This window comes from Caballeronia sp. LZ065, from assembly GCF_031450975.1.
GTDB lineage: Bacteria > Pseudomonadota > Gammaproteobacteria > Burkholderiales > Burkholderiaceae > Caballeronia.
Genome location: NZ_JARUXV010000001.1, coordinates 1535954 through 1593624, shown reverse-complemented (window position 1 = coordinate 1593624; position 57671 = coordinate 1535954). Strand labels below are relative to the sequence as shown.

The following is a 57671-nucleotide window of genomic DNA, read 5'->3' as shown; positions in this document are numbered from 1 at the left end:
CGGGGAATACCGGGTGATGCCGGGGCGTGGTCAAAAAGAAGCGAAACGTCGGAACCTTTCTCGAGACCGTGGATTTACCTGCAACACGCTACAAAAGCCACGAAACGACCGCGATTTGACGAAAATCCGCTTCAGTTTGTCCGCAATTGCTTATCGAACAGGTTGCCGCTATTCTACCTTGCCGTATTTCAAAATTGTTTCGATCAGGCGGGGGTTCAACGGCAAAATCGAGGTGTTTCGGGCCTGTTCGTGGGGCATCCCACACCCAGGCGCCCGGTCTGCACTCGTTTTTCTCTTCGCCGGCGGTCAGTTACCATAACACAGGTTTTTCCGGCGTCCGTGCTTTCGCGCCCCCGTTGAATGGCGCCTCAGACACGCTTGCCACCGCTTCCACCCGTTTCTTCTTAGCTTCCTCTTTCCGCCGATGCCGCCTTCCGTATTCATCGTTTCCGACGGTACCGGGATCACTGCCGAAACCTTCGCGCATTCGATCCTCGCCCAGTTCGACCAGAAATTCCGGCTCGTGCGCGTGCCCTTCGTCGACTCGATCGACAAGGCCTACGCGACTGTCGAGAAGATCAACGAGACCATCGCGCTGGACGGCCGCCGGCCCATTGTCTTCACCACGCTGGTGGACAGTGCGTCGAACGAAGTCGTCAAAGGCTGCAAGGCGCTGGTGCTCGACATGTTCCAGACCTTCATCGAGCCGCTCGAACAGGAACTGGAAATCAAGTCCACGCACGCCATGGGACGCGTGCACCAGAACGCCGATACCGAGGAATACAAAAACCGCATCGAGGCGATCAACTTCTCGCTTGCCCACGACGACGGCCAGTCCAACCGCAATCTCGCCGATGCCGACGTGATTCTCGTTGGCGTGTCGCGCAGCGGCAAGACGCCGACCAGCCTCTACCTGGCGATGCAATACGGTGTGAAGGCAGCAAACTATCCGCTGATTCCGGAAGATTTCGAGCGCGGCAAGCTGCCGACGCCGCTGCTCGAACATCGCGAGAAGATGTTCGGCCTGTCGATCGATCCGCAGCGGCTCTCCGAGATACGCAACGAACGGCGTCCGGGCAGCAAGTACGCCGCGCTGGAGAACTGCCGCTACGAGATCAACGAGGCGGAGATGATGATGAAGCGCGAGGGCGTCAAGTGGCTGTCGTCGACGCACAAGTCGATCGAGGAAATCGCCACGACGATTCTGCAGGAAGTGAAGCCAGAACGGCCTTCGTATTACTGATCCGCTGAAGCCGGCTCAGCGCTGCTGGCGGCACTGCTCGAACAGACAGATCGCCGCCGCAGCCGCCACATTCAACGACTCCATGCCGCCCGGCTGAGGAATCGTCACGCGGTGCGTAACGGCATCGCGCCAGACCTGCGAGACACCTGCCCCTTCATTGCCGAACACCCATGCCAGCGCGCCGGACAGGTCGCAGTCGTACAGCGCGACGGCGCCGTGCGAGTCGGTGATCGTGACGGGCGCGTCGAGCCGCGCGATCAGCCCGGCCGCTTCGACGTCCTCGAAGATGTCCAGCAGAAAATGCGCGCCCATGCCCGAGCGCAGCACCTTCGACGACCATGCATACGCTGTCCCCGGTGCGCAGAACACGCGCGTGATGCCGGCCGCCGCCGCGCTGCGCAGGATCGAGCCGACATTGCCGGCGTCCTGCACGCCATCGAGGATCACGCAGGTTTCGGCGACCCGCGCGGGCAGATCGGCTTCGAGCTTCTCGACCAGCAGCAGCATGCCCACGCCATGCACGACGCTCGACAACTGACCAAAGAGCGCATCGGGCAGCACCATCACCCGCTTTTCCTCGATGCGCGCGACGATCGTGCGCGCTTCCTCGTGCGTGAGCGCGCCCTCGGTCACGATGCAGGTTTCCGGTTGCCCGGCGGCATCGAGATACGCGGACGCGAGATGCAGGCCTTCGAGCAGCGCGTGGCCGCTGCGGCGCTGCTGCGCCGTCGAGCCGGCGAGCGCCTTGATGCGCTTGTAGAGCGGATTGTCCCGCGAGGTGATGGATTTCACGTGATATCGAATACCGCTCAGAAGGCCAGCGTGTCCGAATCGTCTCGCGCCGTTGCGGTGACTTCGAGCACTTCCGGCGCGATTTCGGGCAGCACCGAGCCGAAGCGTGCATGCGCCTCGCGCACCGGTGCGAATGAGCGCCGGTGATGCACGCAGGGTCCGTGTTCGCGCAGCGCTCTCAGATGCTGCGGCGTGCCGTAACCCGAATGCACATTGAAGCCGTACATCGGATGGACGTCGTGCAGTTCGACCAGCATTCGGTCGCGCGTGACCTTCGCGAGAATGGACGCCGCTGAAATCTGCTTGATGAGCGCGTCGCCGCCGATGACCGCTTCCGCGCGGATCGAGAGCGTCGGGCAACGGTTGCCGTCCACCTTCACCAGCGTAGGCGCAATGGACAAACCTTCCACCGCGCGTTTCATCGCGAGCATCGACGCATGCAGGATGTTGATGGTGTCGATTTCCTCGACGCTCGCCGACGCAATGCAATACGCCAGCGCCCGGTCGACGATCTTCTCGTACAACTCTTCGCGGCGCTTGGCGCTCAGCGCCTTCGAGTCGTCGAGCCCGTTGATGCGCGGTTTCGCGGGATCGAAGATCACCGCTGCCGCGACCACCGGTCCGGCCAGCGGACCACGCCCCGCTTCGTCCACGCCGCAGATGATGTCGAGCGGGGAACTGAAGTCGAGGCCGGGCTGGGTGAGTTGCCTTGACGCCATTACCGGGGTCTCCGCGTATCGAGCACCCGCGCCACGGCCTCCGCCGCCTTCTGCGACGTATTCTGGCGCAGCGCGATATGCATCTCGGTGAAGATGTCCGTCAGCGTACGGCGGTTCGCGTCGTCGTTCAACTGTTTCAGCGTCGCGTCCGCGAGCGCCTCCGGCGTCGCGAAATGCTGCAACAACTCCGGCACGACAAAACGCCCGGCGAGAATATTCGGCAGGCCCACGTACGGCAGATAGCCCTGCCGCTTCATGATCTGGCCCGTGAGCCAGGGCACCTTGTACGAGATGACCATCGGCTTCTTCAGCAGCGCGGCTTCCAGTGTCACCGTGCCACTCTTCACGAGAATCGCATCGGCGGCGGTCATCGCGCGCTGGGCGTTGCCGTCGGTGATCGTCAGCGACAGGTTCGGATGCGCGTCCACGAGCGGCCGCAGCAATTCACGCAACGCCGGATTCGCGGCGGGCATCAGAAAACGCACGCCCGGCTCGCGCTGTTGCATCAGCTCCATCGCGTCGAAGAAGGTCGGGCCGATCAGCGCGATCTCCGACCGCCGGCTGCCCGGCAGCACGGCGATCACCGGGCCGCCCGCCGCGATGCCGAGTTGACGGCGCGCGCCCGGCGTATCGGGTTCGAGCGGGATCTCGTCGGCGAGCGGATGGCCGACGTAACTCGCCGCCACGCCCGCCTTTTCCATCAGTGCGGTCTCGAAGGGAAACACGCACAGCATGTGATCGACGGCCTTGACGATCTTCTTGATGCGTCCGCCGCGCCACGCCCAGATGGACGGGCAAACGAAGTGAATGGTCGGGATGCCGGCTTCGCGCAGCGGCTGCTCCAGCCCGAAGTTGAAATCAGGCGCGTCCACGCCGATGAAGACCGACGGCGGCTCCGCCAGCAGCTGCCGGCGGATCTCGTTGCGGATGCCCAGAATCTCGGGAATGTGCTTCAGCGCTTCGACGTAGCCGCGCACGGTCAGCTTGTCCATCGGCCAGTGCGCTTCGAAGCCTTCGGCCGTCATGCGCGGGCCGCCGATGCCGCTATAGCGCGTGCCTTCAGGCAGCGCGCCTTTCAGGCCCTTGAGCAGCGAGGCCGCCAGCAGGTCGCCGGACGGCTCGCCGGCGACCATCGCGACGCGTGGCGGAAGGTTGAACGGGGTCATCGGGCGGCGATCTAGCGGATGATGCCGCGCTGCGAGGCCGCGATGAAGCCGGCGAATGCCTTGACCACCTCGTCGCCCTCGCCGCCCGCGGCGCCGAGATCCTGAAGCTGCGACTTGGCTTCCTCGAGCGACAGGCCGCTCTTGTAGACGATGCGATAGGCCGAACGCAATGCCGAGATGGCGTCCGGCGTGAAGCCGCGGCGGCGCAGCCCTTCGACGTTGATACCGTGCGGCTCTGCCTTGTTACCTGCCGCGATCACGAACGGCGGTACGTCCTGCACGAGCGCCGACGCGCCGCCCAGCATCGAATGCGCGCCGATGCGCACGAACTGGTGCACGCCCGACATGCCGCCGATGATCGCGTGATCGCCGACGATCACATGACCCGCCAGTTGCGCGTTGCTCGACATGATGACGTTGTCGCCGAGCCGGCAGTCATGGCCGACGTGCACGTAGGCCATGATCCAGCAGTCGCTGCCGATGGAGGTCAGGCCCTGGTCCTGCACCGTGCCGGTATGCAGTGTCGTGAATTCGCGGATGGTGTTGCGGTCGCCGATTTCGAGACGGGTCGGCTCGTCCTTGTACTTCATGTCCTGCGGACGGCCGCCGATCGACGCGTAATGGCCGATGCGATTGTCCCGGCCAATGGTCGTATGGCCTTCGATCACGCTGTGCGAGCCGACCGTCGTGCCGGCGCCGATCACGACGTGCGCGCCGACGATCGCGTACGGTCCGATCTCGACGGACTCGTCGAGCTGAGCGCCCGGCTCGATGATCGCGGAAGGGTGAATCTTGCTCATGCGCTGTTCGCCTATCTGTTCGTGCTGCTCGTTTCTCTGACGCGGATGACGCCCGTGCGCTCAGGCGTCCGTGGTCTTCACGGTACACATGAGTTCGGCTTCGGCGGCGGTCACGCCCTCCACTTCGGCGCGCGCCTTGAACTTCCAGATGCCGCGCATGTAGCGCTCGAAAGTCACGTTGAGGATCAGCTGGTCGCCCGGTTCCACTACACGCTTGAAACGCGCGCCATCGATGCCGACGAAGTAGTACAGCGTATTGGTCGGATCGTGCGGCTCTTCCGCGAAGGTCAGGAGCGCCGCCGTCTGCGCGAGCGCTTCGAGAATCAGCACGCCCGGCATGACCGGACGCGTCGGGAAGTGGCCCTGGAAATACGGCTCGTTGATCGTCACGTTCTTCAACGCTTTGATGCTCTTGTGCGGCTCGAGTTCGAGCACGCGGTCCACGAGCAGGATCGGGTAGCGATGCGGCAGCAGCGTGAGGATCTTGTGGATGTCGAGATTGATTTTTTCTGTGCTCATGGTCGTTCTGCTCACGCGCGGGTCCCGCGTGGAAATGGGATGGCGGGCCGTCTGCGACGCCCGCCCGGATTGCTGTGTCTCTTGCCGGGTCCAGTCCGGCGGTTCGGACCGGCCCGTTTTCGCTTCTGCCGCGGCTCGGTGCCGCCGTATGCCTTAGCTGCCGCGCTCGTCGTCGCGCTTGCCTGCGCCGGCAAGCGCGCTTTCCAGCGCCTTGATGCGCTCGCGCATCTTGTCGAGGTTGCGCATGATCGCTGCGCTCTTGTTCCAGTCCGCGTGCGGCACGGCCGGGAAAGCGCTCGTGTACATGCCGGGCTTGAGCAGCGACTTCGAGACGCCCGACTGCGCCGTGACGATCACGTAGTCCGCCAGCGTCACGTGTCCCGCGATGCCTACGGCGCCGCCGATCATGCAGTGCCGGCCGATGCTGGTGCTGCCCGCGATGCCCGCGCACCCGGCAATCACCGTGTACGCACCGATACGGCAGTTATGGCCGATCTGCACGAGATTGTCGATCTTCACGCATTCCTCGATGACGGTATCCGCCATCGCGCCGCGATCGATCGTGGTGTTCGCACCGATCTCGACGTCAGCGGCGATCTTCACCGCGCCGACCTGCGGAATCTTCACCCAGTTGCCGGTGCGGGCCTCGCCCTCGCCGGTAAAGTCCGGCGCGAAGCCGAAACCGTCCGCGCCGATTACCGCGCCCGCATGCACGATCACGCGCGCGCCGAGCGTACAGCCGTGATAGACGGTGACGTGGGGATACAGATGCACGTCGTCGCCGAGCGTGACGCGCTGGCCTACGGTCACGCCGGCATCGAGCTTCACGCGCTCGCCGATCACCGCGCCCGCTTCGACCGTCACATGCGGTCCGATCACGGCGCTGGCCGCGACCTGCGCAGCGGGATCGACCCAGGCGCTCGGATGCACGCCGGGCACGGCCTTCGGCGTGGCCAGGTCGATGAAGGCCTGGGCCACGCGGGCGAAGTAAGCGTAGGGGTTTGGCGTGACGATGAAATTACTGCCCGCGCGATTCGTCACTTTCTCGAGATCGGCGTGCGAAATGAGCACTGCGCCTGCCTGAGTCGTCTCGACCTGCGGCAGATACTTCTGATTCGCGAGAAACGCGAGCTGGGTGGAATCCGCTTTGTCGAGCGGTGCGAGACTCCCGACGCGATGCGCCCCGTTGCCGGTGACTTCACCGCCGAAGCGCTTCACCAGTTCGTCGAGCGTGATCGCCATGCCTGATGCCATCTCCTCTCAGTCCTCGTCAGTTCGGGCTCGTGCCGCTCGCGCCCGTGCCGTTCGAATTCGCCGCGAGCGCCTTCAGCACCTGATCCGTGATGTCGATGCGCGGGCTGACATACACCGCCTCCTGCACGATCAGGTCATAGTGCTGCTGTTCCGCGATCTGCTTGATGACCTTGTTGGCCCGGTCCAGCACGGCCGCGAGTTCTTCGTTGCGGCGCTGGTTCAGGTCTTCGCGGAACTCACGCTGCTTGCGCTGAAAGTCCGCGTCGGTCTGCGCGAGATCACGCTGGCGGGCGGCGCGGTCGGCCGGAGCCATCGACGCGCCGTTCTTGTCGATGTTGTCCGACATCGCCTTCAGGCGCTGCGCCATGTCCTGCAGCGCCTTGTCGCGCTTGGCGAATTCCTGCTCCAGCTTCGACTGGGCGGCCTTGGCCGCCGCCGATTCGCGCAGGATGCGGTCTGAGTTGACCGCCGCGATGCGCGCTTCCTGCGCGCTCGCGCCGGCGGCGGCGCCCAGGCCGAGAACCAACGACAACGCAAGCGCCAGTGCCCTGTGTTTCGCAAGCTTACCGGTTCGCAAAGTGTTCCTCACATTACGTCGAATTGAGTGAAGTTCGGGTTCATCGGCGTGCCGCTTAGAAAGCCGTACCGATCTGGAACTGGAACTTCTGGTACTGATCGCCTTCATGCTTCTGCAGCGGGAAACCCAGGCTCAGCTTGAGCGGGCCGATCGGCGAAATCCACGCGAGACCCACACCGTATCCGTAGCGCAGGCCGTTCGCGCCGCTGGTCGTGCCGCCCTGACCCGGATCGCCCCAGACATTACCGGCGTCAAGGAAGGTGAACACGCGCAACGTACGGTCATAGCCCGTACCCGGCAGCGGGAACGTCAGCTCGATATTGCCGACCGCCATGCGCGAGCCGCCGATCGGGTCGTTCGTGGTGGCGTCACGCGGACCCAGCGAGCTCGGCGAGTAACCGCGCACCGAACCGATACCACCCGCGTAGTAGTTCTTGAAGATCGGGTACGTCTGGCCGTCCAGCCCCTTGCCGTAGCCGCCCTGCAAGTTGAAGCCGAGCACGAAGCCGCGCGCGAACGAGTAGTAATACTGGAACTGCGCGTCGAACTTCGCGTACGTGGTGTTGCCGATCGGCGTGCCGTATTCCGCGTTCGATTGCAGGTAGTAGCCGCGGCTCGGCACGAGCGCGCTGTCGCGATTGTCGCGCGACCAGCCCACCGTCAGCGGATAGTTGTTCACCACGCGGCCGAACTCGTTCACGTAGTTCGTGTAGGCCTTCGGCGTGGCGGCGTCCAGGTCCATGGTGTTCTGCTCGGCGCCAAGGCCGAAGAACACCGTGTCCTGCTCCGAGAACGGAATGCCGAACTTCGTGTCCGCGCCCATCGTCACGATCCGGAAGCTCGAATCGGTCGAATAGTACAGCGGCTGGTAGGTGCGGTAGTACGCGTCGGTAATGCGCTTGATGCCGTCGATGGTGAAGTACGGATCGACCTGCGTGACCGTCAGCGTGCGGTACGTCTTCGCGGTGTTGATGTTGACCGAAAGGCTCGTGCCCGAACCGAACACGTTGTCCTGCGAGACGCCCGCCGAGAGCACCACCTTGTCGGTCGATGAGAAGCCCGCGCCCAGCGTGATGGCGCCAGTCGGCTTTTCGGCCACCTTGACGTCCACGTCCACCTGGTCGTTCGTGCCTTCGACTGGCACCGTGGCCACGTCCACGTCCGTGAAGTAACCGAGACGGTTGATACGGTCTTTCGAAAGCGCGAGGCGGCTCGAATCGAACCACGAGCTTTCCAGCTGGCGCATTTCGCGGCGGACCACTTCGTCGCGCGTGCGGGTGTTGCCGACGATGTTCACGCGCCGCACATACACGCGGCGGCTCGGGTCGACCTGCAGGGTCAGTGCGACGGTGTGATCCTTCTGGTCGATGTCCGGCTGCGCGTTGACCTGCGCGAACGCATAGCCGTATTCGCCGAGCTTGTCGACGATCGACTTCGTGGTGGCCTGCAGTTTCTCGGCCGAGAAGCGGTCGCCCGGCTTGATCTTGACGAGCTTCTTGAGCTCGGCCTCGCGGTCGAGCAGATTGCCCGACAGCTTGATGCTGCTGATCTTGTACGGCTCGCCTTCATGCACGGCGATCGTCAGGTACATGTCCTTCTTGTCCGGCGAGATGGACACCTGCGTGGAATCGATGCTGAACTCGAGATAGCCGCGGTTCAGGTAGTACGAGCGCACGTTCTCGAGGTCGCCCGTGAGCTTTTCCTTCGCGTAAAGGTCGCTCTTCGTGTACCAGGAGAACCAGTTCGGCGTGGAAAGCTGCATTTCGCCCAGCAGCGTGCTCGAACTGACCGCCTTGTTGCCGACGAAGTTGATCTGGCGGATCTTCGCGCTCGGGCCTTCGGCCACCGAGAACAGGATGGACACGCGGTTGCGGTCCACCGGCGTCACCGTGGTGGTTACTTCCGCCGCGTAGTAGCCGCGCGTCAGGTATTGCCGCTTCAGTTCCTGCTCGGCCTTGTCGACCAGCGCCTTGTCGTACGAGCGGCCCTGCGACAGACCCACCGAGCGCAGCGCCTTCGTCAGGTTTTCCTTGTCGAACTCGTGCAGGCCCGCGAAGTCGATGCTCGAGATGGCCGGACGTTCCTGTACCTGCACGACCACCACGTTCCCTTCGGTGGCGATCTGCACGTCGTTGAAGAAGCCCGTTGCGTACAGCGCGCGGATCGCTTCGGAGGCTTTGTCGTCGGTGAAAGTGTCGCCTTGCTTGATCGGCAGATATGCGAACACGGAGCCCGGTTCGATGCGCTGAAGACCGTCGATCCGAATATCCTGCACGACGAACGGCGTGGTGGCGTGTGCCGCCATACCCGTCGCGGCGAGCGCCGCGGCCACAGCCGTCTTAGGAACAAAGCGATGAGGTTTGAACAACGTGCTTCCCCAGTATTTAAAGCTGCATTCGTTCCAGCGGTCGCCCGAGCGACGCCGCCAGAAATTGTCAAAGTGGATCAGAAACGAATCAGACGAGCGAGGTCGTTGAACAGCGCAATCATCGAGAGCGCGACGATGCAAACCAGGCCCGCCCTTTGCAGAACCAGCTGCCAGCGATCGGATACGGCTTTGCCGGTGACAGCCTCAACGAAGTAATATAACAGATGCCCACCGTCCAATACCGGAATCGGTAACAAGTTCAACACTCCAAGGCTGATGCTGACGAGCGCCAGAAACGACAAAAACGCCGACACACCCAGCCTCGCGCTCTTGCCCGCATAGTCCGCGATGGTGACCGGTCCCGACAGATTCTTGAGCGACGCCTCGCCGACAATCATCCGCCCGAACATGCGCAGCGAGTACGCGCTGATGTCCCAGGTGCGGTTCACGCCCAGACGCAGGCTTTCGATGGGCCCGTAGCGCACCTTGACCGAAGGCAGCACATTGCCGAGCGCCGCGCCGATCCGGCCGATTTCCTTGCCGGTCGTCGCGTCGTGCTTGAGGTCCGGCGTGATCTGCACGGCATCAGGCTTGCCGTTGCGCTCGATGCCGAGCGTCACCGGCTTGCCGCCATGCGCCTTCACGTAATCGATGAAGCTGGTGGCGTTGTCGACCGTGCGGCCGTCGATGGTGCGCAGCGTGTCGCCGGCCTTGAGCCCGCTCTTCTGCGCCGCGCTGCCCGCTTCCACGGCCGCCACGGTCAGCGTGCCGCCGCCCGGCGTGAAGCCGAGCTTGTCCATGAAATCCTGATCGGCGTCGGCGTCGGTGATGCCCGTGACGCTCACCGGGAAGTCGAAGGTGCCGTCCTTCGTTTTCGCCGAGAGCACCACGCGGCGATGATCGAACGCGGCGTCGAGCAGCTTCCAGCGCAGGTCGGACCAGGAGCGGATCGTGTGAGTTTCGCCGCCCGAGGCATCGCGCATCGCGAGCACCGTCTCGCCGCCCTCGAAGCCCGCGCGCGCGGCGGCGGTGTCGGGCGCCGGTTGCGAAACGATGGCCGCGGGTTCGGTCACGCCGGCCGCGAACACCGCGGAGAACAGCGCGATGGCCAGCAGGAAGTTGGCGATCGGGCCCGCCGCGACGATCGCGATGCGCTTGACGACGCTCTGCCGGTTGAACGCGCGCGGCAGGTCTTCGGAGGGAATCTTCGTGCCGCTGTCGGGATCGACCTCGCGCTCGTCGAGCATCTTCACGTAGCCGCCCAGCGGCAGCGCGGCGATGGTCCATTCGACGCCGGTCTTCTTGCTGGTCCACTGCACCAGCGGCTTGCCGAAACCGACCGAGAAACGCAGCACCTTGACGCCGCACCATCGCGCGACGCTGTAGTGACCGAATTCGTGGACGACGACAAGCACGCCAATCGCGACGACGAAGGCGACGATTTCGGTCAGAAAGTTCATGACGGCCTCAATGGGCGATGGGTTCGGCGCCCGGCGCGCTCGCAGTGAGCGCTGCGACGAAACCGGAGGCGAGCCGGCGCGCGGTCTCATCGGCGGCGAGGACGTCGTCGAGCGACGCGGCGCTCGTGTTCGGCAGCGCGTTCAACACGCGCTCCACGACCTCGCCGATCGCCATGAAGCCGATGCGGCGCTCGAGGAACGCTTCCACGGCGATCTCGTTCGCCGCGTTGAGCGCGGCGCTGGCGATGCCGCCCGCCTCCAGTGCCTCGATAGCCAGCGCGAGACACGGGAAACGCTTGAAATCGGGCTTTTCGAACGTGAGCGTGGCGATCTGCGCCAGATCGAGCGGCATGACGCCCGAATCGACCCGGTCAGGATACGCCAGCGCGTGCGCGATCGGCGTGCGCATGTCCGGATTGCCAAGCTGCGCGAGCACCGAGCCGTCGGCGTAGGACACCATGGAATGGATCACGCTCTGCGGGTGAATCAGCACCTCGATGCGCGAGCCGGGCAGGTTGAACAGCCAGTGCGCCTCGATCACTTCGAGGCCCTTGTTCATCATCGTCGCCGAATCGACGGAAATCTTGCGGCCCATCGCCCAGTTCGGATGCTTGACGGCCTCTTCCGGCGTCACGTTGACGAGCGTCGCGGGCTCGCGCGTACGGAACGGACCGCCCGACGCCGTCAGGATGATCTTCGACACGCCGCCATGCAGCTTCGCTTCCTTGTCCGCGCAGGGCGGCAGGCACTGGAACACGGCGTTGTGCTCGCTGTCCACCGGCAACAGGATGGCGCCGTTGTCGCGCACGGCATCCATGAAGATCTGACCGGACATCACCAGCGCTTCCTTGTTGGCCAGCAGGATGCGCTTGCCGGCGCGCGCCGCCGCGAGCGTGGGCGCGAGGCCCGCCGCGCCGACGATCGCCGCGACCACGGTGTCGCACTGCGACGCGCGGGCCACTTCCACCAGCGCCTCGGGGCCGTGCGTGACCTCGGTCCTGCAGCCCTCGGCGCGCAAGGCGGACGCCACGCGCGCGGCCGTGTCGGCGTCGCCGACGACCGCTACTTCGGGCTGGAACCGGAGGCACTGCGCGATGAGCTTGTCGCCGTTGCGGTGCGCGGTGAGCGCGTGGACCGAGAAGCGGTCCGGGTGCCGCGCCACGACGTCGAGCGTGCTATCGCCGACCGAGCCCGTGGAGCCGAGCAATGTGAGACGTTTTTGCATGAATTCTTCTCTAGCCGATTAGCCGAGCATGAGCAATGCGATCGGCAGAACAGGCAACAATGCGTCGATGCGGTCGAGCACGCCGCCGTGACCTGGCAACAGGCCGCTCGAATCCTTGACGCCGGCCTGGCGCTTCAGGAGCGACTCGAACAGGTCGCCGATCACGCTGAACGCGACCAGCACGCTGAGCGCGACGAACGCGCGGTCCCAGCCGAGGCGCTCCGCGAAGGCCGTGAATACGGTGGGTGCGTAAAAACCGGTGGCGGAGGCGAGCGCGCCGATGACGATGACGGCCAGCCAGCCGCCGATGGCGCCTTCCCAGGTCTTGCCCGGGCTGATCGACGGGGCGAGCTTGTGCCGGCCGATGGCTTTGCCGGCGAAGTATGCGCCTATGTCAGCCAGCCAGACTACTAGCAGAAGCGATAGCACGAAGGCCACGCCGCGGAGTCGGGCATCGACGACGGCGTGCCAGCAGGCGATGAACACGACAATGCCGGCAAACAGCAGGAATGCGCGCCACGCGCCGGCGGCCAGCGCGGGCTTGCGGATCAGCGCGTAGGGCCCGGCGAGCACCCAGAAGATGGCCGCCATCTGATACAGCGGCTTGCCCGCCACGCCAAGCCAGGCGCTGAAAATGAGCGCGACACCCGCGACCAGCGCGTAGGCCACCGGCCCGGCGCCGTTCAGCTTGAGCAGACGCCCCCATTCCCACGCCGCGAACACCACGACGAACCCGATCAGCGCCGCGAACCCGCCGATCGGCGCGTACAGCGTGACCGGCACGAGAATGGCCAGCAGAACGATTGCCGTGATGACACGGGTCTTTAGCATGAAAGGGTGTCGGCCTTCTGCGATTGGGATTCGACCTGCGCGCTGGTGCGCCCGAAACGGCGCTCGCGGCCGCCATACGAGGCGATGGCGCGGTCGAGCGCGGCGGCGTCGAAATCGGGCCAGTAGGTATCGGTGAAGTGGAACTCGGTGTAGGCGAGCTGCCACAGCAGGAAGTTGCTGATGCGCTGCTCGCCGCCGGTGCGGATGAACAGGTCCGGCTCCGGCGCATACGCCATGGCGAGATGCTGGGCGAACGATTCGTCGTCCACGCGGGCGGGCACGCCGCTCTCCAGCGATTCGGCAATGAGCTTCTTGGTGGCCTGCATGATGTCCCAGCGCCCGCCGTAATTGGCGGCGATGGTCAGCGTGAGGCGGGTGTTGCGGGCCGTCTTGGTCTCGGCGCGCTGGATCAGCGCGCGGATACGGTCGTTGAACATCGACGTGTCGCCGACGACGCGCAGACGGATGCCGTTCGCGTGCAGCTTGCCGATCTCGCGCTCCAGCGCGGTCACGAAAAGACGCATCAGGAAGGAGACTTCGTCGGTCGGACGGCGCCAGTTCTCGGAACTGAACGCAAACAGCGTGACGAATTCGACGCCGCGCAGCGCGCAGCTTTCGACGGTCGCGCGGACCGCATCGACGCCGCGCGTGTGACCGGCGACGCGCGGCAGGCGCCGCTCGGTCGCCCAACGGCCGTTGCCGTCCATGATGATCGCGACGTGACGCGGTACGGCTGCGACATCGGGCACGGTAACGGTAGAGCTGGTATAGGTCATGGCCGCTGAATCTTGAAATCTGAAGGAGTGAGAGCCGGCCTCAATGTAAGGCGCCGAGGCCGGCGGAACCGTTCCTGCAGCCTCACACCGTCATGATTTCCGCTTCTTTGGTCTGCACGAGCTTGTCGATTTCAGCGACGAACTTGTCCGTGAACTTCTGGACTTCGTCGCTGGCGCGGCGCTCGTCGTCTTCGGAGATTTCCTTGTCCTTCACGAGCTTCTTGAGCTGGTCGTTCGCGTCGCGGCGCAGGTTGCGCACCGCAACCTTGGCGGTTTCGCCTTCGCTCTTGACGACCTTCGTCAGCTCGCGGCGGCGTTCTTCGGTCAGCGCGGGCATCGGCACGCGGATCAGGTCGCCCTGCGTCGCCGGATTCAGCCCGAGATCCGATTCGCGGATCGCCTTCTCGACCACCGGCACCATCTTCTTTTCCCAAGGCTGAACGCCGATGGTGCGGGCATCGACGAGCGTCATGTTCGCGACTTGCGAGATGGGCACGTTCGAGCCGTAGTAGTCGACCTGGATATGGTCGAGCAGGCCAGTATGGGCACGGCCCGTACGGATCTTCGCGAGATCGGCCTTGAATGCCTCGATCGACCGTTGCATCTTCTGGTCGACGCCCTTTTTGATGTCAGCCACACTCATTTGAACCTCCAAACCTGAGTTTTACCTGCAATAGCGGCGCCTGGCGCGCAGGGACTGAGCCACCGCGCGCCGCGCCCGATATTGCGAGAGTTTACACGTGGACGAGCGTCCCTTCGTCGTCGCCCTGCACGATGCGCTTGAGGGCGCCGGGCTTCGTGATCGAGAACACGCGGATCGGCAGCTTCTGGTCGCGGCACAGCGCGAAGGCGGTTGCGTCCATCACCTGCAAATTCTTGCCGATGGCTTCGTCGAAGCTGATCGTGCTGTAGCGCGTTGCGTGCGGATCCTTCTTCGGGTCGGCGGAGTATACGCCATCGACCTTGGTGGCTTTCAGCACCACTTCGGCGCCGACTTCCGAACCGCGCAGCGCCGCTGCCGTGTCCGTCGTGAAGAACGGATTGCCCGTGCCGGCCGCGAAGATCACCACCCGGCCTTCTTCGAGCTGGCGGATGGCGCGCGGACGGATGTACGGCTCGACCACCTGGTCCATGCGCAGCGCGGACTGCACGCGCGCCTCGATGCCGGCGTGGCGCATGGCGTCCTGCAGCGCCAGTGCGTTCATCATGGTCGCGAGCATGCCCATGTAGTCGGCCGTGGCGCGGTCCATGCCGGCGGCGCCGCCCGCGACGCCGCGGAAGATGTTGCCGCCGCCAATGACCACCGCCAGCTGGGTCCCGATCCGCACTACTTCCGCGATGTCCGCCACCGTCCTTTCGATTGTTGCCCGATTGATGCCGAAGGCATCGTCGCCCATCAGGGCTTCGCCGGAGAGTTTGAGGAGTACGCGTTTGTAGGCTGTGGGCATATGAGGTTCCGATCGCGCCGAGGAGGGTTGCAACAACGTAGAACTGTAGGGGTGAAACAATATTTACTGCAAGCGGGACGGATCGGGCCGCGGGCGCGGAAAACAAGGGTTAACCCTGGTCTGCCGCGCCCGCTGCATGAGGCGAACCGGATCGCTGAATGCGGGCGGCGGTGCGCCCGCCGCCGGACCAGCCAGCGCGACGCACGGCCGCGCTATTTCAGCAGACGCTCCTTAGCAGCGCCTTGAAGCAATACCTTACGACTGCTTGGCTGCCGCGACCTGTGCCGCGACTTCCGCAGCGAAGTCGTCCTGGCGCTTCTCGATGCCCTCGCCCACCACGAACAGCGCGAACTTCTGCACCGACGCGTTGCCGGCCTTCAGCATCTGCTCGATGGTCTGCTTGTCGTTCTTCACGAACGGCTGGTTCAGCAGCGAGACTTCCTTCAGGTACTTCTGCACCGAACCGTCGACCATCTTCGCGACGATTTCAGCCGGCTTGCCCGATTCCGCGGCCTTCTGCTCGGCGATGCTGCGTTCCTTGGCGATCAGGTCGGCCGGCACTTCGTCCGACGACAGCGAGACCGGCTTCATTGCAGCGACGTGCATGGCGACGTCCTTGCCCACTTGCTCGTCGGCGCCCGTGAAGTCGACCAGCACGCCGATACGCGTGCCATGCAGGTACGAAGCAATCTTGTTGGCGGATTCAAAACGCACGAAACGGCGGATCGACAGGTTTTCGCCGATCTTGCCGACCAGCGCGAGGCGCACGGCGTCGACCGTCGAGCTTTCGAGCGGCAGCGCCGACAGCGCGGCCACGTCGGCCGGGTTGTTGCGGGCAACCAGTTCGGCGATGGTCTTGCCGAAGGCCAGGAAATCGTCGTTCTTCGCGACGAAGTCGGTTTCGCAGTTCAGCTCGACCAGTGCGCCGACATTGCCGTCCACGAACGCCGAGACAATGCCTTCAGCCGTCACGCGCGATGCCGCCTTGCTCGCCTTGTTGCCGAGCTTCACGCGCAGCAGCTCTTCAGCGCGCGCCATGTCGCCGTCGGCTTCCGTCAGCGCCTTCTTGCATTCCATCATGGGCGCGTCGGTCTTCGCGCGCAGTTCTGCCACCATGCTTGCGGTAATTGCCGCCATCATTCGCTCCTTGAGTCTGTTTGATACGTGCCGCGGGCCTTACGGCTCGCCCACGACAGGAAAATAGGGATGTCCAGCGCTTCGGCTAAAAAAAAGGGGCCTTTCGCAAAGCCCCCTTTTTTGTCGGCCACAGGGCTCGATTACGCCTGTTCGTTGACCTCGACGAACTCGTCGCCTTCGCCACCGCGCACAGCCTGGACCACGTCGTTGACCGCGTTCGCGCGGCCTTCGAGGATCGCGTCGGCCACGCCTTCGGCGTACAGCGCCACGGCCTTCGACGCGTCGTCGTTACCCGGGATCACGTAGTCGATGCCTTCCGGCGAGTGGTTCGTGTCGACCACGGCGATGACCGGAATGCCGAGCTTCTTGGCTTCGGTCACGGCAATCTTGTGGTAGCCGACGTCGATGACGAACATGGCGTCAGGAATGCCGCCCATGTCCTTCACGCCACCGATCGACTTTTGCAGCTTGGCCATTTCGCGTTCGAACAGAAGGGCTTCCTTCTTGCTCATGCGCTCGGTTTCACCCGATTCCAGCGCCGCTTCCATGTCCTTCAGGCGCTTGATCGACACTTTCAGGGTCTTGAAGTTGGTCATCATGCCGCCGAGCCAGCGCGCATTGACGAACGGCATGCCGGCGCGTGCTGCTTCCTGGGCGATGGTGTCGCGCGACTGGCGCTTCGTGCCGACGAAAAGGATCGTGCCGCGGTTGGCTGCCAACTGACGCACGTACTTCAGCGCGTCGTTGTACAGCGGCAGGGTCTTTTCGAGGTTGATGATGTGAATCTTGTTGCGATGACCGAAGATGAAAGGGGCCATCTTCGGGTTCCAGAAGCGGGTTTGGTGACCGAAGTGGACACCGGCTTCCAGCATTTGACGCATCGTGACTGCCATGAAATTCTCCGCGAGGGTTGGGTCTTAAGCCGGCTGCCGCATCCTGCGCCCGGTTTGGCGAACATTCGCCTGGCGGACGCCGGACACCCTGGGTGCGCCGGCTTGCGATTCGACTTGATGATTACTTGATGACTTCCAAGCCTTGGTCGTTGGACTACCACGGAGATTGTCCCGGCGAACCGTGACGACACTGTGGATGTAGATCAAGACTTAGCCCGTGAGTATAGCATGTGAGGATTATTCGGCTCAAGCCGCCTGTCAGGCGCAAAGTCAGGTGCCGAAGCCATGGCGGCGCGCCCCCGACGCCTTGCCGCCGCCCCATCTGTCCCAAAGTATCAGGGTGCGGCACATTTCCTAAGGTGCGATAATGCCGCGTTGGCGGCTCACTGCCGCCTGGATTGCTTAATAACGTTCCTTCAGAACGCGTAAGACATCCGCGAACGCCAGCCATTACTCGCATACCTCACGCACACTCGCGTCCTTTCGAGCCAAGTCATGTCCATTACGCTGAAAAACGACCACGATATCGCGCAGATGCGCGTCGCCTGCCGGCTCGCCAGCGAAGTGCTCGACTTCATCACGCCGCACATCGCGCCCGGCGTGACGACCGAGGAACTCGACCGCCTGTGCCACGAGTACATGCTGAAGGAGCAAGGCACCGTTCCCGCGCCGCTCAACTATCAGCCGCCCGGCTACCCGCCCTACCCGAAGGCCACCTGCATCTCCGTCAACGACGTGATCTGTCATGGCATTCCGGGCGAAAAGGTGCTCAAGAACGGCGATGCGCTCAATATTGACATCACGGTCATCAAGAACGGCTACTTCGGCGACACGAGCCGGATGTTCATCGTCGGCGAGGGCTCGATCCTCGCGAAACGCCTCGTCCAGACGACCTTCGACTGCATGTGGCTCGGCATCGACCAGGTACGCCCCGGCGCGCATCTCGGCGACATCGGCGCAGCGATTCAGAAGCACGCCGAGTCGCAAGGCTATAGTGTCGTGCGCGAATACTGCGGCCACGGCATCGGCCAGGTCTTCCACGAAGAGCCGCAAGTGCTGCATTACGGCCGTCCCGGCACGGGCATCGAACTCCAGGCGGGCATGATTTTCACCGTCGAGCCGATGATCAACGCCGGCCGCCGCGAAATCCGCACGATGCCCGACCAGTGGACCGTCAAGACGCGCGACCGCAGCCTGTCCGCGCAATGGGAGCACACCGTGCTCGTGACGCCCACCGGTTATGACGTGCTGACCGTTTCGGCGGGCACGCAGGCGCCGTCGCAACTGATCGCGGCCACCGCCTGAACGCGTTCCACTCTCTCCGGCGCGCGCCGCAACCGCGCGGCGCCGCCCCCTCTCCCGCCCGCCGATCCGAGCCATGAGCGTCATCGCCGTCGCCACGCCCTGTGAAACCCTGCGCGCCGCCTACAAGGCCGCGAAGGCCGTACTCGTCGAGCGCTTCCAGACGACCTCGAACGTCGAGCCGCTGATGCACGCGCTCGCGCGCGCCACCGACGACGCCCTCAAGGGCGCCTGGCACGCCTGCGCAATGCCCGAAAACGCGGCGCTCGTCGCGGTGGGCGGCTATGGACGCGGCGAGCTCGCGCCGTTTTCCGACGTCGATATTCTGGTCCTGCTGCCGGACAGCACCTCCGACACTGACACCGAACTCAACGGCCGGATCGAACGTTTCATTGGCATGGCGTGGGATCTGGGGCTCGACATCGGCAGCAGCGTGCGTTCGGTCGAGCAGTGCATCGCGGAGGCCGCCAACGACATCACCGTGCAGACCTCGCTGCTCGAGGCACGGCGCATCTGCGGCAACACGCGCCTGTATCAGCGCTTCTCGGAGCGCTATCACGAGACACTCGATCCGCGCGCGTTCTTCCAGGCGAAGGTGCTCGAAATGCGCCAGCGTCATGCGAAGTTCCAGGACACGCCGTACAGCCTCGAACCGAACATCAAGGAAAGCCCTGGCGGCCTGCGCGACCTGCAACTGATCCTGTGGATCGCGCGCGCGGCGGGCTTCGGCAGCAACTGGCGCGAACTTGACACGCGCGGCCTCATCACCGAGCGCGAAGCGCGCGAACTGCGCCGCAACGAAGGTTTCCTGAAGGCGCTGCGGGCACGGCTGCACGTGATCGCGAAACGCCGCCAGGACATCCTGGTCTTCGATCTGCAAACGCCGCTCGCCGAGAGTTTCGGTTTCGAGGCGACCGCCGCCAAGCGCGCGAGCGAGCAGTTGATGCGCCGCTATTACTGGGCCGCGAAAGCCGTGACGCAACTGGCGACGATCCTGATCCAGAACGTCGAGGCGCAGCTGTTTCCGTCGACGAGCGGCATCACGCGGGTGCTCAACAGCCGCTTCGTCGAGAAACAGGGCATGCTGGAAATCGCCCGCGACGATGTCTTCGAGCACGAACCGCACGCCATTCTCGAAGCCTTCCTGCTGTACGAGCAGACGCGCGGCGTGAAGGGCTTTTCGGCGCGCACGCTGCGGGCGATCTACAACGCCCGCGACCTGATGGACCGCGCATGGCGCCGCGACCCGGACAACCGCCGGCTGTTCATGGAGATCCTGAAGCAGCCCGAAGGCATCACGCACGCGTTCCGCCTGATGAACCAGACCAGCGTGCTGGGGCGTTATCTGATCAACTTCCGGCGCATCGTCGGACAGATGCAGCATGACCTGTATCACGTCTATACCGTCGACCAGCACATCCTGATGGTGCTGCGCAATCTGCGCCGCTTCGCGATCGCGGAACACGCGCACGAGTATCCGTTCTGCAGTCAGCTGATGGGCAACTTCGAGCGCCCGTGGGTGCTGTATGTCGCGGCGCTGTTCCACGACATCGCCAAGGGGCGCGGCGGCGATCATTCGACGCTCGGCATGGCCGACGCCCGCCGCTTCTGCCGCGAACACGAGCTCGGCCAGGAAGACACGGACCTCGTTGTGTGGCTCGTGCAGCAGCATTTGACCATGAGCCAGGTCGCGCAGAAACAGGACACGAGCGATCCCGAGGTCATCAAGCAGTTCGCCTCGGTCGTGCGCACCGAGCGGCGCCTGACGGCGCTCTATCTGCTGACCGTCGCCGATATTCGCGGCACCAGCCCGAAAGTCTGGAACAACTGGAAGGGCAAGCTGCTCGAGGATCTGTTCCGCGCCACGCAAGCCGTGCTCGGCGGCGCCGAGCCGGATGCGCACTCGGAACTGAAGTCGCGCCAGGAAGCGGCGCTCGCGCTGCTGCGGCTCGAAACCGTCCCGGAAGGCGCGCAGAAGCGGCTGTGGGATCAGCTCGACGTCGGCTATTTCCTGCGCCACGATCCCGCCGATATCGCCTGGCAGACGCGTGTGCTCTACCGGCACGTCGAAAGCGACCGGCCCATCGTGCGCGCCCGGCCCTCGCCGATCGGCGCGGCGTTGCAGGTGCTCGTGTATGTACAGGATCGGCCGGATCTGTTCGCCGGCATCTGCGGGTATTTCGACCGCAATGGCCTGTCCGTGCTCGATGCCCGCATCACGACGACGCGCCATGGCTACGCGCTCGATAACTTCCTGGTCGCGCATCCCGAGCATGACGGCAGTTATCGCGACATCGCGAATCTCGTCGAGCAGCAACTGAGCACGCTGCTGACCGACGAGCGCATTCTTCCGGAACCGTCGAAGGGCCGCGTCTCGCGGCTCGTGCGGACGTTTCCGATCACGCCGCGCGTGGACCTGCGTCCCGACGACCGCGGCCAGTACTACATCCTGTCCGTGTCCGCCAACGACCGGCAGGGCCTTCTTTATTCGATCGCGCGGGTGCTCGCGCAACACCGGATCGGCGTGCAGGCGGCGCGGATCAATACGCTCGGCGAACGCGTCGAGGACGTGTTCCTGATCGACGGCAAGAGCCTGTCGAACAACCGCACCCAGATCCAGGTCGAAACCGAACTGCTGCGCGCGATCGCAGCCTGAGACTTTATGCGCGTCAAACTGACAGCCAAACATCCGCGTCCGACTTCGTCGACGCGTTCGCCGGTCCGGACCGGCACCTCCACCGGGCGCAAGCCTGCGCGGCCCGCTGCGCCGGACGAAGCGCGGCCGGCACGTGGCGAACGTGCTGCGAGCGGCGATGAGCGTCGTCCGTTCAAGCCGCGTGGCGACGATTCGCGTCCACCGTTTGGTGATCGTGACCGTGGTCCGCGCAAGTCGTTCGAAGGTCGGCCGCCCGCGCGTGGCGAGCGTGCTGCGGGCGGTGACGAGCGTCGCCCATTCAAGCCACGTGGCGACGATTCGCGTCCGCCGTTTGGTGATCGCGACCGTGGTCCGCGCAAGTCGTTCGAAGGTCGGCCGCCTGCGCGTGGCGAGCGTTCTGACGGCGGTGACGAGCGTCGTCCATTCAAGCCGCGTGGCGACGATTCGCGTCCGCCGTTTGGTGACCGTGACCGTGGTCCGCGCAAGTCGTTCGAAGGTCGGCCGCCCGCGCGTGGCGAGCGTTCTGACGGCGGTGACGAGCGCCGCCCGTTCAAGCCGCGTGGCGATGATTCGCGTCCGCCGTTTGGTGATCGCGACCGTGGTCCGCGCAAGTCGTTCGAAGGTCGGCCGCCTGCGCGTGGCGAGCGTGCTGCGGGCGGTGACGAGCGCCGCCCGTTCAAGCCGCGTGGCGACGATTCGCGTCCGCCGTTTGGTGATCGTGACCGTGGCCCGCGCAAGTCGTTCGAAGGTCGGCCGCCCGCGCGTGGCGAGCGTTCTGAGGGCGGTGACGAGCGTCGCCCGTTCAAGCCGCGTGGCGACGATTCGCGTCCGCCGTTTGGCGATCGTGACCGTGGTCCGCGCAAGTCGTTCGAAGGCCGCCCGCCTGCGCGTGGCGAGCGTTCTGAGGGCGGTGACGAGCGTCGCCCGTTCAAGCCGCGTGGCGACGATTCGCGTCCGCCGTTTGGTGATCGTGACCGTGGTCCGCGCAAGTCGTTCGAAGGCCGCCCGCCCGCGCGTGGCGAGCGTTCTGACGGCGGTGACGAGCGCCGCCCGTTCAAGCCGCGTGGCGATGATTCGCGTCCGCCGTTTGGTGATCGTGACCGTGGTCCGCGCAAGTCGTTCGAAGGTCGGCCGCCCGCGCGTGGTGACGACACACGTCCGTCGTTCGGCGACCGCGAGCGCGGTCCGCGCAAGTCCTTCGAAGGTCGCCCGACCGCACGCGGCGAGCGTCCTTCAAGCGGTGACGAGCGTCGCCCGTTCAAGCCGCGTGGCGACGACACGCGCCCGTCTTTTGGCGACCGCGAACGCACCCCGCGCAAATCATTCGGTGACGACGCGCGCTCCGGCCCAGCTCCTCGCAAGCACGCGGAAAGCCGCGGACCCGCGCGCGCAAGCCACGCCGACACGCGCCAGCCGTCCGCCTCCGAATCCGCACCGAAGCCCCGCGATCACGACCACCACGACGGCCTCGTGCGTCTCTCGAAAGTCATGTCGGAACTCGGTCTCTGCTCGCGCCGCGAAGCCGACGAGTGGATCGAGAAAGGCTGGGTGCTCGTCGATGGCGAAGTGATCGACACCCTCGGCACGCGCATCCGTCCGACGCAGGAAATCGATGTGCTGCCCGCCGCGCGTTCGGCGCAATCGCAACTGGTGACCATCCTGCTGCACAAGCCGGTCGGCTATGTGTCGGGTCAGGCGGAAGACGGCTACGAGCCGGCCGTCACGCTGATCAACCCGGCCAACCGCTGGGAAGAAGATCGCGCCGGGATCCGCTTTGTACCGAGTCACCTGCGCACGCTCGCGCCGGCCGGACGGCTCGACATCGACTCCACCGGCCTGCTTGTGCTGACGCAGGACGGCCGCATCGCGAAGCAACTGATCGGCGGTCATTCGGAAGTCGACAAGGAATACCTGGTGCGGGTGCGCCTGGGAGACCACACCGTCGACGTCGACCAGCATCTGCCCGCCGAACAGCTCGCGCTGCTGCGCCACGGCCTCGAACTCGACGGCGTGCCGCTCAAGACCGCCCAGGTCAGCTGGCAAAACGGCGAGCAACTGCGCTTCGTGCTGCGCGAAGGCAAGAAGCGGCAGATTCGCCGCATGTGCGAGCTCGTGGGGCTGGAAGTCGTCGGGCTGAAGCGCATCCGCATGGGCGGCGTCGTGCTCGGAGACCTGCCGCCGGGACAGTGGCGTTATCTCGGACCCAACGAGTCCTTCTAAGCGCCACCCGCATCGGGACACGTCTGGCGCGTCGCATACACGCCACTTTTACCCCTCAGAAAGGCACGATCCATTGCGGATCGTGCCTTTTCTTTTTTGACCGTTTTTTGGTTAAAGAAAATGAATCATCGATCCGATACATCTGGCAGGCCAGGGCACGACGCGCGTGGCCACGCCGGCCGGATGAACGGCGGCAGCATTGAACGGCATCGAGGGAGAATGACCATGTCAGTTGAAATCATCGTGCGGGAAACGGGAACCGGCCTCGAAATCGTCAGCGGCCGACGACGTCTCGAAGCCCTGCTTGCCCTGCGCGACGAAGTCGTCGTGACGAGTCCGGGCGTCGGTGAAATGGTGATCGCACGCTTGCCGGATGGCCGCCTGCAGGCCACCGCCAATCCCGAACACGTCGCGTTGTTCCGTCAGCCGGACATTTCCGGCAGCCCTAAAACCCTCGCCTGAACAAAAGGCCGCTTCGTGTGAAGCGGCCTTTTGTCAAGCGTCCCTGCGAGCCCCGGCGGCGCACGCAGCCCGTGCATGCCGCCGGCCCGGCGTCAGTCGTCGTGCGCCGGATCGAGACCGGGGAACAGCACTTCCGTGAAGCCGAACTTCGAGAAGTCGGTGATGCGCATCGGATACAGCTTGCCGATCAGGTGATCGCACTCGTGCTGCACGACGCGCGCATGAAACCCTTCGGCAAGCCGCTCGATGGCGTGGCCATACGGGTCGAAGCCCTGATAGCGAATCATCGAAAAGCGCTGCACCACGCCGCGCAACCCCGGCAGGGACAGACACCCTTCCCAGCCCTCCTCCATGTCATGCCCGTTCGGCGTGATGATCGGATTGATCAGCACCGTCTCGGGCACCGAGGGCGCGTCGGGATAACGTTCGTTATGCCCGAAGCCGAAGATCACCACCTGGAGATCCACGCCAATCTGCGGCGCGGCCAGCCCCGCCCCGTTGGCATCGCGCATCGTGTCGAACATGTCCTGCACGAGCGCGTGCAGTTCCGGCGTGTCGAAATGTTCGACCGGCTGCGCGATTCGCAACAAACGCGGATCGCCCATCTTCAAAATTTCACGAATCATTGAATGGCTCCTTCCAAGAGCTTGCGCATACTGTCTTCGTCGAGCACCGGAACGCCGAGTTCCTCCGCCTTTGCAAGCTTGCTGCCGGCTTCCGCGCCCGCCACGACATAGTCGGTTTTCTTCGATACCGAACCGGCGACCTTCGCACCGGCGTTCTCCAGCATTTCCTTCGCTTCTTCACGCGAGAGCGTGGGCAGCGTGCCCGTCAGCACCACCGTCTTGCCCGCCAGCACCCCTTGTGGCGCCTTCGGCGCGGGCGGACCTTCGGGCCACGATACCTTCGCGCGCAACTGTTCGATCACGTGCTGGTTGTGCGCCTCGCTGAAGAAGTTGTGGATGGCCTCGGCCACGATCGGGCCGACATCGTTGACTTCGAGCAGCTCTTCAACTTTCGCCGCGATGATCGGGTCCAGCGACCCGAAGTGCTTGGCGAGATCCTTCGCAGTCGATTCGCCGACGTGCCGGATCCCCAACGCATAGATGAAGCGCGCGAGTGTCGTGTTGCGCGCTTTCTCCAGCGAGTCGAGCAGGTTCTGCGCGGATTTGTCGGCGAAACGGTCGAGCGCCGCGAGCGTCGAGAAGCCGAGGTTGAAGAGGTCGGCCGGCGTGCGCACGAGATTCTCTTCGACCAGCTGGTCGATGATCTTTTCCCCGAGCCCGTCGATGTCGAGCGCCCGGCGCTGCGCAAAGTGCCACAACGCCTGCTTGCGCTGCGCCGGGCAAAACAGCCCGCCGGTGCAGCGTGCAATGGCTTCGTCGGGCAGGCGCTCGATCTTCGAGCCGCACACCGGACATTCCGTGGGCATGACGAACTCGCGCGCATCCGCCGGACGCCGCTCAAGAATAGCCCCGACGACCTCGGGAATCACGTCGCCCGCGCGCCGCACGGTGACGGTATCGCCAATGCGGATGTCCTTGCGGCGCACTTCGTCCTCGTTGTGCAGCGTGGCATTGGTGACCGTCGCGCCGCCGACGAACACTGGCGCGAGCCGCGCAACCGGCGTAATGGCGCCGGTCCGGCCGACCTGCACGTCGATGCCGACGAGTTGCGTGAGCGCTTCCTGCGCGGGGAACTTGTGCGCGAGCGCGAAGCGCGGTGCGCGCGACACGAAGCCCAGCTGGTCCTGCTGGTCCCGCCGGTCAACCTTGTAGACGACGCCGTCGATGTCGTACGCCAGCTTCTCGCGCTTCTCGCCCACCTTGCGAAAGAAGCCGAGCAGGCCGTCCGCGCCGTGCACCACCGCGCGCTCCGCGTTCACGGGCAAACCCATGTCCTTGTACCAGTCGAGCAGGCCGGCATGCGTGGCCGGCATCTCCGCGCCTTCCAGCACGCCGATGCCGTACGCGAAGAACGACAGCGAACGCTGCGCGGTCATCTTCGAGTCGAGCTGGCGCAGACCGCCCGCCGCCGCATTGCGCGGGTTCGCGAATTCGCGCTGCCCGGCGTCGCGCTGCCGCTGGTTCAGGCGCTCGAAGTCGCGCTTGAACATCAGCACTTCGCCACGCACGTCCAGCCGTTTGGGCACATGCTGGCCCTTCAGCGTCAGCGGGATCGAACGGATGGTGCGGACGTTGGCCGTGACGTCCTCGCCGGTTGCGCCGTCGCCGCGCGTGGCGGCCTGCACGAAGCGGCCGTCCTCATAGCGCAGCGAAATGGCGAGGCCGTCGAACTTCAGTTCGCAGGCATATTCCACCGGCGCCTGGTCCAGCGCGTCGGACACGCGCTTGTCGAAGGCGACGATGTCCTCGTCCGCGAAACCGTTGTTCAGCGACAGCATGGGCACGTCGTGCACGACCGGCGTAAAGCCTTCGGCCACTTCGCCGCCGACCCGCTGCGTGGGCGACTCCGGCGTGACCAGATCCGGATGCTCGCTCTCGATGCCCTGCAGCTCCTTGAACAGCGTGTCGTATTCGGCGTCGGGCAGGTCCGGCTGGTCCAGAACGTAATACGCGTAGTTCGCGCGCTCCAGTTCCGAGCGCAGCCAGGCGGCGCGTTCGGCCGGATGATCGGCGCTGGGCACGGCGGCGCCGGACTTGCGGCTGGCGGCGGACTCGGCTTTGGTTTTTGCGGACATGCGTGTGGAATGATTGAGATCGATCGCGCCTGTCGATGATGGCGACTCGACAGGCAGTCGTTCGATTGTCGCAGAAGATCGGACGATCGGGGCGTCGGCCCAACGGCCAGCGGATGCGGCCGGGGCGCTACTGCACGCGCGATTGCAGAGGGTGAGCAGGCAAAAGAAAGCGCCCCGGTCGGGGCGCGATCTTCACTGCGGGAACAGCGCGTACAACCCTCGCGCTTACTGGCTGAACAAACGCCGCGTCGCCGGCGATCCGGCCGGCATGCCCGCCTGCTCCAGCTTCGCGTAGAGCGTCATCAACTGCTTCTCGATGGCAAGCAGCGCGGACTCCGGCAGCGGCCGGCGCTGATCGTCGACGACGCGCGCGCCGATGCGCTCGGACAACGACTTCGCGTAATCGCACATGAGGCGGAACGGCAGGATGTCTTCGTCGGCGACGGGCACGTCAAGCACCAGCGTGATCATCTGGCCGCCCTTGTAGGTGAGGTCGTCGCGCAGGAAGTTGGTGTCGCCGAACAGCAGCATGAACACCGGATTCTGCCTGGCGTCGAGCTTCACGAAGCGCGTGCCGTCGCGCGACAGCAGCAGGCCGTCCTGCGATGCCACCGCCTGCACGTAGTTCGCGGACCACGGCGCGCCGTCGGAGAGAATGTTGATCGACAGTTGCGCGTCGCATTGCGCGGCGAAGCCGTCCAGCTCGCGCGCCATGCCGACCGTTTCCATCATGTCGGGGAATTCGGGCGCGCCGTCGAGCGCGTCGGCCAGACGCTGCACGCCGGTCACGAACTCTGAAAATTCCAGTTCGTTCAGCGGCCCGCTGCGATTCGCCAGTTGCGCCGCCGCGCGCAGTTCCTCATAACGCCCGCCGCTGCGCGGCAACTCCCACGTGCTGTCGCCCTCGGGCTTGCCTTCGATCGTCACGGGCTTCGTGCCCGCGCGGCGCAGACGCTGTGCCAGCGGAATCACACGGTCGCCCGCGACCGGCGCGGCGAGACGGATCGGCACGACGCAATCGATACGGCGATCCACGACCGCCGGCAGCGCCGACGACACGGTGGTCGCGGCGGGCATCACCGGTTCGGCGCGTGCTTCGTCGGCTTCATCCCCGGAGATGTCGGAAGCGCCGTTCGCCGCGGTCGCTTCGGCCTGGAGATCAACGGCCGTGTCAGCCGGAGCAACAGGCACAACCGGCGGCGCCGACCCAGCCTGCGCCATGCCGAAACTTGGCTCGACCCGCGCGTCGCGCTCGGCGGCGCCTTCTCCGGCAGCCGGCTCGCGGCGCGGTTGGCGCACCGGTTCGATGAACGGCTGCTCGTCGTCCGTGTCCTGGCGCGCGAGGGCGTCGGCGGCTTCGTCCGGCATCGGGCGCGGCATCTTGCGCCGCACCTTGGCGTTCTGCCACGCGTTGTACACCACCACGCCGCCCACCACCACGGCTCCAGCTCCAATCAAACCGAGTGTCAACTCGTCCATGCAGGCTCCATCATTCTTTTACGTTACGAAGCGCCGCGCGATCTGTCGCCCGCATCGCGCCGCGTTCCGGCTTGTCGCCGCCGCCTGGCCGATGCGCGCCACTCCGCGCCCTTGCGCACGCCGCCGGATCATCGTCCGGCCCAATTAACCCATGACTCAATGAAACAGTTTCGCGAACCGCGCGCGCTTCAGCCGTTCTGCGCGAAACCCGACGCCGATTCCATGTCCACCGCAACGATGCGCGACACGCCCTGCTCCTGCATCGTCACGCCGATCAACTGCTGCGCCATTTCCATCGCAATCTTGTTGTGCGAGATGAACAGGAACTGCGTCTTCACCGCCATCGCGCGCACCAGGTTGGCGAACCGCTCGGTGTTGGCGTCGTCGAGCGGCGCGTCCACTTCGTCGAGCAGACAGAACGGCGCCGGATTCAGCTGGAACATTGCGAACACGAGCGCGGTTGCGGTCAAGGCCTTCTCGCCGCCCGACAGCAAGTGAATGGTCGAATTCTTCTTGCCGGGCGGCTGCGCCATCACTTGTACGCCGGCGTCGAGGATTTCGTCGCCGGTCATGATGAGCCGCGCCTGGCCGCCGCCGAACAGCCGCGGGAACAGTTCGCCGAAGTGACGGTTCACTTCGTCGAACGTGCCTTGCAGCAGCGCGCGGGTTTCCTGGTCGATCTTTTGAATCGCGTCTTCCAGCGTGTTGATGGCGCCGGTCAGGTCGGCCGATTGAGCGTCCAGGAAGTGCTTGCGCTCGGTCGCCGAGGCCAGTTCTTCCAGCGCGGCCATGTTGACCGGTCCCAGCGCGAGGATCGCGTTGTTCAGGCGCGTGACCTCGCCCTGCAGATACGACGGCTTCATGTCCGGCGCAAGCTTCTGTGCGAGTTCGGCTTCGTCGACGCCCGCCGCCTGCAACTGCTCGACGAACTGCTCGCCGCTGATGCGCGCCGCCTGTTCCTTCAACTGCAATTCGTTGATGCGGTCGCGCAGCGGTTGCAGCGAGCGCTCCGCCAGCAGACGCTGTTCGTCGCACTGACGCAGGCGCGCGGTCAGGTCGTCCAGTTCGATGCGCGCCGCATGCAGCGCTTCCTCGCGCGCCCCGCGCACTTCCAGCGCGTCGTGAAGACCGGTTTGCGCGGTCTGCTCGTTGATGGTCTCGAGTTCGGCGCGGGCGTCTTCCAGCGTGGCCGCGATCTGCTCGCTCTGGTCGTGCGCGGTGTCGATGTTGCGCCGGTACTCGTCGATCTTCGCGGACAGGCCGCGCACCGCGAAGCCGGCGTCGCTCGCCGCGCGTTCCAGCTCGCGCAATTCGTGGCGCGCGGCCGTGAGCTGTTCGTCGAAGGCCTCGAAGGCCAGCTGATTGTCCTCGAAGCGCGCCTGCAACTGTGCAATCTCGCCGTCGTGACGCTCGAACGCAGCTTCGGACTCGGCGCGCAACGCACGCTGCTCCTCGACCTGCGCGGCGATCTCTTCCAGTTCCTCGCCAATCTGCGTGTTGCGCTGCGTATAGCGCTCATGCGCCTGCGCGAGCTTCAGCACGTCGAGTTGCAGCGCATGGACGCGCTGGGTCGCGCGCTCGGCGGCGGCGCGGGCTTCGGCGAGCGTCTGCGAGGCCTGCGTATGGGCGGCATCGGCACGCACGGCGTTGGACTTCGCTTCGTCCGACAAAAGCGCCTGCGCGCGCGCCTGTTTCGTCAGATTCTCGATTTCCTGCGCCCGCGCGAGCATGCCCGACTGCTCGGAGTCCGACGCATAGAGCTGCACGCCCACGCGCGTCACCACATGTCCCGCCTTCACGACGAATGCGCCGCCATCGGGCAATTGCTGACGCTGGGCCAGTGCCTGCGCGAGATCGTCGGCGACGAAGGTCGTGGCAAGCCATTCGTTGAGCACGGCGCGCAGGCCCGGATCGTCGATGCGCACCAGCGACAGCAGCGGCCGCAAGCCCTGCGGCGTCTCGACCGGCTTGCCCGCGACCGGCGGCGAATAGAACGCGAGCTTGGCCGGCGGCGCGTCGGTGGCGAAGGCCTTGATCCAGTCGAGGTTCGACACTTCGAGCGCGGCCAGGCGTTCGCGCAGCACGGATTCGAGTGCCGCTTCCCAACCCGCCTCGACATGCAGCTTCTTCCACAGACGCGGCAGCGCGCCGAGTTCGTGCTTGTCGAGCCAGGGCTGGACCTTGCCTTCGGTCTGCACGCTTTCCTGGAGCTGCTTCAATGCAGCGAGACGCGCTTCGAGCTGATGAAGCTGCGCGCTTTCCTTCTGCACGCGTTCCTGCGCGGCGCGGCGCTCGGCGTCCAGACGCGGCACGGTTTCCTGCGCGTCCGTGAGACGCGCCTGCGCCTCCGCGAGAATCTCTTCGTTCTCGGCCAGTTGCATGCGCAACTCTTCGAGCTGCGCTTCATCCGGTGCGTCGAGACCGCCCGCCTCGTTCTTCAGGCGTTCCTGGCGCTGCTGCAACTGCTGCAGTTGCTGGTCCGCGTTGCGCTGATGCGCGGCTTCGAGCTTGAGCGCCTGCTCCGCCCGCGCGATGCCCGCGCGCTCCTCGTTCAACTGCGTCTGCGCATCGCGCCAGCGGGCTTCGAGCGCGGGCAGTTCATCGTGTTTCGTGGCGGCGTTTTCCTGCGCGATCGCGGCCTTTTCCTCGCCTTCGGCCAGTGCTTCGGTCGCCGTATTGATTTCGTCGCGCGCCTTCTGCGCCTGAACCTGCCATTGTTCACGCTGCGCGGTGAGCGCGGCGATCTGCGCCTGCACCCGGTTGCGCGACTCGACGATAAAGCGGATCTCCGCTTCCAGCCGGCTCACTTCGGCATTCGCTTCATAGAGCGCGCCCTGTGCGCCCTGCATCGAATCGCTGGCGCTGTAGTGCGCGACGCGCAGCGTTTCCAGCTGCGCCTCGACTTCGCGCAGACGCGCCGTCTGGGCTTCGAGTTCGACCTGCGCCTCGCGGATCGCGCGCTGCTGGCGCTCGGCCTCGCTGCCCGCTTCCTTCTTGCGCAACAGCCACAGCAGACGCTGCTTCTCTTCGCCTTCCGCCTGCAATGCCTTGTACTTCGTCGCGACGACGGCCTGCGCTTCGAGCTTCTCGAGATTGGCGCCCAGTTCGCGGACGATGTCCTCGACGCGCGTCAGGTTCTCGCGCGTGTCGTGCAGGCGGTTCTCGGTTTCGCGGCGGCGCTCCTTGTACTTCGAGACGCCCGCGGCTTCCTCGAGGAACACGCGCAGTTCTTCCGGCTTGGCCTCGATGATCCGCGAGATCATGCCCTGCCCGATGATCGCGTAGGCGCGCGGGCCGAGACCCGTGCCGAGGAAGATGTCCTGAATGTCGCGGCGGCGCGCCGGCAGGTTGTTGATGTAGTAGCTGGAGGTGCCGTCGCGCGTGAGCACGCGCTTGACCGCGATCTCGCCGTAGCTGCTCCATTGACCGGCGGCGCGGCCGTCGGCGTTATCGAAAATGAGTTCGACGCTTGCCCGGCTGCCGGGCTTGCGCGCTGTCGAGCCGTTGAAGATCACGTCCTGCATCGATTCGCCGCGCAGCTCCGAGGCGCGCGATTCGCCGAGCACCCAGCGCACGGCATCGATGATGTTGGACTTGCCACAGCCATTCGGCCCGACGACACCGACCAGCTGGCCGGGGACCTGAAAATGCGTGGGATCGACGAAGGACTTGAAGCCAGCGAGTTTTATCGAGGTCAGACGCACGGCGATATCGCTGTTTTGAATGAGACGGAGGATGAATGGCAGACAGGCCGCAGTGCGGCCCGTCGATCGTCATGGGCCGATGCGCTGCATTCAGATGCGCCCGGGCCCGGCGAAGCGGTCACCATCATACCATCGCGCGAACCGATTTCTTTTTGCTTTCCCGCGCCTGTCCGGTCACGCCGGACGCCTCGTGCGCGAGCGGCGAACGCGGTGATGGCGGCGCTCGCGGCGCGCGGGGCGGCACGCGGGGCGGCACGCGCGGCCGGTGCACCCACGCCGACAGCACGCACGCCGCGACAATGCACGCACCGCCCGCCCATTCGCGCGGACCGGGCACCTCGCCCGCGAAGAGCCAGGACGACAGCGCCGTCACGACGAGCTCGAACAGCATGATGATCGACGCGCGATTGGGCGGCACGCGCGCGAGCCCGAGCTGCACGATCATGTTGTTGCCCGCGAGCACGATGCCAAGCCCGATCACGATGCAGGCGACCGCCGGCCAAAGCGCCGCGCCAGGCGGCGTGGGCATCGGTTCGAACAGCGTGGCGAGGGACGCGAGCAAGGCCGCGCCGCCGAAGATCACAGCAGTGCGCATCTCGGCTTTGATCGCGGGCAGCGTGCGCGAGACCTTGACGATCAGCACGTTGCTCATCGCGAAACCCATCCCGCCGATCAGCCCTGCCCATTCGGCCAGGTTGGCGGGCAGCGGGAGTCCCAGGTCGGGCGACCAGAGCATCGTCACCGCGCCCGCGAGCGAGAGCAACGACAGGCACGCATCGGCGCGCGTCAGGCGTTCCCTGAGGATGAAATGCGCGAAGACCGCGGTCCACGCGGGCGTCAGATAGAACAGCAGCAGCACGCGCATCACCTGGCCGTGGATGGCGCCCCACACGAAGCCCAGGTTGGTCACGCCCGACGCCAGCCCGAGCGCCACCAGCAGCCAGTGCCAGGACAGCGTGCTGATGGAACGCCGCCGGACCAGCAGCACGAAGAGACAGGCGGCGGCGCTGGTGGTCGCGCTCGCGGCGGTGCCCGTGAGTCCCATCGCGGCGAGCATGCGCATCGGGTACCAGACGAGTCCCCAGACGGACGCGCCGAGCATGATCGCGAACGTGGGCCACGCGTTGCGCAGACTGGCGGTCATTGCGGCGCGCCGCTCAAGGTGTGCTTCTTCACTACTGTCTCCGGTTTGATCGTTCAACCTCTTGAGGCGACGGGCTGCCGGCCGGTTCACGCATACGGCCCCGCGCTATAATCTTCCGCTTGCCTTGCGCGCGTGTTCGATGCCCTTCGGATGCCGCGCGCGCGTCGACCCTTGCTTATCGATCACGCCGTGAATCCACTTCTCAAGACACTTCAGTCCTATCCGTTCGAAAAGCTTCGGGCGCTCTTCGAAGGCATCGAGCCGCGCGCCGGATTCACGCCGATCGGATTCGGCATCGGCGAGCCCAAGCATCCGACGCCGCCGCTCATCCGCGAAGCAGTGATCGCCGCCCTCGACGGTCTCGCATCCTACCCCGCGACGCTCGGCAGCGAGCCGCTGCGCCAAGCCATCGCGGCATGGGTCATGCAGCGCTACGGCCTCGAGAAAGTGAACGCGGCGACTGAAGTGCTGCCCGTATCGGGTTCCCGCGAAGCGCTGTTCTCGCTCGCGCAGACCGTGATCGACAGCCGCAGTGCAGGCATGGCCGAAGCGCCGCCCATCGTACTCTGTCCGAACCCGTTCTATCAAATCTACGAGGGCGCCGCGCTGCTCGCGGGCGCCGAGCCCTACTTCGTCAACAGCGATCCGGCGCGCAACTTCGCCTGCGATTATTCGGCCGTTCCCGAAGCTGTCTGGGCCCGCACGCAACTGCTCTACGTGTGCTCGCCGGGCAACCCGACCGGCGCCGTGCTCACGCTCGACAACTGGCGCGAACTGTTCGCGCTGTCGGACAAGCATGGCTTCGTGATCGCCTCGGACGAGTGCTACTCCGAGATCTATTTCGACGAAGCAAGACCGCCGCTCGGCGGCCTGGAAGCGGCGCGCCTGCTCGGCCGCGGCTTTGAGCGTCTGGTCATGCTGTCGAGCCTGTCGAAGCGCTCGAACGTGCCGGGCATGCGCTCGGGCTTCGTCGCCGGCGACGCGGCCATCCTGAAGGATTTCCTGCTGTATCGCACGTATCACGGCGCTGCCCTGTCGACGATGTTCCAGCGCGCGAGCATCGTCGCCTGGCAAGATGAAACGCACGTGCGCGAGAACCGCGCGAAGTATGTGGAGAAGTTCGCCACCGTCACGCCGATGCTCGCCGAGGTGCTCGACGTGCGCCTGCCGGACGCCGCGTTCTACCTCTGGGCGAACGTCGAACGCACTGGCCTGACGGATACCGAGTTCGCGGCGCGCCTGTACGCCGACTATAATGTGACCGTTCTGCCGGGCTCCTTCCTCGCTCGCGCGGCGCATGGCACGAATCCCGGCATCGGCTTCGTGCGCATCGCGCTGGTGGCCGAGACCGAGGAATGTGTCGAAGGCGCACGCCGCATCGTCGAATTCTGCCGCTCGCTCGCGTCCTGAGTCTCACGGACTGAGATTCAAGGACCGAGACTCAGCCGGCCCAACTACCCATCCTCGAACCCTACTATGTCGCAACAACTTCAGAGCATCATCGATACCGCCTGGGACAACCGCGCCGGGATCTCGCCCAAGGCCGCGCCCGCCGAAGTCCGCGAAGCCGTCGCGCACGCCATCGAACAGCTGGACAAGGGTCATATGCGCGTCGCTGAAAAGCGCGACGGCGAGTGGATCGTCAACCAGTGGCTCAAGAAGGCCGTGCTGCTGTCGTTCCGCCTCGAAGACAATGCGCCGATGCCCGCCGGCGGCTACTCCCAGTTCTACGACAAGGTGCCCTCGAAGTTCGCGAACTACACCGCGGAAGACTTCGCGGCAGGCGGCTTCCGCGTGGTGCCGCCGGCCATCGCGCGCCGCGGCTCGTTCATCGCGAAGAACGTCGTGCTGATGCCGTCGTACACCAACATCGGCGCTTACGTCGACGAAGGCACGATGGTCGATACCTGGGCCACCGTCGGCTCGTGCGCGCAGATCGGCAAGAACGTGCATCTGTCGGGCGGCGTGGGCATCGGCGGCGTGCTGGAGCCGCTGCAGGCGAACCCGGTCATCATCGAGGACAACTGCTTCATCGGCGCGCGCTCGGAAGTGGTGGAAGGCGTGATCGTCGAAGAAAATTCGGTCATCTCGATGGGCGTGTACCTCGGCCAGTCCACCAAGATCTACGACCGCGAAACCGGCGAAGTCAGCTACGGCCGCATCCCGGCGGGCTCGGTGGTGGTGGCGGGCAACCTGCCGTCGAAGGACGGCTCGCACAGCCTGTACTGCGCCGTGATCGTCAAGAAGGTCGATGCCAAGACGCGCGCGAAGGTTGGCCTGAACGAACTGCTGCGAGGCGACTGAACGTGGCCCGCGGCTCGACTCCAACCACCGTCGTCTACGGCATTCCGAACTGCGACACCGTGAAGAAAGCCCGCGTGTGGCTGGAAGAGCATGGCGTGCCGTTCGAGTTCCACGACTTCAAGAAGGCCGGCGTCAGTGACAAGCTGATCCAGGACTGGCTCAAGGACGTGCCGCTGGAACAGCTCATCAACAAGCGCGGCACGACCTGGCGCGGTTTGTCGGAGGTCCACAAGGCCGAGGCCGGCACCACCGCCGGCGCCATTGCGCTGATGATCCACAAGCCGTCGATCATCAAGCGGCCGGTCGTCGTCGTGAACGGGCGTGTGAAGACGCTCGGTTTTTCCGCCGAGCAGTACGACACGCTTTTCGCCTGAGTCCCCGCGATGACTGTGCACCCGACGGTCATCGCCCGCTTGCTTCGAGTGCCGGCCCGCGCGCCGGCATTTTTCATCGCACCTACGTGAATTCACCATGTCCGGCACCCTTTCCCTCACCGAAGCGCTGATCGAGCGCGCCTCCGTCACGCCCGACGACCAGGCCTGTCAGGCGCTGATGATCGAGCGGCTCGCCGCGCTCGGCTTCGACTGCGAAACGATCGAATCGGGCGGCGTCACCAACCTGTGGGCCGTGAAGCGCGGCACGGACGCGTCCGGCAAGCTGCTCGCCTTCGCGGGCCACACCGATGTCGTGCCCACCGGCCCGCTCGAACAGTGGACCTCGCCGCCCTTCACGCCGACCCACCGCGACGGCAAGCTCTACGGCCGCGGCGCGGCCGACATGAAGGCGTCGCTGGCGGCGTTCGTCGTGTCGAGCGAGGAGTTCGTCGCGCAGCATCCGCAGCATCGCGGCACGCTCGCGTTCCTCATCACCAGCGACGAGGAAGGCCCTGCCACCGACGGCACCATCAAGGTCGTCGAGGCGTTGAAGGCGCGCGGCACGCGGCTCGACTACTGCATCGTCGGCGAGCCGACTTCCAGCGCGACGCTCGGCGACATGGTCAAGAACGGGCGGCGCGGCTCGATGAGCGGCAAGCTCATCGTCAAGGGCGTGCAGGGCCATATTGCGTATCCGCATCTGGCGAAGAACCCGGTGCATCTGCTGGCCCCGGCGCTGACGGAACTCGTCGCGGAAAAATGGGACGACGGCAACGAATACTTCCCGCCGACCACCTGGCAGGTGTCCAACCTGCACTCCGGCACCGGCGCCACCAACATCATTCCCGGCCACGCGGACCTGATGTTCAACTTCCGCTTCTCGACGGCGAGCACGGTGGAAGGATTGCAGGCCCGCGTGCATGCGATCCTCGACAGGCACGGCCTCGACTACGACCTGACGTGGACCGTCAGCGGCCGGCCGTTTCTCACGCCGCGCGGCGCGCTGTCCGAGGCGCTGGAGCAGGCCATCCTCGACGAAACCGGCGTGCGTACCGAGCTGTCCACGACCGGCGGGACGTCGGATGGGCGCTTCATCGCGCAGATCTGCGATCAGGTCGTGGAATTCGGGCCGCCGAACGGCACCATCCACAAGATCGACGAACATGTGGAAGTGCGCTTCATCGAGCCGTTGAAAAACGTGTACCGCCGCGTGCTGGAACGGCTCATCGCCTGAAACGGTCCGCTCAATCCAGTCCGACAACAAACAGGAGCCCTCCATGGCGCTACCCTTCACCACCGTGCGCGACCTGCTGCGCTTCGGCGTCTCGCGTTTCACGCAAGCCGGACTCTCGTTCGGCCATGGCACGACCAATGCCTACGACGAAGCCGCCTATCTGATCCTGCATACGCTGCATCTGCCGCTCGACACGCTCGACCCTTTCCTCGACGCGCGCCTGCTCGACGATGAAATCGACTCCGTCATGAAGGTGATCGAGCGCCGTGCAACCGAGCGCGTGCCCGCCGCCTATATCACGCAGGAAGCTTGGATGCATGGCAACCGCTTCTATGTGGACGAGCGCGTGATCGTCCCGCGTTCGTTCATCGGCGAATTGCTGCAGGACGGCTTGCAGCCGTATGTCGCAGATCCCGATCAGGTGACGCGCGTGCTCGAACTCTGCACCGGCTCGGGCTGCCTCGCGATTCTCGCGGCGCACGCGTTCGACCATGCTGATGTCGATGCCGTCGACATTTCCGCCGACGCGCTTGCAGTGGCACGCCGCAACGTCGATGACTATGCACTCGACGCGCGTGTCAGCCTGTACGAAGGCGATCTGTACGCGCCTCTGCCCACCACGCGCTACGAGGTGATCCTCTCGAACCCGCCCTACGTCAACGCCGAGTCGATGCAGGCGCTGCCGCGGGAATACCAGCACGAGCCGGAACTGGCGCTGGCGGGCGGCGCGGACGGCATGGACGTGGTACGGCGCATCGTGCGCGACGCGGGCAAGTGGCTGACCGAGGACGGCGTGCTGGTGGTCGAGATCGGCAACGAGCGGGCGAATGTTGAAGCGGCGCTCGGCGGCCTCGATCTCGTCTGGCTCTCGACCAGCGCCGGCGACGACAACGTGTTCCTGATCCAGGCGGCGGACTTGCCGGTCTGAGACTGCATGGCCGAGCGCCGCGGCGACACTACGCGGCGCTCCGCTGCAACGATTGCTGACACTTCGCGCGGGAGGCTTGGGTAAGATGGCGAATCGCCGTCAGCCTACCCTTTTCCCTTTCCCGTCTCGCGTCTATGCAAGCATCGGACTGGCTCCACCTAGGCACGCTGGTGATCGCCGCGCACGTGCTGGGCGTGATCGCCGCGATTCACGCCGTGATCCACACGCGCACCTCTCAAGGCGCGGTGGCCTGGGCCGTGTCGCTGGTCGCGATACCTTACTTCACGCTCGTTCCTTACTTGTTCCTCGGCCGCAGCAAGTTCGCCGGCTATATCGACGAGCGCCGCCTCGAACTCGATATCCTGCGCAGCCGCTCGAAGCCCGCCGAATGGGACTCCGGCGCGCGCAGCGACGCGCCCGACACCCTGCCCGCCGTCGATTCTTCAGGTGCGCGCGGCGAACTGGCGCCGGGACCGGCCGCCTATCTCGGCAACCCCACTATCCGCACGCTGCAACGCCTGTCCGGCATGCCGTTCCTGCGCGGCAATTCGGTGCGCGTGCTGGTGAACGGCGACGCCACCTTCGCCGCGATCCTCGACGCCATTGCCACCGCCCAGCACTACGTGGTCGTGCAGTTCTTCATTGTCCGCGACGACGCTCTCGGCGCGTTGCTGAAAGACGCGCTCATCCGCCGGGCGCAGGCAGGCGTGCGCGTGTACTTTCTGTACGACAGCGTCGGCAGCTTCGACCTGCCGCACCGCTACGTGAACGCGCTGCGCGCGGGCGGCGTGGAAGCCCATCCGTTCGCGGCCAAGCGCAAGTTCGTGCACCGCTTCCAGATCAACTTCCGCAATCACCGGAAGATCGTGGTGGTGGACGGCAAGCGCGCGTTTATCGGCGGTCACAACGTGGGCGTGGAGTATCTCGGCGGCAATCCGCGCCTCTCGCCGTGGCGCGATACCCACGTGGAAGTGCGTGGACCGGCCATCGCCAGCATTCAGTTCGTCTTCACCGAGGACTGGTACTGGGCCACGCAGCGACTGCCCGAACTCGGCCCCGCACCGCATTCGGACGAGAACATGCATTGCATGGTGCTGTCGAGCGGCCCTGCCGACAAGCAGGAAACCTGCTCACTGTTCTTCGTCGAAGCGATCAATGCGGCGCGCGAGCGCATCTGGATCACCTCGCCCTACCTGATTCCCGACGAAGCCGTGTTCTCGGCGCTCCGTCTCGCGGTGTTGCGCGGCGTGGACGTGCGCATCCTGATTCCGAGCCGACGAGATCATCACGTGGTGTTCGCGGCCTCGAAACTTTTCGCCTTCGACCTCGTGCAGGCGGGCGTGCGCATCTTCCGTTATCAGCCGGGCTTCCTGCATCAGAAGGTGGTGCTCGTGGACGACACGGCCGCGTCCGTGGGCAGCGCGAATCTCGATAACCGCTCGTTCCGCCTGAACTTCGAAATCACGGTGCTCACCGTGGACCGCGCTTTCGCAGCCGAAGTGGAAGCGATGCTGGATGCCGATTTCGCGCATTCCGTCGAGATCGACACGAACGACTATCGCGGCGCCGTGTTCTGGCGGCGCATGGCGATGCACGTGGCGCGGCTGTTCTCGCCGATCCTCTGAACCCTCAGAGCAGCTTTTCGATGTCTTCGACGATCGCCTCGGGCTTGGTCTGCGGCGCATAGCGCTTGACCACGGCGCCGTTGCGGTCCACGAGGAACTTCGTGAAATTCCATTTGATGGCCTCGATGCCGAGCAGTCCAGGCTCCTTGTCCTTCAGATACTTGAAGAGCGGATGCGCGTTCGCCCCGTTCACGTCGATCTTCGCGAACATCGGGAAAGTGACGCCGTAGTTCTGCTCGCAGAACGCGCCGATCTGCGCGGCGTCGCCGGGCTCCTGCTTGCCGAACTGGTTGCAGGGAAAGCCCAGCACCTCGAAGCCGCGCGCGGCGAGCTTCTGATAGACCTCCTGCAAGCCCTTGTATTGCGGCGTGAAGCCGCATTCGCTCGCCGTGTTGACGATCAACAGCACCTTGCCCCGGTACTGGTCGAGGGTGACGGTGCCGCCGCCGAGAGTTTCGGCCGAGAAACCGTAGATGTCCGTGCCGGGTGTGCTCATGGATTCGCTCATGGTCCTGCTCCTGAAAGGCGCGCTATGCGCATTCGATGAAAGTCCCGCGATGCTAACCCGCCGCGCAAATGCCTGCCATCGGCCGGACGGACGACCCCTGTGGCGCGATCGGTCCAGTCTAAAATAGCGCTTTCTCTTCAAGCCGCGCCCCCTTCGCCGCCCTACGCACGTGATCCGCTTCAACCAGTTCAGCCTGTCGCGCGGCACCAAGCCGCTTTTCGAAGACACCAGCTTCACGCTCAATCCGGGCGAGAAAGCCGGTCTCGTCGGCGCCAATGGCGCCGGCAAGTCCACGCTCTTCTCCGTGCTGCGCGGCGAACTGCACGCGGACGGCGGCGACTTTGCCATGCCGCCGTCGTGGCGCATCGCCCATGTCGCGCAGGAAACGCCCGCCGTGCACCGCAGCGCGCTCGAATACACGCTCGACGGCGATACCCACCTGCGCGACATCGAAGCGCGCGTTGCCGCCGCCTCCGCCGCGCACGACGGCGCGGCCGAAGCGGAAGCGCACGCGGCCTTCGCGGACGCCGACGGCTACACCGCCCCCGCCCGCGCCGAAACCTTGCTGCTGGGCCTGGGCTTCACGCTGGAACAGACACGCGAGCCGGTGTCGAGCTTTTCGGGCGGCTGGCGCATGCGGCTGAACCTCGCCCAGGCGCTGATGTGCCCGTCCGACCTCCTGCTGCTCGACGAACCGACCAATCACCTGGATCTGGACGCCATCGTCTGGCTGGAAGACTGGCTCGCGCGCTATCCGGGCACGCTGGTGGTGATTTCACACGACCGCGAGTTTCTCGATGCGGTCTGCAACGTCACGCTGCATCTGGAAAATCGTCAGGTGAAGCGCTATGGCGGCAACTATAGCCAGTTCGAAGTGCTGCGCGCGCAGCAGATCGCGCTGCAACAGAGCGCCTATGAGAAGCAGCAGAAGACGGTGGCGCACCTGCAAAGCTTCATCAACCGCTTCAAGGCGAAGGCGACCAAGGCAAAGCAGGCGCAGAGCCGCGTGAAGGCGCTGGAGAAGATGGAGCTGATCGCGCCCGCGCACGCGAGTTCGCCGTTCACGTTCGAGTTCCGCGAACCCGACGCGGCGCCCAATCCGATGCTGGTCATGGAAGGCGTGCGCTGCGGCTATCGCAGCGAGACAGGCGTTGAGATTCCGATTGTCGAGGGCGTTTCGCTGTCCATTCAGAACGAGCAGCGCATCGGCCTGCTCGGCGCCAACGGCCAGGGCAAGTCCACCCTCATCAAGACCCTGGCGCACACGCTCGCGCCGCTGTCGGGCGACGTGCGCCAGGGGCGCGGGCTGCAAATCGGCTATTTCGCGCAGCATCAGCTGGAAACCCTGCGTCCCGACGATTCGCCGCTCCAGCATCTCGCGCGCCTCGCCCCCGACACACGGGAGCAGGAACTGCGCGACTTTCTTGGCAGCTTCAACTTCTCGGGCGACATGGCCACGGCGAAAATCGCGCCCTTCTCTGGCGGCGAGAAGGCGCGGCTGGCGCTGGCGCTGATCATCTGGCAAAAGCCGAATCTGCTGCTGCTCGACGAGCCGACCAATCACCTGGACCTCGAAACCCGTCATGCGCTAACCATGGCGCTCGCGCAGTTCGAAGGCACGCTGATCCTGGTGTCGCACGACCGCCATCTGCTGCGGGCGACCACGGACACCTTCATGCTGGTCGCGAAACATCGGCTGCATCCGTTCGACGGCGACCTCGACGACTATCGCAACTGGCTGCTGCAACACGCCGTCGAAACGCGCGCGGCGGCCCGGGAAGCGGGCGCGGCGGCGTCGGGCGAGGCGCAGGACAGCGGCGTGAACCGGCGCGAACAGCGTCGGCAGGACGCACAGGAGCGGCAAAAGCTCGCGCATCTGAAGAAGCCGCTGCAAACGCGCATCAAGAAGATCGAAAAGGAAATGGACACGCTCAACGCGGAGAAAGCCGAGCTCGATGCGTTCCTCGCCGATCCCGCGAGCTATGACGCGGCATTGAAGACCCGGCTGACCGACACGCTCCGCCGTCAGGGCGAAGTCGGCGCGCGCCTCGAGACCCTCGAAATGGAATGGCTCGAAACGCACGAGGAACTGGAGCAGATCGGCTGATGAGGAGACCCGGCACGTGACGCCTGCACTGACCGGCCTGCGCGTCCTCGACCTGACGCGGCTTCTGCCCGGACCCGTCGCCACGCTGCGGCTCGCCGAGCTTGGCGCCGACGTCCTCAAGATCGAGCCGCCGGGTGAAGGCGACTATGCGCGCACGATGCTGCAAAGCCCCGCCGACCACGCGCGCGGCGTGCCGAGTGCGTTCTATCGCATCGTCAATCGCGGCAAACGGCAGCTCACGCTGGATCTGAAAACGCCGGAGGCCCGCGCCCGGCTGATCGAACTGGCGCGTGACGCGGACATTCTGGTGGAAAGCTTCCGGCCGGCGGTCATGACGCGGCTGGGTGTGGGCTACGACTTGCTGCGCGCGGTCAATCCGAAGCTCGTCTATTGCGCGATCACGGGCTTCGGCGCCGAGGGACCGTTCGCGCATAAGGCGGGTCACGACCTGAACTACATCGCCTACGCGGGCGTACTCGATCAGCTTGCGGCCCGCGACGGCACGCCCATCGCACCGAATTTCCAGCTGGCCGACCTGCTCGGCGGTGCGTTGACGGCAGTGACGGAGATGCTCGCGGCAGCGTGGCAGGTGGCGCGCGGCGGCGCGGGAAGACGCATTGACGTATCGATGACGCACGCGATGCACGCCCACAACGTGATGGCCCACATCGCGCTCGCCAATGAAAACCCGGCTGCCACGCGCGTCGGCGCGGGCTTGTTGAACGGCGGCGTGCCCTGTTACGACGTGTATCGCACGCGTGACGAACGCTTCCTTGCCGTGGGCGCGCTCGAACTGAAATTCTGGCAGGCGCTGTGCGAAGCGCTCGGCCGCCCGGACTGGGCCGGCCGTCACTGGAGTCTCGGGCAGGCGATTGGCGGCGCGGACGCGGTGCAACTGTCGGTGGAACTCGCCGCGTGCTTTCGCGAACGCACGCGGGACGAATGGATGGCGTTGCTGGAGCCGCTGGATTGCTGCGTCGCGCCGGTGCTCACCCCCGCCGAAGCGGCCGTGCATCCTCTCTTTACAGCGCAAGCGCGCCAGACACCAGATTAGCGGCGGGGCAGAACCTGGCGCGGCTGGTGTTCGTCATCCACCAGCACGTGCTTGCGCCCGGTCACATGCTTGCGGATGGTGGCGACCACTTCGTCCTCGGTGACGTCGGCGGCGACGGCGCGGCGCGAAATCTGGCCGTGCTCGTCGATCCATTCCACGATCCTGCAACCGCTGCCCCACGGCTGTTGCAGCGGCGCGGACACGCGGCATCCGCGCAGATGGAACGCGGGCTTCGGCCGGGTAGATTTCAGGTGTTTCAAAGCGTGGTCCTCTCGATCCTTCCAGTCACCTCGCTTCTTGAGAGGCGCGAGCGAGGTTGGCCGGGTCCGTAGCACTGGAAGGATAAGAAAAGCGCGCGGCGGTTGGGTTACATTGCGCAACGACATTTTTACGACGCGTTACGAGGGGCCCGATCATTGCGTTTTCCATGCCGCATGCCGGGCGTGGACTACGCGAGGCGCTATTCGAGATCGCGCACCCGGTCGATTGCTTCCTCGATGCGGTCCACGGCCACGACCTTGAGTCCGTCGATCGCCTGCTTGGGCGCATTCGCCTTCGGAATCAGCGCGACCGAGAAACCCAGTTTGGCCGCTTCCTTCAGACGGTCTTGGCCGCGCGGCGACGGCCGGATCTCTCCGGCCAGCCCGACTTCGCCAAAGGTGATGAGCCCCTTGGGCAGCGGCTTGTTGCGCAGCGACGAGTGAATGGCGAGCAGCACGGCCAGGTCGGCCGCGGGCTCGGTGATCTTCACGCCACCGACCGCGTTAAGGAACACGTCCTGATCGAAGCACGCAATGCCCGCGTGCCGGTGCAGCACCGCGAGCAACAGCGCCAGACGGTTCTGCTCCAGGCCCACGGCAAGACGGCGCGGATTGGGCACGTGAGCGGTATCGACCAGCGCCTGCACTTCCACCAGCAAGGGCCGGGAGCCTTCCTGCGTCACCAGCACGCACGAACCCGAGACGCTTTGCTCATGCTGCGAAAGAAACAGCGCCGAAGGATTCGCGACGCCGCGCAAACCCTTCTCCGTCATCGCGAACACGCCGAGTTCGTTGACCGCGCCGAAGCGGTTCTTGAACGCGCGCACGAGCCTGAACGACGAATGCGTGTCGCCCTCGAAGTACAGCACGGTATCGACGATGTGTTCCAGCACGCGCGGCCCCGCGAGACTGCCTTCCTTGGTCACGTGGCCGACCATGATGATCGCCGTGCCGGTCTGTTTCGCGATGCGCGTCAGTTGCGCCGCGCATTCGCGCACCTGCGCGACCGAGCCGGGCGCGGAGGTCAGCGCTTCGGAGTAGATGGTCTGGATGGAGTCGATCACGGCGACTTCGGGCCGTTGCTCGTCGATGGTCGCCTGGATCTTTTCGAGCTGGATTTCTGCGAGCAGCGCCAGGTCGCCCACGCCGCTCGCGCCGCCGATCAGCCCCAGCCGCTGCGCCCGCAACGCAATCTGCGCGCCGGACTCCTCGCCGCTCACATACAGCGCCGGCCGCTCGCGCGCGATCTCGGCAAGCGATTGCAGCAACAGCGTGGACTTGCCGATGCCCGGATCGCCGCCAATCAATACGACGCCGCCCGGCACCAGGCCGCCGCCCAGCACGCGGTCGAATTCACCGACGCCGGTGGTGAAACGCGGCACGTCGGCGGCCTCGATGTCCGCCAGCTTGCGCACCGCCGAACTCTTCGCCAGCGCCTGGAAGCGATGCGCCGAGGGCGCCTGCTCCACCGTCTCCACCAGCGTGTTCCAGGCCCCGCACGCGGCGCACTGGCCCGTCCATTTCGGCGACTGTCCGCCGCATTCGCTACACGTAAAAAGCGTCTTCGCCTTTGCTGCTTTTGCCACTTAGTGCCTTGTTCTGAAGTCGTTCGGGTTGCCCTGTCAGCAACGCGTCATTCCGCGCGTACCGGCACGCGCTGCGCGATCGCGCACATGAGTTCATAGCCGACCGTGCCCGCCACGGCCGCGACGTCGTCGACCGGAAGGTGCGGGCCCCACAGCTCGACGCGCGCGCCGACGCCCGCGTTCGGGCACGGCGTGAGATCGACAGTGAGCATGTCCATTGAGACGCGGCCGACGAGCTTCGTCCGCACGCCGTCGACGATCACCGGCGTGCCTTCCGGCGCCACGCGCGGATAACCGTCGGCATAACCGCACGCGACCACGCCGACGCGCATCGACTGCCCCGCCGTAAAGGTCGAGCCATAGCCGATGCTGCTGCCCGCATCGACCGTCTGCACGGCAATCAGCTCGGATTGCAGCGTCATGGCGGGCTTGAGTCCGATTGAGGAAATATCCGCGGTCACGCCCGACGGCGAAGCGCCGTACAGCATGATGCCCGGCCGCACCCAGTCGAAATGCGCATCCTTGTGCCACAGCAGCGCCGCCGAATTGGACAGGCTGCGCGCGCCGGCGATGCCCTCGGCGCCGCGCTCGAAGGCTTCGAGCTGATGCGTGATGCCGCGCGGGCCGTCGGCATCGGAGAAATGGGTCATCAGCGTGATCTGGCCGATGCCCTGGCACGCCCGCGCCCGCTCCCACGCCGAGCGATACTTCTCCGGCCGGTAGCCCAGGCGGTTCATGCCGCTGTTCATCTTCAGCTGGACGTTGACGGGTTTCGAGAGCCGCGCCATTTCGAGCATGCGCAATTGCTCGTCGCAATGCACGGCGGTGGTCAGGCTGTAGCGGTCGATGACATCGATGTCAGTCGGGCGGAAGAAGCCTTCGAGCAAAAGAATCGGCCCCGCCCAGCCCAGTTCACGCAACTTTGCGGCTTCTTCGAGGTCGAGAAGCCCAAAGCCGTCCGTCGCGCGCAATCCCGGGAACGCCCGGGCAAGACCATGGCCATACGCATTGGCCTTGACCACGGCCCAGATCTTGGATTTCGGCGCGAACTTGCGGGCAATGGCGAGATTGTTGGCGAGTGCGGCGGTGTGGATGGTTGCGGATAGGGGGCGCGGCATGAGTGTCTGGTTGAAGGCGATGAAGGCGGCCGGAACGGCGAGCATACGCCAGCGGGATGCATCCCGCTGCGCCGCTCAGGCGCCTTGCGAATCAGTAAGTTATGACGAATCTTCGGGACGGGCGTGCCATTTCGCACGTCATCGAGATTACTGCTAGTCAGAATGCATCTATTTTCGTGTTATAAAGCCGTGCGCACAACCCATTTCGAAAGGCATAAGCCCGGTCACACACGACGTGCCCGGGGCGGATCACCCGCAGTGAGGAAAGCTTCGGATCAGATGAAAAAAGGTTTTTACACCATCATGGCCGCGCAGTTTTTCTCATCGCTGGCCGACAACGCTCTACTGATCGCTGCCATCGCACTGCTGAAAGATCTTCACGCCCCGAACTGGATGACGCCGCTGCTCAAGCTGTTCTTCGTCCTCTCGTACGTGGTGCTCGCAGCCTTCGTCGGCGCCTTCGCGGATTCCCGGCCCAAGGGTCACGTGATGTTCGTGACCAACTCCATCAAGGTGGTCGGCTGCATCACCATGCTGGTCGGCGCGCATCCGCTGCTCGCGTACGGCATCGTCGGCTTCGGCGCCGCCGCCTACTCGCCCGCCAAGTACGGCATTCTCACCGAACTCTTGCCGCCCGACCGCCTCGTGGCGGCAAACGGGTGGATTGAAGGCACGACGGTCGGCTCCATCATTCTCGGCACCGTGATGGGCGGTGCGCTCATCAGTCCGCATATCGCAAGTCATCTGCTGTCGCTGCACATTCCGCGCATCCACACGCCTGCGGAAGCCGCGATGCTCGTCATCATGCTGATGTACATCATCGCCGCGATGTTCAATTTGCGCATCCCCGACACCGGCGCGCGTTATCCGAAACAGGAAACGCGCCCGCTCAAGCTCATCACCGATTTCGCCGACTGCTTCCTCGTTCTCTGGCGCGACAAGCTCGGCCAGATTTCGCTGGCCGTCACGACGCTCTTCTGGGGCGCGGGCGCGACGCTGCAATTCATCGTATTGAAATGGGCCGAAGTCTCGCTCGGCATGACGCTGTCGCAGGCGGCCATCCTGCAGGCCGTCATCGCGGTCGGGGTGGCGGTCGGCGCCGTGCTGGCGGCGGCCCGCGTGCCGCTCAAGCGTTCGCTCTCGGTGCTGCCGGTCGGCATCATGATGGGCATCGCCGTCATGCTGATGGCGTTCTACACCCGCCATCTGTTTCCGGCGCACTGGGGCATCTACTTCGGCAAGCTGCACTTCCCGGGCTATCTGCTGATCGCCTATCTGTTCCTGATGGTGGTCGGCGGTCTGTCGGGCTTCTTTGTCGTGCCGATGAACGCGCTGCTCCAGCATCGCGGCCACGTGCTGCTGTCGGCGGGGCACTCCATTGCCGTGCAGAACTTCAACGAGAACCTCTCCGTGCTTGTCATGCTGTGCCTGTACGCGGTGCTCGTCTGGCTCGACATGCCGATCCAGTTCGTCATCGTCATGTTCGGCTCGTTCGTCTGCCTCATGATGTATTTTGTGATGCGCCGGCATCAGGCCAACCAGCGCGCGTTCGATTCGGTCGCGCTGATCGGCGAGGCGCGGCACTGATGCGTCACTGACGCGCCGCTTCATCGAAATCAAGTCATGCTCGCCGCCGACCTCTACGCCTTCGTTTCCCGTGTGCGCGAGCGCGCCCCGCTGGTACATTGCCTGACGAATCTCGTCGTCACCAACTTCACGGCCAACGTGCTGCTGGCGCTCGGCGCGGCTCCGGCGATGGTCGTCGCGCGCGAGGAAGTCGCGGAATTCGCGCCCATCGCACAGGCACTGTCGGTCAATCTCGGCACGCTCGACGTGCCCCAGACGCGCGCGATCCGCGCCGCCGTGCATGCCGCCAACGACGCGCGCACGCCGTGGATCCTCGATCCCGTCGCGGTCGGGCCGCTCGCGTTCCGCACTGATTTCGCGCTCGACCTGCTCGATGCCAGACCTGCTGTAATCCGCGGCAACGCTTCCGAGATCATCAGCCTGTCGGGCGGCGCGGCAAGCGGACGCGGCGTCGACAGCACCGCCGCCACCGACGCCGCCCTTGATGCCGCCCAGATCCTCGCGCTCAAAACGCAGGCCGTGGTTGCCGTGACGGGTCAGACCGACTACGTGACCGATGGCCGCCGCGTGATCGCGCTCTCGAACGGCTCGCCCTTGATGACGCGCGTGACGGGCGTCGGCTGCGCGCTTTCGGCGACGGTCGCGGCGTTCGTCGGCACGGCGTCCGATCCCAGCGAGTTCTGGGCCGCGACGGTAGCCGCCGTCGCGTATTCGACCATCGCCGGCGAACTCGCCGCGCGCGACGCCGCCCTTCCTGGCAGCTTCGCGGTGGCCTACCTGGACCGGCTCGCATCGCTCGATCCGGCCGCGTTCGGCCAGACGCTCGTGCAGCGCGACGTCGTCGCGAGTTGATCATGCGCACGGCCTTCGACCTGTCGCTCTATCTCGTGCTCGATCCGGTGCAATGCGGCGGCCACGACGCAGCCGTGCTTGTCGCGCGCGCGGCGCTCGAGGGCGGTGCGACGCTCGTGCAACTGCGCGCGCCCGAATGGCACAAGCGCGCGTGGTTCGACCTCGCGTGCGCGATCCTGCCGCTGACGCGCGCGCACGGCGTACCCTTCGTCATCAACGATCACGTCGATGTCGCGCTGGCCGTCGGCGCCGATGGCGTGCATGTGGGCCAGCGCGATCTCCCGGCCGCCGTCGTTCGGCACATGCTCGGGCCTGATGCGTTGCTCGGGTTGTCAGTGTCGAATCTCGAGGAAACCGCCGCAGCCGACGCGCTCGCCGGCGTCATCGATTATCTGGGCGCGGGGCCGGTCTACGCGACGCCCACCAAGACCGACGCTTCGACGCCATGCGGCATCGACGGCCTCGCGGCCATCCGCGCCGCCGCGCGCTTTCCGACCGTGGCAATCGGCGGCATCCAGGCGCACAACGCCGCCGACGTGCTGCGCGCCCGGCCTGCCGGTCTGGCCGTGGTGTCGGCAATCTGCCGGGCCGCGGATCCGCGTCGAGCCGCGGCGGACCTGCGCGCCACGATCGCCCGCGCTCCAACCTGAATCCGCCATGTCCGTCATGTCCGCCAAGCAAACCATTCCCAATGTGCTCACGATCGCCGGTTCCGACTCGGGCGGCGGCGCGGGCATCCAGGCCGATCTCAAGGCCTTTTCCGCGCTTGGCGCCTACGGTGCGAGCGTCATCACGGCGCTGACCGCGCAGAACACGCGGGGCGTCACGGCGGTCCATGCGCCGGAGCCGTCGTTCATCGGCGCGCAGCTGGACGCGGTGTTCGACGACATCCGCATCGACGCGGTCAAGATCGGCATGCTGGCGAACGCGGGCATCGTGCGCGCGGTCGCTGATGCATTGCGGCGTTACCGGCCGAAGCATGTCGTGCTCGATACCGTGATGATCTCGAAAAGCCATCATGCGTTGCTGGCGCCGGAAGCCGTTGCAGCCTTGCGCGACGAACTGCTGCCGCTCGCGACGCTCGTCACGCCGAATCTGCCCGAGGCGGCCGCGTTGCTCGGCGCCGAATCCGCCGCCGACGAGGACGCGATGGTCCGTCAAGGCGAAGCGCTGCGCGCGCTCGGCGCGCAGGCCGTGCTGATGAAAGGCGGCCACCTGGTGTCGACGGAAAGTCCGGACTGGCTCATCGAGGAACATGGCGCGCTGCGGCTCGGTGGCGTGCGCGTGCCGCTCAGGAACACGCATGGCACCGGCTGTACGCTGTCGTCGGCGATCGCCGCGCTGCTGGCGCACAGCGGCGATCTTGCAAGCGCCACCTCCGAGGCCAAGCGTTACCTGACCGGCGCAATCGAGGCGAGCGGGCAACTCGACGTGGGCCACGGCGTCGGGCCGGTGCATCATTTCTTCCGTTGGTGGTGAGTCGCGCGTGAATGGGCGCGTGAATCAGACCGCCTGCCGGGCGAACTCACGCGCCGCGTCCGGCCATCCGTCCGGCACGATGAAGCCGCGCGATTCCTCCATCCACTCGTCAGCTTCGTTGCGCGCGTAAGTGGCGATCATCGTCGGCGTCGCGGCGTGGGCGAGGCGCGTTGCGATTTCGTCCGATTCGGCCACGAGCGCGGCGGCCGCCGCCGCATCGATCCGGCGCGACGCGAGCCACGCCATGCGTGGCTGCACGACCCAGGCGCGTTCGTCATTCGCAGACGCGACACGCGCCGCGCGCCACTCCGACGCCGTCAGCCACCAGCCGCGCACATGGTTCGCGCCGATCTCCGGTGCGGGCATGACCGCTTCGTCATGCAGGCCGTGATAGAAGAGCCGGCCCTTGATGAACGATTGCGCCCGCCAGGGGCCATCGAAGCCGAGCGTCGCGAATTCGGCGCGCGCGGTCAGCCTTAGCTGATGCGTGAGCAGACGCGCGTATTTGAGATCAAAGCGATCCTGCAGGTTCGGGCCGACATAATCAGACAAACGCGCAGACAACCGCGCGGCAGATGTGGTGTCGGTTGAGCCGCCGCCGATATGCAGATAGAACTTCACCGCCAGTTCCCAGTGCAGCTTCGCGCCGTTCGCGGCTTCGAGCAGAAAGTCGCATTCGCCGATGGTCTGGCGCTGGCGCCGCACCGGCACGTTCGCCGCGACGAGCCGCGCGGTCGGCCCATGGACGAGAAAATAGCGCAACAGACTTTCCGCATAGATGCCGAGACGGGTGAAGCGCGGATCGCGTGCGTGTTCATGCAGGCTCTGCGGCGCGGCGTCGAGTTGCCTGAGCCAGGCGAGCGTCGCGTCGTATTCGGCGGTGGACGGGACCGGCTGCGCCAGTTCCGCGTCCGCGCCGCTCAGCAGATCCGGCGCGAACAGCAGCCAGGCGAGGTCGCGCACGGTGACGTCGTCGAAACGTTCGACGAGGGGTGTCACTTCGCTCGCCGTGACCGCCATCAGCGGCCGCCCTTCCCCGATCCTTGCCGCGCGTCTTCTCCGGCGCCCGGCTGGACGCCCAGCGCCGTGAGCGCGTCGCGATGGGTCGCGCGCGCGAGACAGAGATCGGCCCAGGCCTTCGACTTGTCCTGCAGACTGCGCAGCAGATAGGCCGGGTGATACGTGACGATCACCGGTACGCCCTGATACGCCTGCACGCGGCCCCGCAGCGACGCGATGCTGGCGTCGCTCTTGAGAAGACTTTGCGCGGCGAAGCGTCCCATCGCGACGATCACTTTCGGCTTCACCAGTGCGACCTGCCGTTGCAGATACGGCTCGCAACGCGCGACTTCATCGGGCTCGGGATTGCGGTTGCCGGGCGGACGGCACTTGATGACGTTGGCGATATAGACATTCGACACGCGCGACAGCGTGAGCGCGCGCAGCATGTTGTCGAGCAGCTTGCCCGCCTGGCCGACGAACGGCTCGCCCTGCTTGTCCTCGTTCTCGCCCGGCGCCTCGCCGATCAGCATCCAGTCCGCCTCGCGATCGCCGACGCCGAAGACCGTATTCGTGCGCCGCTCGCACAAGCGGCAGCGCTGGCAGTTCGAGACGCGGTCGGCGAGCGTGTCCCAGTCGAGCGTGGCGATGTCGAGGTCGCCGGGGGCGTCGGCCAGCGCGGGTTCGGGGGCAGCGGGCGCTTCGTCGGCCCAGGGGAGATCGTCGTAGGCGTCGAGCGGCGGAAGGTCCGGGGTGGACTGGGCGGGTTCGGACTTCGCGCCTTCGGACCGCGCGGCTTCAGGCTGCGCCGCGGCGTGTCGGGGCAGAGATGCACGCGCTTCCACCCGCTCCGTGGCGTGCTCCCGGGCCGGCGCCAAGGCCGCCGCCACCACTTCAACGTCGGCGCCGGGCACAGCTGCGAGCGCGTCCGCCTGCATGGCAGACGCCGTGCCCGCCGCGCGCCGGACCCACACCGGCCCGATTCCCAGCTCTTCGATCAGCGATTCATCGAGCGCCATGCGCACTCTCCTCCGTAAACGACAGACGCATGACGATTGCGTCCTCGCGCGAGCGATGCCGCGCGGGGTAATAGTTCTTGCGACGCCCGATGGACGTGAAACCGAAGCGCTCGTAAAGCTGGATGGCGCGCGGATTGGACGGCCGCACTTCGAGCAACACGCCTTCGAGCTTTTCGGAACGCGTGATGCGCACCGCCTCGCGCAACAGCGTGAGCCCGGCTCCCGCGCGCTGCGCCGCCGGCGCGACGCACAGATTCAGCAGATGCATTTCGTCGACCACCGGCATCAGCACGCAATAGCCGATCAGCGTGCCCGTCACATGCCGCAGGCACACGCCGTAATAACCGTTGCGCAGGGAATCCTGGAAATTGCCGCGGCTCCAGGGAAACTCATAGGCGAGTTTCTCGACTGCAGCGACTTCGTCGAGGTCGGCTTCGGTCATCGGCGTGAGATACCGGTCCGCCAGCAGCACGCCGCTCACCGCAGCGCCTCCTCGCGGGCCCGCATGCGTTCGGCCGTGGTTTGCGCGACCTTGTCGCGCACGTATTCCGGCGCCGCGTGTTCGGGCGCGACGGTGCGGCCCGCGCGCCACGCCCGCAATCCGAGCAGCGCGACCGGCAACGCATGCGGCAGCGCCTTGCGATCCACGCACGCGGCGGCGGCCAGCGCAGGCAGCCGCTCGCCGAACGCCGACGCGGCGTTGCCGGCCAGCGTGAACGGCACGTCGGGCAGTGCGAGCGCGCCGGGCGCATCGAGCGCGGCCGGATGCAGCTTGCGCCACTCGTCCGACGCGGCGTCGTAGGCGTGATCGGCCCAGTAGACCTCGTCCATGCGCGCATCGAGCGCGGCGAGCACGCGCTGCGGCGCGGCGGGATCGTGCAGGCGCGCCGCTTCGGCGCAGGCGAGCAGCGTGCTCACCGGCACCACCGGCACGCCGAGTCCGAACGCCAGTCCTTGCGCGACGCCCGTTGCCGTGCGCAGCCCGGTGAACGACCCCGGACCCGCGCCGAACGCGATGGCGCCGCAATCGGCGAGCGCGAGACCCGTTTCGTCGAACAGCTCGCGCACCGCAGGCAACAGGCGGGCGCTGGACACCGCGCCGGTCGCCTCGTGGCGGAACCAGACACGCACCGCGCCGCTCGCGTACTGCGGCGCGGCGGACGGGATGGCTGTGTCAGGGGAAGGAGAAGCGGAATCGGCGAGTAACAGCGCGACTGAGCAGAACTCAGTCGACGTGTCGATAGCCAGCAGGGCCGTGCGGGCTGTAGTGATGGCAGTGCGTGTCATAGCCGGTATTGTAATGCGACACCTGCGCCGGTTTCGCGGCATCGACACTCACAGCAGGCGTCGCGCGCGTCTGGAGGGCGTGCTCGGTTCGAAGAATGCCTCGACAGCAGAGCGCGCGTCGCTTGTTAAGATCGACGGCAGCCTTTTCAACCCGAACGGAGCACGCATGACCGAGATCGAGCAGCAATTCGCGCAGGCCCAAACCGACGTCACCGAGTTGCCCGAGCGGCCCGGCAACCTCACGCTGCTGCGCCTGTATGCGCTCTTCAAGCAAGGCAGCCTTGGCGACATCCAGGGCGAAAAGCCCGGCTTCACCGATATCGCCGGCAAGTTCAAGTTCGAAGCATGGGAAGCGTTGAAAGGCACGCCGGCAGACGAAGCCAAGGCGCGCTACGTCGAACTGGTCGAATCGTTGAAACGCGGCGAAGCGGCCTGAGCCTTCGCGCGTTGATGCGTCATTCAGGCGCGCAGATTCCCTGAAACGAACCGCACCGTGCCCTCTCACGCCCGGCCCTGGCGCACACATGCGCCAGAATGGCGTCAAAATCTGGCGCGGTGCAGCAAATTCCTATATACTTGCGGCTCTGTGTCCTGCGGCTGGATATCAAGCTTTTCAGTTAGCTGTCTCGCAGCAAGGCACATCGTAGCGTTTCGCCCCAATCCAGTTTAGAAACTGTCCCCTCCCTGCTAGGCCGTTTTGCGTTGCTTTGCACGCAGTCAGTGTCCCCGGCCCGTCATGCATCAGGCTGACGTCAGCGCCCATCGCTCGGTTCCGGCCGAACGGGCCTGCCGTATCCGATACAGCTTCTAACCAAGATACTCGCCGCCCGTTCGCGCGAGTGGCCTTCGTTTTTCGATTTGCTCGCTGTTTTTTCGCTCGCTGAATCCAACGACTTGGGTATGCCGATTGGCGCCGACGCCTTATTCCTCGTTTCAAGGATCGACATGACTTCGAGCTTCACCGCTAGCCCGTTGGACAACCTCGCAGCAGACATTGGCCTCACCCCCACGACCGACGCGCCGGCCGCGCCCGTCGCAGCAGCCGCTCCGGCTGTCGAAGCGCCCACCGGCCCCACTTTCGAATCGCTCGGTCTTTCGGCCGACATCATCTCCGCATTGACCGCGGCGGGTTACGTCAACCCGACGCCCGTGCAGCAGCGCGCGATTCCCGCCGCGCTCGCCGGCCGCGACCTGCTCGTCTCCAGCCCGACCGGTTCGGGCAAGACGGCGGCGTTCATGCTGCCCGCCATCGAGAAGTTCTCGCAGATGCAAAAGCTGGAAGCCCAGCAACCGCGCGAACCGCGTGACCCGAACGCCCCGCGCGGCCGTCGTCCGCAGCCGATCGCGCGTCCGAAGCTGCTCGTGCTGACGCCCACCCGCGAACTCGCGATGCAAGTCTCGACCGCCGCCTCCACGTACGGCAAGCATCTGCGCCGCCTGCGCACCGTCAGCATCCTCGGCGGTGTCGCGTATGGTCAGCAACTGATGCTGCTCGCGAAGAACCCCGAGATTCTCGTCGCCACGCCGGGCCGCCTGATCGATCACCTCGAGCGCGGCCGCATCGACCTGTCCGAACTGAACATACTCGTGCTCGATGAAGCCGACCGCATGCTCGACATGGGCTTCATCGACGACATCGAGACGATCGTCGCCGCCACGCCCGCCTCGCGTCAGACGCTGCTGTTCTCGGCCACCATCGACGGCAAGATCAGCTCGCTGACCGGCCGCCTGCTGAAGGACCCGGAGCGCATCGAGATCGTGCAGAAGCTCGAAGCGAAGAGCAACATCGCGCAAACCGTGCACTATGTGGATGACCGCGATCACAAGGACCGTCTGCTCGATCACCTGCTGCGCGACGACGCGCTGGACCAGGCAATCGTCTTCACGGCGACCAAGAGCGACGCCGACCTGATCGCCAACCGTCTCGCCGACGCCGGCTTCGAATCCGCCGCGCTGCATGGCGACCTGCCGCAAGGCGCGCGCAACCGCACCATCCGCGCACTGCGCGAGCGCCGCGTGCGCGTGCTGGTGGCCACCGACGTCGCGGCCCGTGGCATCGACATTCCGGGCATCACGCACGTCTTCAACTACGACCTGCCGAAGTTCGCCGAAGACTACGTGCACCGCATCGGCCGCACTGGCCGCGCGGGCCGCAGCGGCACGGCGGTCAGCCTCGTGCATCACGCCGAAATGGGCGCGCTCAAGCGCATCGAACGTTTTGTGCGTGCACCGCTGCCGGTGAATGTCGTGGTCGGGTTCGAGCCGCGCAAGAGCTCGCCGAAGGGCGGTTTCGGCGGCGGCGGTCGCGGCCGTCCGGGCGGCAACGGCGGCGGCAATGGCCGGCGCTTCGGCAGTGGCGGCGGCAGCAGCAGCGGCCGTGGCTATGGCCCGAGCAACGCCAGCGGCTACGGTAACAAGCCGAGCACCGGCGCGCGTGAAGGCGGCTATCGCGGTGGCAACAGCGAAGGCGGTGGATATCGCGGCGGCAACAGCGACGGTGGTGGCTACCGTGGCGGCAACAGCGACGGCGGCTATCGTGGCGGCAATCGCGGCGAAGGCGGCTATGGCTCGCGCGACGGCTACAGCGCACGTCGCACCGACGGCCCGCGTGCACCGCGACGCGGCACCTAAGCCTCGTCTACCAGGAAGCGGCAGCGTGCCGCTTCTGGCTTCACAAGAAAACCGATGCCCTGCGCATCGGTTTTTTTTCCCCTTGTCGCCATATTTCACGATGCGCAATGGCCTTTTGCGTCGCAAAAGATGTGCTGCGCGGCACAAATTCGCGCGTTGCAACATAGAAAAAGCCATTTCGAATCGTGGAATTACGCAGATATCACATTGATTTCGCAGATTAAAAATATTCGTGATTTCTCGTGTCAGGGGGTGTTTCGCGCGGCGTTGTTTGCCTAGACTCTTATATAAGAGTTGAGCAAACGCAAACCGCCCTACCCGGCGCACAGTGCTCAAGTCCGAGAAAGATCACCGCTTCAGGAATCGCCGCTCATTCCAATCTCAAGGAGAAACGCCATGACCTCACGTCAACAACTCGCTCAGCAACTCCATCAGCAATGGGAAACCGACCCGCGCTGGAAGGGCATCAAGCGCGGCTATTCGGCAGACGACGTCGTGCGCCTGCGCGGCTCGGTGCCGGTGGAGCACACGCTCGCGCGTCGCGGCGCGGAGAAGCTGTGGGCGTCGATCAACGAAGAGCCGTTCGTCAACGCGCTCGGCGCGCTGACCGGCAATCAGGCGATGCAGCAGGTCAAGGCCGGCCTGAAGGCCATCTATCTGTCGGGCTGGCAGGTGGCGGGCGACGCCAACGTCGCCGGCGAAATGTATCCGGACCAGTCGCTGTATCCGGCCAATTCGGTGCCGCTCGTCGTCAAGCGCATCAACAACACGCTGACGCGCGCCGACCAGATCCAGTGGTCGGAAGGCAAGAATCCGGGCGACGAAGGTTATCTCGACTACTTCGCGCCGATCGTGGCCGATGCCGAAGCTGGCTTTGGCGGCGTGCTCAACGCGTTCGAACTGATGAAGGCGATGATCGAAGCCGGCGCGGCGGGCGTGCACTTCGAGGATCAACTGGCTTCGGTCAAGAAGTGCGGCCACATGGGCGGCAAGGTGCTCGTGCCGACCCGCGAGAACGTCGCGAAGCTGACGGCCGCGCGACTCGCCGCCGACGTCTGCGGCACGCCGACGCTGCTGATCGCGCGCACGGATGCCGAAGCCGCCGATCTCGTCACCTCCGACGTCGACGACAACGACAAGCCGTTCCTCACCGGCGAGCGCACCGTGGAAGGCTTCTTCCGCACGAAGCCGGGCCTGGAGCAGGCGGTGTCGCGCGGTCTCGCCTACGCGCCCTACGCGGATCTCGTGTGGTGCGAGACGGGCAAGCCGGACCTCGAATACGCGAAGAAATTCGCCGAGGCGATCCACAAGCAATTCCCCGGCAAGATGCTCTCGTACAACTGCTCGCCGTCGTTCAACTGGAAGAAGAATCTCGACGACGCGACCATCGCCAAGTTCCAGCGCGAGCTCGGCGCGATGGGCTACAAGTTCCAGTTCATCACGCTCGCGGGTTTCCACGCGCTGAACTACTCGATGTTCAACCTCGCGCACGGCTACGCCCGTTCGCAGATGAGCGCGTTCGTCGAATTGCAGCAGGCCGAGTTCGCCGCCGCCGACCGGGGCTTCACCGCGGTCAAGCATCAGCGCGAAGTGGGCACCGGCTATTTCGACGCGGTCACGCAGACGGTCGAGCGCGACGCTTCGACCACCGCGCTGCACGGCTCGACGGAGGACGAGCAGTTCTTCGACAAGAAGGTGGCTTGACCCTCGCCTCGATGTTCACGCAGTAACAGGCTGAATCAGGGAGCGTAGTGAAGAAAGCGGCGGCCCCCGGCCCGCCACAAACGGGCGGCGGCCCCGGCGCCAAGGCAGGGTCACAACCGTACACGAACCCCGGCATATT

General features: G+C 65.6%; 49 protein-coding genes. 20 read left to right on the top strand and 29 right to left on the bottom strand.

The window, feature by feature from the left end; genetic code table 11:
* Positions 1 to 424: 424 nt before the first annotated feature.
* Complete coding sequence (locus QCE63_RS07295; protein ID WP_309831945.1) at positions 425 to 1243, top strand: pyruvate, water dikinase regulatory protein; 819 nt, start codon at positions 425 to 427, stop codon at positions 1241 to 1243.
* 15 nt (positions 1244 to 1258) lie between these two features.
* Here QCE63_RS07295 and QCE63_RS07290 read toward each other — a convergent pair whose 3' ends face one another.
* From QCE63_RS07290 to rpsB, 16 genes are all read right to left on the bottom strand, one after another.
* Positions 1259 to 2035, bottom strand: a complete 777-nt coding sequence (locus QCE63_RS07290) for an RNA methyltransferase (RefSeq protein ID WP_309831943.1) — start codon at positions 2033 to 2035, stop codon at positions 1259 to 1261.
* A 17-nt stretch (positions 2036 to 2052) separates the two neighbouring features.
* Positions 2053 to 2754, bottom strand: coding sequence for a ribonuclease HII (gene rnhB, locus QCE63_RS07285; protein WP_309831939.1), 702 nt, complete (start codon positions 2752 to 2754; stop codon positions 2053 to 2055).
* Positions 2754 to 3920, bottom strand: coding sequence for a lipid-A-disaccharide synthase (gene lpxB / locus QCE63_RS07280; RefSeq protein WP_309831937.1), 1167 nt, complete (start codon positions 3918 to 3920; stop codon positions 2754 to 2756). The genes rnhB and lpxB overlap by 1 nt, the downstream gene beginning before the upstream one ends.
* 11 nt (positions 3921 to 3931) lie before the next feature.
* Entirely contained in the window at positions 3932 to 4720 is a 789-nt protein-coding gene (gene lpxA / locus QCE63_RS07275) for an acyl-ACP--UDP-N-acetylglucosamine O-acyltransferase (RefSeq protein ID WP_309831936.1), read from the bottom strand.
* A 60-nt stretch (positions 4721 to 4780) separates the two neighbouring features.
* On the bottom strand, positions 4781 to 5239 hold the full coding sequence (fabZ, locus tag QCE63_RS07270) for a 3-hydroxyacyl-ACP dehydratase FabZ (RefSeq protein WP_309831933.1): 459 nt from the start codon (positions 5237 to 5239) through the stop codon (positions 4781 to 4783).
* A 153-nt stretch (positions 5240 to 5392) separates the two neighbouring features.
* Positions 5393 to 6481: a UDP-3-O-(3-hydroxymyristoyl)glucosamine N-acyltransferase gene (gene lpxD, locus QCE63_RS07265; protein WP_309833719.1), complete on the bottom strand. Its 1089-nt coding sequence runs from the start codon at positions 6479 to 6481 to the stop codon at positions 5393 to 5395.
* A gap of 28 nt (positions 6482 to 6509) precedes the next feature.
* Entirely contained in the window at positions 6510 to 7082 is a 573-nt protein-coding gene (locus QCE63_RS07260) for an OmpH family outer membrane protein (protein ID WP_404987297.1), read from the bottom strand.
* A 43-nt stretch (positions 7083 to 7125) separates the two neighbouring features.
* Entirely contained in the window at positions 7126 to 9438 is a 2313-nt protein-coding gene (gene bamA, locus QCE63_RS07255) for an outer membrane protein assembly factor BamA (RefSeq protein ID WP_309831929.1), read from the bottom strand.
* Between the two features lie 77 nt (positions 9439 to 9515).
* Entirely contained in the window at positions 9516 to 10898 is a 1383-nt protein-coding gene (rseP, locus tag QCE63_RS07250; protein WP_309831927.1) for an RIP metalloprotease RseP, read from the bottom strand.
* Positions 10899 to 10905: 7 nt separating this feature from the next.
* Positions 10906 to 12123, bottom strand: coding sequence for a 1-deoxy-D-xylulose-5-phosphate reductoisomerase (locus tag QCE63_RS07245; RefSeq protein WP_309831925.1), 1218 nt, complete (start codon positions 12121 to 12123; stop codon positions 10906 to 10908).
* A gap of 18 nt (positions 12124 to 12141) precedes the next feature.
* Positions 12142 to 12954, bottom strand: a complete 813-nt coding sequence (locus QCE63_RS07240; RefSeq protein ID WP_309831923.1) for a phosphatidate cytidylyltransferase — start codon at positions 12952 to 12954, stop codon at positions 12142 to 12144.
* Positions 12948 to 13730, bottom strand: coding sequence for a polyprenyl diphosphate synthase (uppS, locus tag QCE63_RS07235; protein WP_309808076.1), 783 nt, complete (start codon positions 13728 to 13730; stop codon positions 12948 to 12950). Before uppS ends, QCE63_RS07240 begins: the two co-directional genes overlap by 7 nt.
* A gap of 82 nt (positions 13731 to 13812) precedes the next feature.
* Complete coding sequence (frr, locus tag QCE63_RS07230) at positions 13813 to 14373, bottom strand: ribosome recycling factor (RefSeq protein ID WP_309808075.1); 561 nt, start codon at positions 14371 to 14373, stop codon at positions 13813 to 13815.
* 91 nt (positions 14374 to 14464) lie between these two features.
* Positions 14465 to 15178 (bottom strand): UMP kinase, encoded by a 714-nt coding sequence (gene pyrH / locus QCE63_RS07225; RefSeq protein ID WP_309831920.1) that lies wholly within the window; start codon positions 15176 to 15178, stop codon positions 14465 to 14467.
* Between the two features lie 255 nt (positions 15179 to 15433).
* Complete coding sequence (gene tsf / locus QCE63_RS07220) at positions 15434 to 16315, bottom strand: translation elongation factor Ts (protein ID WP_309831918.1); 882 nt, start codon at positions 16313 to 16315, stop codon at positions 15434 to 15436.
* A gap of 140 nt (positions 16316 to 16455) precedes the next feature.
* Positions 16456 to 17208 carry a 30S ribosomal protein S2 gene (gene rpsB / locus QCE63_RS07215; protein WP_309831916.1) on the bottom strand — a complete coding sequence of 251 codons (753 nt, stop codon included), beginning with the start codon at positions 17206 to 17208 and terminating at the stop codon, positions 16456 to 16458.
* A gap of 495 nt (positions 17209 to 17703) precedes the next feature.
* On the opposite strand from rpsB, the gene map reads away from it, so the two are divergent.
* The 4 genes from map to QCE63_RS07190 all read left to right on the top strand — a co-directional run bounded on the left by map (position 17704) and on the right by QCE63_RS07190 (position 23848).
* Complete coding sequence (gene map / locus QCE63_RS07210; RefSeq protein ID WP_309831914.1) at positions 17704 to 18513, top strand: type I methionyl aminopeptidase; 810 nt, start codon at positions 17704 to 17706, stop codon at positions 18511 to 18513.
* Between the two features lie 73 nt (positions 18514 to 18586).
* Positions 18587 to 21166, top strand: coding sequence for a [protein-PII] uridylyltransferase (locus tag QCE63_RS07205; RefSeq protein ID WP_309831912.1), 2580 nt, complete (start codon positions 18587 to 18589; stop codon positions 21164 to 21166).
* Positions 21167 to 21172: 6 nt separating this feature from the next.
* Positions 21173 to 23386 (top strand): pseudouridine synthase, encoded by a 2214-nt coding sequence (locus QCE63_RS36815; RefSeq protein ID WP_404990087.1) that lies wholly within the window; start codon positions 21173 to 21175, stop codon positions 23384 to 23386.
* Between the two features lie 225 nt (positions 23387 to 23611).
* The gene (locus QCE63_RS07190; RefSeq protein WP_309831905.1) at positions 23612 to 23848 is read left to right on the top strand and encodes a hypothetical protein; all 237 of its coding nucleotides are present in this window, start codon (positions 23612 to 23614) and stop codon (positions 23846 to 23848) included.
* 92 nt (positions 23849 to 23940) lie between these two features.
* Here the strand turns inward: QCE63_RS07190 and def are convergent, their stop codons facing one another.
* The 5 genes from def to QCE63_RS07165 all read right to left on the bottom strand — a co-directional run bounded on the left by def (position 23941) and on the right by QCE63_RS07165 (position 32876).
* Complete coding sequence (gene def / locus QCE63_RS07185) at positions 23941 to 24474, bottom strand: peptide deformylase (protein WP_309831903.1); 534 nt, start codon at positions 24472 to 24474, stop codon at positions 23941 to 23943.
* The gene (ligA, locus tag QCE63_RS07180) at positions 24471 to 26549 is read right to left on the bottom strand and encodes an NAD-dependent DNA ligase LigA (protein WP_309831901.1); all 2079 of its coding nucleotides are present in this window, start codon (positions 26547 to 26549) and stop codon (positions 24471 to 24473) included. Before ligA ends, def begins: the two co-directional genes overlap by 4 nt.
* Positions 26550 to 26774: 225 nt before the next feature.
* The gene (locus QCE63_RS07175) at positions 26775 to 28028 is read right to left on the bottom strand and encodes a cell division protein ZipA C-terminal FtsZ-binding domain-containing protein (RefSeq protein WP_309831899.1); all 1254 of its coding nucleotides are present in this window, start codon (positions 28026 to 28028) and stop codon (positions 26775 to 26777) included.
* Between the two features lie 188 nt (positions 28029 to 28216).
* A complete protein-coding gene (smc, locus tag QCE63_RS07170) occupies positions 28217 to 31732 on the bottom strand; it encodes a chromosome segregation protein SMC (RefSeq protein ID WP_309831897.1) in 3516 nt (1171 codons plus the stop codon).
* Between the two features lie 124 nt (positions 31733 to 31856).
* Positions 31857 to 32876 (bottom strand): DMT family transporter, encoded by a 1020-nt coding sequence (locus QCE63_RS07165; protein ID WP_309831895.1) that lies wholly within the window; start codon positions 32874 to 32876, stop codon positions 31857 to 31859.
* 189 nt (positions 32877 to 33065) lie between these two features.
* Between QCE63_RS07165 and dapC the strand changes: the two genes are divergently transcribed.
* The 6 genes from dapC (at position 33066) to cls (ending at position 39341) form a co-directional block, all read left to right on the top strand.
* Positions 33066 to 34286 (top strand): succinyldiaminopimelate transaminase, encoded by a 1221-nt coding sequence (gene dapC / locus QCE63_RS07160; RefSeq protein ID WP_309831892.1) that lies wholly within the window; start codon positions 33066 to 33068, stop codon positions 34284 to 34286.
* A gap of 66 nt (positions 34287 to 34352) precedes the next feature.
* Positions 34353 to 35180, top strand: coding sequence for a 2,3,4,5-tetrahydropyridine-2,6-dicarboxylate N-succinyltransferase (gene dapD, locus QCE63_RS07155; RefSeq protein ID WP_309831890.1), 828 nt, complete (start codon positions 34353 to 34355; stop codon positions 35178 to 35180).
* A 2-nt stretch (positions 35181 to 35182) separates the two neighbouring features.
* Positions 35183 to 35554: an ArsC family reductase gene (locus QCE63_RS07150; protein ID WP_309831888.1), complete on the top strand. Its 372-nt coding sequence runs from the start codon at positions 35183 to 35185 to the stop codon at positions 35552 to 35554.
* A gap of 97 nt (positions 35555 to 35651) precedes the next feature.
* Positions 35652 to 36788, top strand: coding sequence for a succinyl-diaminopimelate desuccinylase (dapE, locus tag QCE63_RS07145; RefSeq protein ID WP_309831885.1), 1137 nt, complete (start codon positions 35652 to 35654; stop codon positions 36786 to 36788).
* Positions 36789 to 36831: 43 nt separating this feature from the next.
* Positions 36832 to 37716 (top strand): 50S ribosomal protein L3 N(5)-glutamine methyltransferase, encoded by an 885-nt coding sequence (gene prmB / locus QCE63_RS07140; protein ID WP_309831882.1) that lies wholly within the window; start codon positions 36832 to 36834, stop codon positions 37714 to 37716.
* Positions 37717 to 37850: 134 nt separating this feature from the next.
* Positions 37851 to 39341 (top strand): cardiolipin synthase, encoded by a 1491-nt coding sequence (gene cls, locus QCE63_RS07135; protein ID WP_309831881.1) that lies wholly within the window; start codon positions 37851 to 37853, stop codon positions 39339 to 39341.
* A 4-nt stretch (positions 39342 to 39345) separates the two neighbouring features.
* Here cls and QCE63_RS07130 read toward each other — a convergent pair whose 3' ends face one another.
* Complete coding sequence (locus QCE63_RS07130) at positions 39346 to 39837, bottom strand: glutathione peroxidase (RefSeq protein WP_309833718.1); 492 nt, start codon at positions 39835 to 39837, stop codon at positions 39346 to 39348.
* A 181-nt stretch (positions 39838 to 40018) separates the two neighbouring features.
* Between QCE63_RS07130 and QCE63_RS07125 the strand changes: the two genes are divergently transcribed.
* Together QCE63_RS07125 and QCE63_RS07120 are read left to right on the top strand one after the other, a co-directional pair.
* Positions 40019 to 41956, top strand: coding sequence for an ATP-binding cassette domain-containing protein (locus QCE63_RS07125; RefSeq protein ID WP_309831878.1), 1938 nt, complete (start codon positions 40019 to 40021; stop codon positions 41954 to 41956).
* A gap of 16 nt (positions 41957 to 41972) precedes the next feature.
* A complete protein-coding gene (locus QCE63_RS07120) occupies positions 41973 to 43010 on the top strand; it encodes a CaiB/BaiF CoA-transferase family protein (protein WP_309831875.1) in 1038 nt (345 codons plus the stop codon).
* On the opposite strand, the gene QCE63_RS07115 is transcribed toward QCE63_RS07120, so the two are convergent.
* From QCE63_RS07115 to alr, 3 genes are all read right to left on the bottom strand, one after another.
* On the bottom strand, positions 43007 to 43270 hold the full coding sequence (locus tag QCE63_RS07115) for a DUF2866 domain-containing protein (RefSeq protein WP_309831873.1): 264 nt from the start codon (positions 43268 to 43270) through the stop codon (positions 43007 to 43009). The two genes, QCE63_RS07120 and QCE63_RS07115, sit on opposite strands and share 4 nt — an antisense overlap.
* Before the next feature lie 200 nt (positions 43271 to 43470).
* Complete coding sequence (gene radA / locus QCE63_RS07110) at positions 43471 to 44856, bottom strand: DNA repair protein RadA (RefSeq protein WP_309831870.1); 1386 nt, start codon at positions 44854 to 44856, stop codon at positions 43471 to 43473.
* A gap of 47 nt (positions 44857 to 44903) precedes the next feature.
* Positions 44904 to 45974 (bottom strand): alanine racemase, encoded by a 1071-nt coding sequence (gene alr / locus QCE63_RS07105; protein ID WP_309831868.1) that lies wholly within the window; start codon positions 45972 to 45974, stop codon positions 44904 to 44906.
* 279 nt (positions 45975 to 46253) lie between these two features.
* Between alr and lplT the strand changes: the two genes are divergently transcribed.
* The 4 genes from lplT to thiD are packed head-to-tail and all read left to right on the top strand — an operon-like array spanning position 46254 to position 49892.
* Complete coding sequence (gene lplT / locus QCE63_RS07100; RefSeq protein WP_309831867.1) at positions 46254 to 47561, top strand: lysophospholipid transporter LplT; 1308 nt, start codon at positions 46254 to 46256, stop codon at positions 47559 to 47561.
* A gap of 36 nt (positions 47562 to 47597) precedes the next feature.
* Complete coding sequence (gene thiM / locus QCE63_RS07095; RefSeq protein ID WP_309831865.1) at positions 47598 to 48413, top strand: hydroxyethylthiazole kinase; 816 nt, start codon at positions 47598 to 47600, stop codon at positions 48411 to 48413.
* 2 nt (positions 48414 to 48415) lie between these two features.
* On the top strand, positions 48416 to 49063 hold the full coding sequence (gene thiE, locus QCE63_RS07090; protein WP_309831864.1) for a thiamine phosphate synthase: 648 nt from the start codon (positions 48416 to 48418) through the stop codon (positions 49061 to 49063).
* 16 nt (positions 49064 to 49079) lie between these two features.
* Positions 49080 to 49892, top strand: a complete 813-nt coding sequence (thiD, locus tag QCE63_RS07085) for a bifunctional hydroxymethylpyrimidine kinase/phosphomethylpyrimidine kinase (RefSeq protein WP_309833716.1) — start codon at positions 49080 to 49082, stop codon at positions 49890 to 49892.
* A 24-nt stretch (positions 49893 to 49916) separates the two neighbouring features.
* Here thiD and QCE63_RS07080 read toward each other — a convergent pair whose 3' ends face one another.
* The 4 genes from QCE63_RS07080 to tsaB are packed head-to-tail and all read right to left on the bottom strand — an operon-like array spanning position 49917 to position 53197.
* Positions 49917 to 50912, bottom strand: a complete 996-nt coding sequence (locus QCE63_RS07080) for a DUF1853 family protein (protein ID WP_309831862.1) — start codon at positions 50910 to 50912, stop codon at positions 49917 to 49919.
* Complete coding sequence (locus QCE63_RS07075) at positions 50912 to 51910, bottom strand: uracil-DNA glycosylase (protein ID WP_309831860.1); 999 nt, start codon at positions 51908 to 51910, stop codon at positions 50912 to 50914. The genes QCE63_RS07080 and QCE63_RS07075 overlap by 1 nt, the downstream gene beginning before the upstream one ends.
* Entirely contained in the window at positions 51897 to 52391 is a 495-nt protein-coding gene (gene rimI / locus QCE63_RS07070; protein WP_309831858.1) for a ribosomal protein S18-alanine N-acetyltransferase, read from the bottom strand. The genes QCE63_RS07075 and rimI overlap by 14 nt, the downstream gene beginning before the upstream one ends.
* On the bottom strand, positions 52388 to 53197 hold the full coding sequence (gene tsaB, locus QCE63_RS07065; protein ID WP_309831855.1) for a tRNA (adenosine(37)-N6)-threonylcarbamoyltransferase complex dimerization subunit type 1 TsaB: 810 nt from the start codon (positions 53195 to 53197) through the stop codon (positions 52388 to 52390). The genes rimI and tsaB overlap by 4 nt, the downstream gene beginning before the upstream one ends.
* Before the next feature lie 166 nt (positions 53198 to 53363).
* On the opposite strand from tsaB, the gene QCE63_RS07060 reads away from it, so the two are divergent.
* From QCE63_RS07060 to aceA, 3 genes are all read left to right on the top strand, one after another.
* Entirely contained in the window at positions 53364 to 53633 is a 270-nt protein-coding gene (locus QCE63_RS07060; protein WP_309831853.1) for an acyl-CoA-binding protein, read from the top strand.
* Positions 53634 to 54142: 509 nt separating this feature from the next.
* Entirely contained in the window at positions 54143 to 55828 is a 1686-nt protein-coding gene (locus QCE63_RS07055; protein ID WP_309831851.1) for a DEAD/DEAH box helicase, read from the top strand.
* Between the two features lie 396 nt (positions 55829 to 56224).
* Positions 56225 to 57532: an isocitrate lyase gene (gene aceA, locus QCE63_RS07050; protein WP_309831849.1), complete on the top strand. Its 1308-nt coding sequence runs from the start codon at positions 56225 to 56227 to the stop codon at positions 57530 to 57532.
* The last annotated feature ends 139 nt before the right edge of the window (positions 57533 to 57671 follow it).

Coding starts and splice junctions, on each gene's coding strand:
- QCE63_RS07295 (WP_309831945.1), top strand. CDS start 425: ATGCCGCCTTCCGTATTCATCGTTTCCGACGGTACCGGGATCACTGCC.
- rnhB (WP_309831939.1), bottom strand. CDS start 2,754: ATGGCGTCAAGGCAACTCACCCAGCCCGGCCTCGACTTCAGTTCCCCG.
- lpxB (WP_309831937.1), bottom strand. CDS start 3,920: ATGACCCCGTTCAACCTTCCGCCACGCGTCGCGATGGTCGCCGGCGAG.
- lpxA (WP_309831936.1), bottom strand. CDS start 4,720: ATGAGCAAGATTCACCCTTCCGCGATCATCGAGCCGGGCGCTCAGCTC.
- fabZ (WP_309831933.1), bottom strand. CDS start 5,239: ATGAGCACAGAAAAAATCAATCTCGACATCCACAAGATCCTCACGCTG.
- lpxD (WP_309833719.1), bottom strand. CDS start 6,481: ATGGCGATCACGCTCGACGAACTGGTGAAGCGCTTCGGCGGTGAAGTC.
- rseP (WP_309831927.1), bottom strand. CDS start 10,898: ATGAACTTTCTGACCGAAATCGTCGCCTTCGTCGTCGCGATTGGCGTG.
- QCE63_RS07245 (WP_309831925.1), bottom strand. CDS start 12,123: ATGCAAAAACGTCTCACATTGCTCGGCTCCACGGGCTCGGTCGGCGAT.
- QCE63_RS07240 (WP_309831923.1), bottom strand. CDS start 12,954: ATGCTAAAGACCCGTGTCATCACGGCAATCGTTCTGCTGGCCATTCTC.
- uppS (WP_309808076.1), bottom strand. CDS start 13,730: ATGACCTATACCAGCTCTACCGTTACCGTGCCCGATGTCGCAGCCGTA.
- frr (WP_309808075.1), bottom strand. CDS start 14,373: ATGAGTGTGGCTGACATCAAAAAGGGCGTCGACCAGAAGATGCAACGG.
- pyrH (WP_309831920.1), bottom strand. CDS start 15,178: ATGCCCACAGCCTACAAACGCGTACTCCTCAAACTCTCCGGCGAAGCC.
- tsf (WP_309831918.1), bottom strand. CDS start 16,315: ATGGCGGCAATTACCGCAAGCATGGTGGCAGAACTGCGCGCGAAGACC.
- rpsB (WP_309831916.1), bottom strand. CDS start 17,208: ATGGCAGTCACGATGCGTCAAATGCTGGAAGCCGGTGTCCACTTCGGT.
- map (WP_309831914.1), top strand. CDS start 17,704: ATGTCCATTACGCTGAAAAACGACCACGATATCGCGCAGATGCGCGTC.
- QCE63_RS07205 (WP_309831912.1), top strand. CDS start 18,587: ATGAGCGTCATCGCCGTCGCCACGCCCTGTGAAACCCTGCGCGCCGCC.
- QCE63_RS36815 (WP_404990087.1), top strand. CDS start 21,173: ATGCGCGTCAAACTGACAGCCAAACATCCGCGTCCGACTTCGTCGACG.
- QCE63_RS07190 (WP_309831905.1), top strand. CDS start 23,612: ATGTCAGTTGAAATCATCGTGCGGGAAACGGGAACCGGCCTCGAAATC.
- def (WP_309831903.1), bottom strand. CDS start 24,474: ATGATTCGTGAAATTTTGAAGATGGGCGATCCGCGTTTGTTGCGAATC.
- ligA (WP_309831901.1), bottom strand. CDS start 26,549: ATGTCCGCAAAAACCAAAGCCGAGTCCGCCGCCAGCCGCAAGTCCGGC.
- QCE63_RS07175 (WP_309831899.1), bottom strand. CDS start 28,028: ATGGACGAGTTGACACTCGGTTTGATTGGAGCTGGAGCCGTGGTGGTG.
- QCE63_RS07165 (WP_309831895.1), bottom strand. CDS start 32,876: ATGACCGCCAGTCTGCGCAACGCGTGGCCCACGTTCGCGATCATGCTC.
- dapD (WP_309831890.1), top strand. CDS start 34,353: ATGTCGCAACAACTTCAGAGCATCATCGATACCGCCTGGGACAACCGC.
- dapE (WP_309831885.1), top strand. CDS start 35,652: ATGTCCGGCACCCTTTCCCTCACCGAAGCGCTGATCGAGCGCGCCTCC.
- prmB (WP_309831882.1), top strand. CDS start 36,832: ATGGCGCTACCCTTCACCACCGTGCGCGACCTGCTGCGCTTCGGCGTC.
- cls (WP_309831881.1), top strand. CDS start 37,851: ATGCAAGCATCGGACTGGCTCCACCTAGGCACGCTGGTGATCGCCGCG.
- QCE63_RS07130 (WP_309833718.1), bottom strand. CDS start 39,837: ATGAGCACACCCGGCACGGACATCTACGGTTTCTCGGCCGAAACTCTC.
- alr (WP_309831868.1), bottom strand. CDS start 45,974: ATGCCGCGCCCCCTATCCGCAACCATCCACACCGCCGCACTCGCCAAC.
- lplT (WP_309831867.1), top strand. CDS start 46,254: ATGAAAAAAGGTTTTTACACCATCATGGCCGCGCAGTTTTTCTCATCG.
- thiM (WP_309831865.1), top strand. CDS start 47,598: ATGCTCGCCGCCGACCTCTACGCCTTCGTTTCCCGTGTGCGCGAGCGC.
- thiE (WP_309831864.1), top strand. CDS start 48,416: ATGCGCACGGCCTTCGACCTGTCGCTCTATCTCGTGCTCGATCCGGTG.
- thiD (WP_309833716.1), top strand. CDS start 49,080: ATGTCCGCCAAGCAAACCATTCCCAATGTGCTCACGATCGCCGGTTCC.
- QCE63_RS07080 (WP_309831862.1), bottom strand. CDS start 50,912: ATGGCGGTCACGGCGAGCGAAGTGACACCCCTCGTCGAACGTTTCGAC.
- QCE63_RS07075 (WP_309831860.1), bottom strand. CDS start 51,910: ATGGCGCTCGATGAATCGCTGATCGAAGAGCTGGGAATCGGGCCGGTG.
- tsaB (WP_309831855.1), bottom strand. CDS start 53,197: ATGACACGCACTGCCATCACTACAGCCCGCACGGCCCTGCTGGCTATC.
- QCE63_RS07060 (WP_309831853.1), top strand. CDS start 53,364: ATGACCGAGATCGAGCAGCAATTCGCGCAGGCCCAAACCGACGTCACC.
- QCE63_RS07055 (WP_309831851.1), top strand. CDS start 54,143: ATGACTTCGAGCTTCACCGCTAGCCCGTTGGACAACCTCGCAGCAGAC.
- aceA (WP_309831849.1), top strand. CDS start 56,225: ATGACCTCACGTCAACAACTCGCTCAGCAACTCCATCAGCAATGGGAA.